A 54,880-nucleotide genomic window follows, 5' to 3' on the forward strand; every position below is an offset into this window, starting at 1 on the left:
CGTCGTCTGGAACGAGGACGGCAGCCGCCTCATCCACCCCTCCTACCGCCGGCCGGGCTGGCACGAGGAGTCGCCGTACTGGGGCGACGGGATCCGGCGGCACGTCGGCATGTACCACTCACGCTCGCCGGCTACCTGAATGCCTTCCTCACCACCGGCTTGACCCTCGAACGCTTCGAGGAACCGGACACAAGAGGCGTCCCCCACTCCCTCGCCGCCCGCGCCCGCCGCTCCACCTGACCAAAGGCTGTCGGTGCCGGCTGGTTGACTGGTCGGCATGGTGACGCTGGATTCGTGGAGTAAGCAGGACTTCACCCTGCTCGAGGGCTGCAACACGCCCGAGATGACCGCTCACCTGGGCGGTCCGGAGACCCCGGCCAAGCTGCGCGAGAGGCAGCAGCGGTACGTCGAGAACGCCTTCACGGGTCAGATGTTCGTGATCGTCACCGACGACGGCGACCGGGCCGGGTTGGTCGGCTACTGGGAGCACACCGAGCCGGCCGAGACGGTCTGGGAGACCGGCTGGGCGATCCTGCCCGAGTTCCAGGGGCGTGGGCTGGCGACCTCCGCAGTAGCCGAGGTGGCGAAGGTCGCCGCTGCGGCCGGCAGGCACAGCACGCTGCACGCTTACCCCGGCGTGACGAACGCCGCTTCCAACGCGCTGTGCCGCAAGGCCGGCTTCGTCCTGCTCGGCGATCGCGACTTCGAGTATCCCAAGGGTCACTGGATGCGTTGCAACGACTGGTCCCTCGACCTCTAGGCGGCTTTGCGGGTCGGGAGCTGGACGGGGTCGGTGAGGACGACCAGGTGTGGGGTGGCGGTCTGGTTGGTGGTCGAGGCGTAGGCGGCGGGAGTGAAGGCGACGGCGGCGAGGCCGAGGGTGATGATGGTGCCTGTGACAACGGTCTTGACGATCTTGAGCTGCATCGTGGGCTCCTGGAGGTCATGGATTCGGCGGTGATTCCATCCTCAGGGCCGGTACTGCGATCGTTCTGGGAGGAAGCTGGGAGCTTCCTGGGAGTCACAGTCCCGCGACCTCCGGCACCGCGGCGGTGAGGATCCCGAGCGACTCCGGCGTCCAGGGTCCGGTACGGATCACGATCGCGTGATCGATACCCCATGATGCTTGCTCGCGGCAACGTTCTACGAAGGTGCCGACGGTGTCGTCCGGGGTGAGCCGGGTCGACAGTGTCTTCGCGATCTCGTCGTACCCGCGGCCGAGTTCGTCGCAGTGCGCGCGGAGTACGTCGAGCTTGTGGCGCACCGTCGTACCTGCGTCGGGCAGGTCGAAGAGGTTGCAGGCATCGGCCCGCCGCGCCACCATCCGCAGCGTCTTCTGCTCGCCCGTCCCACCGATCAGCACCGGCGGACGCCGTTCCGGCCGCGGGCTGCAGATCGGTCCCTCGAGCTGGAAATGCTTGCCCTGGTACGGCGAACTGTCGCCGGCGAACATGCGGTCCGCGATGTCCAGCAACTCCTCGAGTTGCTCGAACCGATCCTTGGTAGGTCCGAGCGGGATCCCCATCGCCCGCGCCTCATCGCCTTCCCATCCGATCCCGACCCCGAACCACGCCCGCCCACGGGTGAGCGCGTCCAGCGTCGCGATCGCCTTCACCTGAACAGCGGGCGGCCGGAACGGCACCGGCGACACGAGCATCCCGAGCCGCGCCCGGCTGGTCGTCGCGGCCAGGAACCCGAGCATCGTGATCGCCTCGTACAACTCGGCCTGCGGATGACTCGTCGGGTCCGCCTGGAACAGATGATCCGGCACCCAGATCGTGTCCAGCCCACCCTCGTCCGCGATCGACGCGATCCGCCGCAGCCCGTCCACGCCATCCGCCCAGGCGTGATCCGTCACCGTCACACTGACCTTCACTCGCCCGCCTCGGCAATCCCGGCCGCCGTAGCAGCGTCAGCAGCAAGCGCCGTGTACTGGACGCCGGCCAGCCGCCAGTCACCGTCCCGGGCGAGCCACACACTCATCACCCGGAACAATCCTTTGATCGTCTCCCCGTGAAACCGGCACTCCGACCGCTGGATCTCGGTCCGCACCACGGTCTCACCGTGGGCGACGATGTCCGACTGCAGCAACTCCAGCGAGACCTGCTCGAACACTCCACTGGTGTGTACGCCGATCCACTCGTCGGGATCGATCATGAAGCCTTTCGGTCCGACGATCCGGCAGTCCGGGTCGACGAGCAGCTTCAGTGCGGCGGTGTCCTGGGCAATCAGGCTCTGCACCAGCCGTTGCGGGGCGTCGCCGAGCTCCGTGGACATGTCGTGCCTCCGAATTCTTAGGGTGACCCTATATTTACGGTCACTCTAGAGCCACTACCCTGACCGTGTGAAGGACGCGGACGGACTGCGGGCGCGGAAGAAGCGGGAGACGCGGGAGCGGATCGCGGCGGCGGCGCGCCAGTTGTTCGTCGCGCACGGGTTCGACGCGGTCACCGTGGTCGACGTGGCCCGGGCCGCCCAGGTGTCCGAGGCAACAGTCTTCAACTACTTCCCGACCAAGGACGATCTGTTCTTCGGTGGCGGACTGGAACAGTTCCAGGCGGCGACGCTGGCCGCGGTCGGCGACCGCCCGGCCGGAGAGTCGGCGATCGGCGCGTTCCGCCGGTTCACGATCGCGAACATCGCGCACGCCGCCGACCCGGGCGCGGTCGACCTGATCACCACCGCCGCCCGGGTCGTGGCCGGCAGCCCGTCGCTGCAGGCCCGCGAGCGCGAGATCGTCGCCGCCACCACCGACGCCCTCGCCACCCTGCTGCGCTCGGAGGGAACGGGACGGATGGAGTCGTGGGCGATTGCCAACGCCTTGGTCGGTGTCCAGCGATCGATCGTCACCGAGGTCCGGGCCGAGGTACTGGCCGGACGCCACGGCCCGCAACTCGTCGCCCGTGTCCAGCACGGCGCCGACATCCTCCTGGCCCGACTCGAGTCCGCCTTCAACCGTTGACGGATAGCCTGCCGACATGGCCCATGTGGTGTGGACACTAGAGGTATCTGGCAACAGGTCCGAGGGTTAGCAGGCCGGACCCGGCTCCTGCTTGTTCTGTTGCGGCTGGAGCCAGAGCGGCTCGGGCACGTGCCAGCGGTTGCTGGTGATTGAGGGTCTTGGCTGCTGCGGCAATGAGGCCCCAGTGGGCTTCCAGGAGCAGGCCAGGTGGTGGCTCGGGTAGGTGGTCGAGCGCCTTGGCTGCTTCGGCGGCGCGGTTCTGCGACAGCAGCACGAGCGGACGGACCCACGGCCTGTGGGGACCGTAGTCGGCTTCGAGGACCGGCTGGTCGTGCCGGATGGCGTAGCAGGCCACGGCTAGCGGGACGAGCCCGGACTGCAGGCCGGGCATGGACGCGTTGTCGAGGAGGGCGCCGGCCTGGCGGTAGGCATCGGGAGTGTCTTCGCGGAGGGCGGAGTACCACCGAGTGAAGACGGCGACCAGCGGCAACTCGTGCCGGGCGGCCAACTCGTCAGCCGCTTCGGCATGGTGGTCGGCGGCCGCATAGTCCGCCACAGCGCAGGACGACTGCAGCCGGATGAGATGGCCAAGAACCTCATAGGTAAAGAGGCCATGGCGTCGGGACAGCTCAACCAACTCAGCACCGATCGCATCGCGGTCCCGGGAGAGGCCAGCGCGATAGCACGTCTGCAGGAAGACGCCGTTCAGCGCAAACGCCAGCACAACAGGATCATCCAGGCCCCGCGCGATCGACTCAGCCTCGAGCGCCGCCTCCCGCACCCTCGGATCCAGCGAACCACGCGACTCGAGCGCAATCGTCGTCAGCAACCGCGCCCGCACCCCCGGATGCTCCTGCGTAGGCAACACCCGCTCCGCCGCCGCCACAATCGCCGCAGCGTGGGACTCATCGTCCGACCGCGTCCAGATCGCCGGTACGTCGTACGCCCCGATGACTCGCGCGGTGAGATCGGCATCGCCCAGCTCCTCAGCCGCTGCAATCGCCGCGAGACGGTGCCGGCGGGCAGCCTCGAGACCGCCGCCACCGGTGACGGCGAGATTCCGGAGCAGTCCCACCGTCGACTCCAACCGGGCTCGAGTGCCCCCAACGGCCCGGTCGTACGCCGCAGCAGCCTCGGCCCAGACATGTCCGGCCGCCACCGGCTCCAGGTGCGCGGCCTGGTTGAGGATGTCGGTCTCCAACCCACCGAGCGCCGGACCGGGATCCACCCCGAGCTGACCGACCAGCATCGCCCGAGCCCGACGCAGTACGGCGAGAGCGTCGCCCTGCCGACCAGTCCGGTACAGAGCGAGCGCCAGCAACCGCCACGCGTTCTCACGCCACGGATGCTCGGTCACATGCGCATCCAGCTCAGGCACAGCCTCAGCAGCAAGCCCTAGCGCCAGCCGCGCCTCTCCCAACCGCTCCACCGCCCGCAGCCGCAACTCCGTCAACCGCGACCGTTCGCCCTGAGCCCATCCCTCATCAGCAAACTCGGCGTACGCCGGACCGCGCCACAGCTCCAGCGCCTTCGTCAGCTCCGGCACCAACCCCCCGGCCGGCAACGCCGCACCGACAGCCGCTTCGAACCGCCACGCGTCAACAGCATCCGTCCGCAACGCATAGCCCGGACCATCGGTCACCAGCAGCCGAGCCGGCGACCGCGGCGCCCGCTCCGGTTCCAGCGCCCGCCGCAACGCCGCGACGAACGTCCGCACCGCGCTCAACGCACCCTCCGGCGGATCCACCCACAGGTCGTCCACCAGGACAGTCGCCGGTACGACGCGCCCGCGCGCAACGATCAACCGCGCCAGCACGGCCCGATGCCGCGGCCCTTTCAGACCCACCGGCCGCCCGGAATCATCCCAGGCCACCACCGGCCCGAGCACCCCGAAGTCCACCCGGCCACCGTAGCGCTCATCCACTGCTCATCCGCGCGCGCGATCCTGGCCGGCATGAAGATCAACGGCTTCGACTACCACCGCATCTCCGGCACCGGTGACGTGAAACTCAACGTCGCCGTCGGCGGTTCCGGCACGCCGATCGTCCTCCTGCACGGGTTCCCCCAGACCCATCTGATGTGGCGGCACGTCGCCACCGACCTGGCCGCCGACCACACCGTCATCTGTCCCGATCTCCGCGGCTACGGCGAGAGCGACAAGCCGGCCGACGGCTACGCGAAACGAGTGATGGCCGCGGACATCGTGGCCGTGGCGCGGAACCTGGGACACACTCAGTTCGCCCTGGCCGGGCACGATCGCGGCGCTCTGGTCGCGTTCCGCGCCGGCCTCGACCACCCGGACACGATCACCCAGCTGATGTGCCTGGACGTGCTGCCCACCCTCGACATGTGGGACGTGATGCGCGGAACGAGCGCCGCCGTCGGCTTCCACCTCTACCTGATGGCGCAGCCACCCGGACTACCCGAGGAGCTGATCGCAGCCCGCCCGGACGCGTTCTTCGGCCATTTCCTCGACCTGTGGGCGAACGATCCCACCGCGATCCCGCCCGATGTCCGGGCCACCTATCTGGACGCATGCCGGGCCGCGGTGCCGTCGATCGTCGCGGACTACCGCGCCTCGGCAGCGGTCGACGTCGCGCACGACCAGGAAGATCTTGCCCAGGGCAACAAGCTGCGCATGCCGGTCACGGTGATCCAGCAGGACTGGGGAGCCGCACTCGGCTTCGACGCCGCGGCGCTCTGGCGGGCCTGGGCTCCCGGCCTTCACCACCAGACCACGACGGCAGGTCACTTCATGGCTGAGGAATCCCCCGCAGAGATCACCTCCGCGATCAGGGACTTGCTCAAGCGCTGAGACAGGCAGTCGACGTGTCCCGGACATAGCGAAGCGGCCGGTCCCGAGGGATCCGACCGCTTGCTCTTCTCGTGGTTATCCGGCCTGGAAGAAGGCGCCCTTGAGGTAGTCGTGCACGGCATCCTCGGACACCCGGAACGAACGACCCACCCGCACCGCGGGCAGCTCACCGGAGTGCACCAGGCGGTACACCGTCATCTTGGACACGCGCATGGCCGTGGCGACCTCCGCCACGGTCAGGAACTTCACCTCGGCGAGCGGCTGCTCACCACCGGACTTCTTTGATGCCATTGCGCACCGCACTTCCAGCACGGATCGTGCGCCGGCTTCCCCTCCGGCACCTCCGTCCGTGCATGCAACGAGCGTAGTGGCTGTTGGTACGAATGGGAAAGAGGGGGACTCGTGTGACGACCTAGTAGGTGGGGTCGAGGCCCAGCAGCGGGAAGCTGACGTCGCGGGTCGCCTTGATCGATCGGTCCAGCCAGGTGTCCGGGTTGTAACCGGTCGACCAGTCCGTGTACGACGCGTCCTGGCCGTCGGTCATCCGCATCGGCGCGACCCGCTGGAACCGGATCCGGACCTCTTCGCGCCACGTTTCGGGCACCGGGGTCTGCGGGTCGATCGGGTTCCCCGCGACGATCGCCAGCAGGTGAGTCCAGGCCCGCGGTACGACGTCGATGATCGCGTACCCACCACCACCGGTGGCGATCCACTTCCCGTCCGTGAGCTCGTGCGCCAGGTCGTGCAACGCCAGGTACGCCGCGCGCTGCCCGTCGACCGTCTTCGTCAAGTGAGCCAGGGGATCCTCGACATGCGAGTCACACCCGTGCTGGGTCACCAGGACCTGCGGCCGGAACGCCTTCACCACGTCCGGAACGATCGCGTGGAACGCCCGCAGCCAGCCGGCGTCCCCGGTCCCCGGCGGCAACGGGATGTTGACCGCAGTACCTTCTGCGTCAGGTCCACCGGTCTCCCCGGCGCTGCCGGTGCCCGGAAAGAGCGTGGTCGGCGACTCGTGCAGACTCACGGTCAGCACTCGCGGATCGTTGTAGAACACCTCTTGTACGCCGTCCCCGTGGTGCACGTCGACGTCGACGTACGCGACCCTCTCGGCACCGTGATCGAGCAGCCACTGGATGGCGACGGCCGGATCGTTGTAGACGCAGAAGCCGCTGGCGCGGTCGGGCATCGCGTGGTGCAGACCGCCGGAGATGTTCGCGGCGTGCCGGACCTCGCCCTCCCAGACGGCCCGCGCCGCCTCCACGCTCGCGCCGACGATGCGTGCGGAGACGTCGTGCATCCCCGGAAAGCAGTAGGTGTCGTCCGTGCCGAGTCCGTGCTCCAGATCCGGCACGTCCGGGTGCTCCCCGGCGCGCTTGACCGCGGCGATGTAGTCGGCCGTGTGCACGGTCTGCAACAGCGCGTCGTCAGCCGTCGGAGGCGGAACGACCTTGAGTTCTTCGAGTACGCCGAGCGCCTGCGCCAGGTGCATCGTCAATTCCACCCGGATCGGACTCATCGGATGCCCGCGCCCGAAGTCGTACGCCGTCAGACCCTCGTCGAAGACCAGCATCGCCTCACCGCTCATGCCTCCGACCTTAGCCGTCACCTCACGGGCACTGGTTTCCCGAATCTGGCGTTCAGCCGGTAAGCACCACCACGCGCGTGGAACACGGACATCAGCAGCACACCCACGACGGCTGCGACTGCTGCCGCCAGCGGATGATCGCCCACATGCGCCCAGAAGGTGAGCAGCCCGGCGATGACGAACGCGCCCACGCCGCCGACCGCGTTGCGGACCGGCGAGTTGCCGGTCAGGTTCGGGTACTCCCGGGCGGTGATGCCGAGGACGAAGTGCGGGATCCCGTTGGTCCCCATCAGCCCGGCCAGGAAGCTCAGCACGATCGCCAGTGTCATGATCAAACCCTTTCAGTCTACGTGTGTTGACTGAAATCTAGGCGGGATCGACGACTGAGTCAACATGCGTAGACTGAGCGGCGTGACGACCAGGATGGAGCAGCGACGGCGGACGGAAGAGCGGATCCTGGCGGCGGCGCGGCAGTTGTTCGGCGAGAACGGGTACGACCGGACCACGATCCGCGCTGTCGCCGAGGCGGCCGGGAGCGACGCCGGCCTGGTGATGCGGTACTTCGGGTCCAAGGACAAGCTGTTCGCCCAGGCCGCGACCATTCCCCCGGACGGGCCGATCACGGGTTCGCCCGAGGAGATCGCCGGGATGCTGACGGCTGCTCTGACCGCCAAGCTGGCCGAGGAACCGGCGGCCGCGCTGGCGGCGATGCGGGCGATGTTCAGTCATCCGGAAGCGGCCGCGGAGGTCCGGGCGGCGATGACAGGACAGCAACGACAGATCGCCGAGCAGTTGCCGGGTCAGGACGCCGTACTGCGCTCGGGGGTGATCGGAGCGTTGACGCTCGGGCTCGTCATCGGGCGGCACCTGGTCAGGCTGGACGGACTGGACGCGTCACCCGAGGAGCTGATGGCGGTGGCCGGGCCGATCATCGAGGACCTGGCCAACGGTTCCGGCTGAGCCGACAGCGGAAACGGGCGGGCGCGGCACCCCTCCAAGGCCGCGCTCGCCCGTCCCGATCGTGCTGGTGCCAGGCATGGGCTTCATCGCGCAAACACTGCAAGGTGTTACAAGAATTGCAGGAACCTGCAATTCAGGCCGCGATTCGGTCACGGAGGGTTGCACTCGAGGCGGTCTAGGCCTCACTGTTCCATCCCGTGAGGAACGCCATGAACTCGGCGAGACCCAATCGGCGGCAGATCTTTACGGCGGGGGCCGTGGTTGCTGTTTCGACGGTGGCTGTCTCGACTGCGACATCGACTGAAGCCGCCTTCGGCGGCCTGTACGGCTCCGGTGACCTCGGGGCCTGGCAAGCCATGAGCAAGGCGATCTCGACCGAGACCCAGATCAAACGGGTGCTCGCGACCAACGGGGTCTTCATGTTCGGCGACAGCATCGCCGTCCAGGACGGAAAGACGCTGGCGACCCGGCTGATCGGCCGCGACGGAAGCCAGATGGCGGTGCACAACTGGTCCGGGCGGCCGACGTCCGGTGCCGTCGACGCGATGGTCCAGTGGGCGACGGCGTACGGCCTGCCGCGCCGGATCCTGATGGCGGCCGGCAGCAACGACATCTTCGACCCGCCCAAGTTCGCCGCCCAGGTCGACCGGGCGATGAAGCTGGCCGGCTCGAACCGGTACGTGTACTGGGTCAACGTGCACGCCACCCGGTGGTCCAAGACCGCGGCCGTGCAGATGGCCGACCAGCGCAACTCCGCCTGGGTCAACCTGCAGTTGTCCGACGCCCAGAAGAAGTACCCGAACCTGCGGATCATCCGCTGGGCCGAGTACCTGGCCGCCAAGCCGAGCCGGATCACCTCCTACCTGCGCGACGGCGTGCACACCTCGATCACGCTCGGCCAGGACGCCCGCAACGAACTGACCGTCCAGTCCCTGGTGGCGCCGCTGCCGGCCGCCAAGTGACCGGGCCGTCGATCGGTTATGCTGATGATGTGAACACGAACTTGCAGCTGTGGTGGGCCGTCTAGGGCGGTCCCCAGCGTTCACACGCATCCAAGAGGCCGCCTCGCCGAGGCGGCCTTTTTGATGCCCTCGGTGAGGCATCCACGCACCGAAAGGGCATCGACATGACCACGCTTTCCGGCATCACCCCGTCCGGCCGTCTGACGCTGGGCAACCACCTCGGCGCACTGCGCCGGTTCACCGACCCCGAGGGGTTCTACTTCGTCGCGAACCTGCACGCGATGACGACCAGACACGACCCCAGACGGCTCGCCGCGCTGACCCGGGAGTTCGCGACGCTGATGCTCGCGGCCGGCACCGCACCGGGCACGGTGTTCGTCCAGTCCGACGTCAACACCCACGCACAGCTCGCGTACCTGCTCGAATGCACGTCGTACGTCGGCGAGCTGTCCCGGATGATCCAATACAAGGAGAAGGGCAAGGGCCGGCCGATGACGCGGGCCTCACTGTTCACCTATCCGTGCCTGATGGCCGCGGACATCCTGCTGTACGGCGCCGACCGGGTCCCCGTGGGCGGCGACCAGTCCCAGCACGTGGAGCTGGCTCGTGACGTGGCGATCCGGTTCAACCGCGAGTACGGCGAGACGTTCGTCGTACCGCAGCTGGCCAAGGCGGCGTACGCGACCCGGGTCAAGGATCTGGCCGACCCGACGAAGAAGATGAGCAAGTCCGAGGCCGACGACGCGGTCGGGACGATCCGGCTGCTGGATCCGCCGGACGTGATCCGGCGCCAGATCATGCGGGCCGTGACGGACTCCGACAACGAGGTTCGCCACGACGAGGCCGCGAAACCCGGGATCACCAACCTGCTCGACATCCTGGCCGCCTGCACCGACGGCGACCCGGTGCAGCTGGCGACGGCCTACTCGTCGTACGGCGAGCTGAAGCGGGACGTCGCGGACGCGGTGCTGGCCGTGCTCGAGCCGCTGCAGAAGGAGTACGCCCGGCTGACGACCGACCCCGGCGCGATCGACGAGCTGCTCGCACAAGGCCGGGACCGAGCGCTGGAAGCGAGCCTGCCCCGGCTCCGGGCGGCGGAGCGCGCGATGGGTTTGGCAGGATCTGCTCCATGAAGATTCGCGCCGCCACCTTCAACATCCGCAACTCCTCAGCACCGGACGGCGACAACGCCTGGCCGGTCCGGAGGGATGCGACGGTGGCGGCGATCGAACACCTCGACGCGGACGTGGTCGGGCTGCAGGAAGTGCTGCCCGACCAGCTCGAGTACCTGCGCTGGCGCTTCCCGCGGTACGAGATCGTCGGCGTCGGCCGCGACGACGGGATGGACGCGGGCGAACGTTGCACCGTCATGGTCCGGCCGGGTGACTGGCGGGTCGACAAGCACGAGACTCGCTGGCTGTCCGACGACCCGAACACACCGGGATCCGTCGGCTGGGACGCGCAGCTGACCCGGATCGCGACGCTGGTCTGGCTGCGGCACCGCAACGGTACGACGGTCGGTGTGGCGAACGCGCACTACGACCACGCCGGCGAGGTCGCCCAACTCCAGTCCTCGCGGCTGATCGCCCGGTGGACGACCGGTGCGCTGCCGTGGATCGTGATGGGCGACCTGAACGCGACGCCGGACTCGCCGGCCTTGAAGGTGCTGACCGAGGCCGGCCTGCGGAACGCCGTACCGATCGCGACCGGTGGGAGTTGGCACGACTTCACCGGCGCGGAGGACGACGAACGGATCGACCACATCCTGGTCAGCGCCGCGTGGACCGTGGACGAGGCAGCCGTCTCCCACTACCGCCCCGGCGGACGGCTGCCCAGCGACCACTGGCCCCTCATGGCCACGCTGTCCCTCTGACCGTCCCCCGCCCCTCCACTCCTGCCCTCGCCCCGTCCCGCCCCTCCACTCCTGCCCTCGCCCCGTCCCGCCCCGCCCTGCCTGATGGGCTGACCCACCAGACGGCGGGTTCACCCACCGCGTGCGATAGGCCAAACCACCGGCTCGTGGGTCAGCCCACGAGAGGGTCGCGCGGGGTCAGATCTTGGCGAAGACCTCTTCGCGGAGGCGTTCCAGGGCGTCGAAGCGGCGGTTGCCGGTGCCGAGCATCGAGTCCGGGACGAGGACCTCGTCGATCCCGGCCGCCGGGTACTGCGCGACGGTGTCGAGCACCTCCTGGGCCGAACCCATGATCACGTGCCCGCCGCGGCTCTCCAGCCGCTCCTTGCGCTCGGCCGCCTCGGTGTCCCCCGGTAGGACGACCTCCAGCATCGTCTGGGCGGAACGGCGTACCGACTGGGGGTCCCGGCCGAGGCGCTCGCAGTGCTCGGCGAAGACCTTCCCCTTGTGGGCGGCGAGTTCCGGGCCGCCCCAGTGGTTCCACTCGTCGGCGTACCGGGCAACGATGCCCAGGGCAACCTTCTCGCCGGCGGCGCCGATCATGATCGGCAGGTTGGCCGGCTTCGGCTCCAGCGGGGCACCGGTGAGCTGGTAGTAGGTGCCGTCGAAGGTGGTGCGATCCTGGCTGATCAGGCCCTTGATCACCTGGCAGGCCTCCTCGAACCGGGCCAGCCGTGCGCGGACCGGCGGCAGCTCGATCCCGTAGACCTCGTGCTCGTTTACCTGCCATCCGGCCCCGATCCCGAGCACGAACCGGCCGTTACTCATCTGGTCGATGGTCGCCGCCTGGTTCGCGACGACGGCGGGATGGCGGTAGGTGTTGCCGAGCACCATCGAGCCGACGCGCACCCGCTCGGTGCGGGCGGCGATGCCGGCGATCAGGGCCAGACACTCGTTGACCGGTACGGACAGGTCGTCACCGTTCTGCATGAAATGGTCGGCGATCCAGACACCGTGCCAGCCGGTCCGTTCGGCGTACTCCGCTCCGTCGAGCACTTCCTGCCAGGTCCGGTTGGCCGCGGGCCACAAAGAGAAATCCATGTCCTTAGTTTCTCGCGTGAGTGTCTAGGTTCGCTCCTGGGCGTCCAGGACTGCTTCGCCGTTCTCCTCCGCCCACAGCGTGAGCATCCGGATCGGGCCCATCAGGGTGCGGCCGAGCGCGGTCAGTTCGTACTCCACGCGGGGCGGGACGCCGCCGAAGTTCTCGCGGGTGACCAGGCCGTTCGTCTGCAGCCGGCGCAGCGTCTGGGTCAGCACCTTCTTGGAGATGCCACCGATCAGTGTGATCAGCTCCGTGTGGCGTCGCGGGCCGTCGTTCAGACCCCACAGGACCACCACGGCCCACTTGTCCGCGATCACCTCGACTGCGAGCCGGGCCGGGCAGTCGGCGAGAAACACGTTCCCCGGATCCAAACCGTCCACGGGCGTCAGGGTACCCAGAGGTTCCCACGGCGGTGCCTAGCGTCTCTGTCCATGAACGGTCTTCCCGAAAGCGCACACCGGCTCTTCACCGAGCCCAAGGACGCCACAGTCATCACCATCGACCCCGACGGCTCACCACAGGCCGCCCTCGTCTGGGCCGAGCGCGACGGCGACGAGGTACTGCTCGGCATCCAGCAACCCCACCGCAAGACCCGCAACCTGCACCGCGATCCCCGCGTCACGCTCGTCATCCAGGACGACCGCGTCAGCTCCCGCGGCATCACGCAGTACCTCGTCATCCGCGGCATCGCCAAGCTCGAAGGCCCCGACATCCCCGCCGACTACAAAGCCCTGATGGACCGGATGTCCCAGCGCTACCTGAACGTCCCCGAATTCCCTTTCGGCGAAGGCATCTGGCACACCGGCATGATCGCCCGCATCACAGTCGAATCCACCACCGGCGAAGGCCCCTGGGGAAAGCATTAGCAACGTCTGGTGGTTGTGCGGACCGCCGACACGTTGTGGTGACCACGGACAGCGCATTTCTTGTCCGCGGTCGCCAGATCCTGTCCGCAGGGCGGAACACGTGCCTGTGGCAACTGTTCGGGAGCTGCGGAGGGGTGAGGAGTGGGTGTATCTGCGGCGGGAGGCGACCGGTTAGACGAGGTGCCAGCGGAGGAGGAAGGCGCCTATGGAGAGGATGAGGTAGGTGAGGACGAGGAGGGTGCCGATGCCCGGGCGGGGGCGGTGGTGGTGGGTGGGGATGCCGGCGGCCTCGTGGCGGATGGCTTCCATGACGGCGCCTACCTCGGCGGTGCGGTCGCGGGGGATGCCGTTGATCTCGCTCTCGTCCTGGCCGCGGGTGAGTACGACGTTGTCGTCGCCGACCTCGATCGTGTCGACGTCCTGCCAGGCGAGGCTGCGGACCAGCATGCTGGTGCGGGCGCGCAGCGCGGTCGCGGTGAGCTCGACGCGGTAGAGGACGACGCCGCCGGCGACGCGCACCACCGACGCCCCGATGATCGTGAGCAGCCCGACGGCGAGCATGTCGCGGGCGCCCATCCACAGCCAGGAGTTCAGCGCGGGCACGACGACGAACGGCGCGACGAACAGCGCCCACGCCCACCACGGCGCCGGATCCAGCGGTACCCGCCACGGCAGGTCCGGGACCTGAACCGCGCGCACGGGGGCAGGGCTCACCTGTTCGGGGCTCTCCTGCTCCGAACGATTACTCATGGGCGGGACCATAGTCGACTCATCCCTTGAACACGGCAGGAAACTGCGGCGCCAACAATAACGCCACCGGTAGCAGAGGTGTTACTCGGCGGCCAACGCACGCGAACGGTTGCGCGCGGCCTCGATCGCGGACAGGAACGCGGCGCGGACCTTGTGGTCCTCCAGTTCGCGGACGGCGGCGGCCGTCGTACCACCCGGAGACGTCACCCGCTCGCGCAGTACGGTCGGGTGCTCGCCGGTCTCCCGCAGCAGCTTCGCCGAGCCCACCACGGTCTGTACGACGAGCTCCGTAGCGGTCCCACGCGGCAGACCCATGTGCACGCCGGCCTCGATCATCGCCTCGACGACGAAGAAGAGGTACGCCGGTCCGGACCCGGAGATCGCGGTCACCGCATCCTGCTGCTTCTCCGGCACCCGGATCACCCGTCCCGTCGCGGCCAAAAGGCCCTCCGCCAACTCCAGATGGCTCTCGTCGCAGTGCGCACCACGAGAGATCGCCGCCATGCCCTCGTCGACCAGCGCCGGCGTGTTCGGCATGACGCGTACGACGGCCACACCCTCAGGCAGCCGGGACTCGATGAACCCGGTGGTGATCCCGGCGGCCAGCGACACCACAGTCTGCGACGCCCGGATAGCGGGGGCGATCTCGGCGAGCAGATCCGCCATGTCCTGCGGCTTCACCACCAGTACCAGGGTGTCAGCCTTGGCCGCCGCGTCCACGTTGGTCACGACGTCGACGCCGTACCGCTCCCGCAGTTCGGCGGCACGCTCCTCCCGGCGCTCGGTGATCAGGAGCTCCTGCGGTCGCCGCCCGGCCCGAATCAGCCCGGACAGCAACGTCTCCCCCATCACACCGGCCCCGAGAATGGCCACCTGACTAGTCATGGCCAACACACTACTGATCCGGGCCGCCCGGGGACCCGAGCGCCCACCAGCCGGTTACTTCTTGCTGATCAGGGAGCGGGCGAAGAACTGGAGGTTGGCGGGACGCTCGGCCAGGCGGCGGACCAGGTAGCCGTACCAGTCCTCGCCGTACGGGATGTAGATGCGCATCGTGTGGCCGAGGCCGGACAGGCGGAGCTGCTCCTCTGGGCGGATGCCGAACAGCATCTGGTACTCGTAGCTGCCCGGCTGCCGGTTGGCGCGGTCGGCGAGCGAGCCGGCGATCGCGATCAGCCGCGGGTCGTGCGAGGCGATCATCGGGTAGCCGGCGCCGTTCATCAGGATCTTCATCGCCCGGACGTACGCCTTGTCCACGCCGCGCTTGTCCTGGTACGCCACCGACTCGGGCTCCTTGTAGGCGCCCTTGCACAACCGGACCCTGGAGCCGGCGTGGGCGAGGTCGCGGCAGTCGCCCTCGGTCCGGCGCAGGTACGCCTGCAGCACAGCACCGGTCTCCGGGAAATCCTGGCGCAGTTCGCGCAGGATGCCCAGCGTGGAGTCGGTGGTGGTGTGGTCCTCCATGTCGAGGGTGACCGTCGTACCGGCGTTGCGGGCCGCGAGGCAGATCGTCCGCGCGTTCTCGAGCGCGATCTTCTCGCCGTCGCCCGGCAGCGCCTGGCCGACCGCGGACAGCTTGACCGAGACCTCGGCGTTCTTGGTCAGGCCGGCTTCGGCCAGTTTGCGGAGTACGTCGAGGTACGCGTCCGCGGTCGCGGTCGCCGCGGCCAGGTCGGTCACGTCCTCGCCGAGGTGGTCGAGTGTGACGTTCAGGCCGTTGCTGACCAGCTTCTCGGTGGCCAGCACGGCCTCCGGCGCGGTCTCACCGGCGACGAAACGCGCGACGATGCCATTGGACACCGGGAGCGACGAAACCGCCTTCTTGATCTGGGGGCTGCGGGACATGCCCAGCAGGACTCGCCGAAGCACTACGTGTTCCTCCTCATCGACCCACCCGGCCCCATCTGCCAGTGGTGTCAGCAGGCTACGCGGCTGAACCTGAGGCTCGCGAATCGTGTGGCAGGCACCACACCACCGGGGTCACTGGTTCGGTCATCGGTCACTGCTGACGCCGGGTCGGTGACAGTACGTCGCCGTCCCGGGAACCACGGCCGGACGCACCCATGACCGGGAGAGGATGCGTCCATGCCCATCTTCAAGCGTCGCAAGCGGACTGCCGTGGAGGCCGACCCGATCGGCGCGTTCTGGTCCTGGTGGAGCGAATCCGGTGCGGCGCTGGTGGCCGATGCGATCGCACGCCAGGTGCCGGCGGACCTGAGCGACGTACTGACCGATCTGATCGCGCGGATCGATCCGGATCTGGAGTGGGAGCTCGGTCCTGGGTTGCACGCCGAGCACGTACTGATCGTCACGGCGGCCGGGAACCCGAGCCGCCGTGCTGTCGCGCGACGCTGGCTGCGGGCCGCGCCGCCGTCGGACCGGACCTGGGAGTACGCCGACCTGCGGCGGCCAGGGCCTGCGTTCACGATCAGGTTCGACGGGCTGCCGCCGATCCCGATCGACGAGGCCGTGGTTTCGATGGAGCCGGATTCGTCGGCGATCCATGTCGGCGTCCATCATCCGGCGTTTCCCGAACTGCCGGTGGATGTGCAGCGGCGGGTGACGTTCCTGATGCTCGATCTCGTGCTGGGCGAGGAGATGGTGGAGACCTGGGTCGGGGCGATCGACACGTTGGTCGAGGCGCCGGCGGACGCTGTGCCGATCGAGACGCTGCTGCCCGCGGTTGCCGCGTTCGCCGCTGATCACACCCTGGAGGACGGGAGTCCGGCGTGGAAGATGCTCGAGGGGACGCGTGACGGGCATCGGTTGATCGCCACGGCGGAGTACCCGTTGCGGTCCATCCGGAGGCCGCACCTCGACACTCACGTCGCGGTCTCGATCCGCTACCCCGTGGTGCGCGACGACGGGCTGCCGGAGTCGGAGATGCTGGATGAACTGCGCCACTTCGAAGACCATCTGACCGACCGCCTCGGTGGCTCCGGCAATCTGATCGCCCACGAGACCTCAGCCGGGACCCGGACCCTCCACTACTACGCCGACGGCACCACTCCCGCCGGCGCTCAACTCCAGGCCGCCACCACCGGCTGGCCCCACGGCCAGGTCTCCGTCGAGGTCACCGAGGACCCCGCCTGGCACAACGTCTCCCACCTCGCCGGATGACCGGAGGCTGAGGAACGACGACCACTGGGTGTACCCGTCAGGCGGTGCGGCGTTTCAGGGTTGCGGCGCCCAGGGCCAGGGCGGCGAGGATGAAGGCGGTGACCACCAGGGCGTCGGTGCCTGCGCCGGCGCCGAAGCCGTTGCCTTGGGCAACTCCGGTGACGGCGTCGACGGCGTACGACAGGGGCAGTACGTCGCTGACGGCGTGCAGCACGCTCGGCAGTTGGTCGCGTGGGAGGAGGAGTCCGCAGAGCAGGATCTGCGGGATCATGACGGCCGGCATCATCTGGACCGCCTGGAACTCGGTCGCCGCGAACGCGCTCGCGAACAGGCCGAGCGCGGTACCGAGGACGCCGTCGAGAACCGCGACGACCCCGAGCTGCCAGGCGGCACCCTCGATGCTCAGGTCGAGGGCGTAAAGCGCGATCGACACCACCACGAGGGCCTGGACAACCGCGATCAGGGCGAACGCCAACGCGTAGCCGAGCAGGAAGTCCACCTTCGCCATCGGCATCGTGAACAGCCGCGCCAACGTGCCGCTGGAGCGCTCCCGCAGCGTCGCCACCGAGGTCACGATGAACATGATGATCGCGGGGAACACCGCCAGCAGCGGCCCGCCGACGCGGTCGAAGGTGGTGGGTGAGTCGATGAACATCCACCACATCAGGCTGACCAGCAGCGCCGGCAGCACGATCAGCATCGCCACCGTGCGGTGGTCGCGGCGCAACTGGGCGAGCACCCGGGCGGCGACGGCGAAAGTGACCCGGGGCGTCATCGCGCACCTGCCTTCTGCTCGATCAGGGTGAGGAACGCCTGCTCGATGTCGTCGGTGCCGACCGATTCGAGCAGGGCTTGCGGGGTGTCGTCGGCGAGCAATTCACCGTCGCGCATCAACAGAAGGCGATCACAACGCGAAGCCTCGTCCATCACATGACTCGAGACGAGCAGGGTCGCGCCGGCGTCGGCGAGCCGGTGGAAGAGGTCCCAGAGATCCCGTCGGAGAACGGGATCCAGGCCGACGGTCGGTTCGTCGAGGACGAGGAGCTCGGGGTCGCCGAGGAGTGCGGCGGCAAGCGACGCCCGCGACCGTTGCCCACCGGACAACCGATCGACGCGTACGTCGGCATGCGAGCGCAGATCGACCGCGTCGATGACCCGGCCCACGTCGTCGGCCGGGACCCCCAGCACCGCGGCGAAGAAGCGAAGGTTCTCGGTCACGCTCAGATCCCCATAGACGCTGGGCTCCTGGGTGACATACCCGATCCGGCCGCGCAGCGTGGGCGCACCGGCGGGCAGCCCGAGGACGGAGACGTCGCCGGTGACCTTGGCCTGGAGACCGACGATCGCGCGGATCAGCGTCGTCTTGCCGCAGCCGGAGGGACCGAGCAGCCCGGTCACCGTCCCGGTCCGGAGGTCGAACCCGACCCCGTGCAGGACCTCCCGGTCGCCGCGCACCACCACGACGTCCCGGCAACTCACCGCGTTTTTCATCATATGATGAATTTAGCGCGGAACCACACGCGTGGCAACAACCAGGGCTACCTCAGATCACCGCGTATCCGGTGGCAGCGCTCAGCGACGCCAGCTCCGGATCGCCGTACCGGTGCCTCAGGTCGGCGAACGCGATCGCCTTGTCCTCACCCCACCGGCGGACGGCGATCTCGTACGACGCGCCGCTCACGAACACCGGCGGAGTCCGCTTGCTGTGGAACTTGTCGGCGTACATGACCAGCTCCTCCTCGCGCGTCTCCGCCACATAGTCGGCCGCCGGGATCGGCAGGCCTTGCCGCAGTACGTCGTCCCGCGTGATGCCGACCCCGCTGTGACGAGAGCAGAACCGGCTGATCGTCTCCGCAAACCCGAGACCCGCCAGCAACTCGTGCCCGAGTACGCCGTGCCGCACATAGTCCGCTGTGTCGAGCACACCAGCCGTGTAGAGACGGTAGACGCCGATGTCGTGCAGAAGCGCTCCGGCGCGGACCAGATCGGCGTCGACGTCCAGCGACAGGAAGTACTGCGAGGCGAGCTGACAGACGATCCGGCAGTGTTCGTACACGGACTCGAAGGCGTCACGGGTAGGCGCGTGATCGCGATGCAGGGTCTCGATCTCGCGGTCCGTCGGGATCTGCATCAACCGGTCAGGTGAAGTTGCAGGACAGGCCCGAGCCGGTCGATCAAGGTGGCCAGGTCGACGGAGGCGACCGGTTCGAGCTCGATCAGGTAGCGCGCCATCGCGAGCCCGATGAGCTGCGTCGCGACCAGCGTGACGCGAAGCTGCGCGTCGGGTACGTCGAGCATCTTGGAGACCGGCTGAATGATCATCCGGGTGATGCCCTCGCGCATGATCCGGGCTACCTCGTCGCTGCTCACCACACTGCGAACGATCGCCTTCATGCGCTGCTGACCTTCGGCCGATTCCCAGACGCCGAGGAACGCGGTCGCGATCCGGCGGCCGAGTTCGTCGCGCGGACCGTCGATGATCCGCGCGGCGATCCGGCGCGGGTCGACCGGGATGGCCATCGCCTCGATGAACAGCTCGTCCTTGCTGTCGAAGTAGTGGTGCACCAGAGCCGCGTCCACCGCGGCCTCCCGGGCGATCGCGCGGATGGAGGTCGCCGTGAAGCCCTTGTCCGCAAAGGATTCCCGGGCCGCGCGGAGGATTTCGCCGCGGGTGTCCGGGCCGCCGGGACGGCGCCCCGCCCGCCCGGTGGTCGTCGTACGGGCCGCGCCGGACTCCGCCGTACCGCCGGATCCGCCGCGGGCGTTCACGACGTGAGCTCCGAGATCTCGCCCTGGGGAGTGACCGCGAACGACGACCGGCGCGACGTCCGGACGAAGTGCTTGCGGGTGAAGTCGAGCGACTCGACCAGGTCCACCTCGCGCTCGGACCGGCTGGTCGCGCGGCGGGTGTTGATCTCGATGATGATGTGGCCGCGGAAGTCCTGGTTCGCCAGGCCGGCCAGCAGGTCCGCGGCCCGTTGGGTGCCGCGGCCGGGCACCAGGTGCTCGTCCTTGGCGGAGCCGGTCCCGTCGGTCAGGTGGATGTGGGTGAGGCTCCGGCCCATCGTCGCGGCCAGCTCGACGCAGTCCTGCTCGGCGGTCGACGAGTGCGACAGGTCCAGAGTGGTGTGCGCGTAGTCCTGCTCGGTCGGGTCCCAGCTCGGCGCGTACGCCTGCAGGCCCTTACCGGGCGCGCGCCACGGGTACATGTTCTCGACCGCGAAGACGACGCCGGTCTCGGCTTCGAGCCGGGCGATCCCCTCGACGAACCCGCGCGCGTAGTCCCGCTGCCAGCGGAACGGCGGATGGACGACGACCACGTCGGCGCCCAGATCCTTCGCTGCCTCGGCGCTGCGCTCGAGCTTGCCCCACGGATCGGTCCCCCAGACCCGCTGGGTGATCAGCAGGCAGGGTGCGTGGATCGCGAGCACCGGCAACTGGTGGTAGTCGACCAGCCGCTGGATCGCGTCGATCTGGGTGCTCAGTGGGTCGATGCCGACCATCACCTCGACGCCGTCGTACCCGAGCCGGGCGGCCAGCTCGAACCCGCTGGCGGTCGACTCGGGGTAGACGGAGGCCGTGGACAGGCCGATCTTGGCGGTCGTACTGGGGTTCATCTGGTTCACCGCGGTTGCAACTGGTCGAGCCGGGACAGGATGACACCTTCCCGCAGCGCCCACGGGCACACTTCGAGGGAGGGCAGGTTGAACAGATCCATCACGGCGTCGGCGACGAGCGCCCCGGCGACCAGCTGCGACGAGCGGCCGATCGAGACCCCCGGCAGGTCGGCCCGCTCGGCCGCGGCCATCTTGGTCAGCTTCGGCGTCCACTCGGCCAGATCGTCGCGGCTGAGCGCGCGCGACACGTACGGCCCGTCGTCGGACGGCGCCGCACCGCAGATCCGCGCCAGCGACCGGAACGTCTTGCTGGTCGCTACCGACTGCTGCGGCTTGCCTGCCCGCAGTACGGGCCCGGCCACAGCGGCCATCTCCATCCGGATCCGCTTGCGCAGTGCCCTGACCTCGTCCTTGCCCGGCGGGTCCTGGGACAGACCCTCCCGGGTCAGCCGACCGGCCCCGAGCGGCACGGACACCGCCACGGTCGGCTCCTCGTCCGACCCGGCAGCGATCTCCAGCGAACCGCCGCCGATGTCGAACACCGCCAGGCGGCCGGACGACCAGCCGAACCAACGACGTACCGCCAGGAACGTCAGCCGGGCCTCATCCTCTCCGCTGAGCACCTGCAGGTCGACCTCGGTCTCGGCGCGGACCCGGTCCAGCACCTTGTCGCCGTTGGGCGCCTCCCGCAGCGCGGACGTGGCGAACGCGAGCACCGACTCGCAGCCCTTGTCCTCGGCCAGTTCGGAGGCTTCCTTCACGAACGACACCAATCCGTCGGACCCGGACTGGGCGATCTTCCCGTCCTTGTCCAGGTGCTCGGCCAGCCGCAGCTCGGCCTTGTGCGAGTACGCCGGGTACGGTGCGGCACCACGATGCGCGTCCACCACCAGGAGATGGACGGTGTTGGATCCCACGTCGAGTACGCCGAGCCGCATACCAACACGCTACTGGACTGCGGGAGTACCGCGCGTCGGCGTCTGCATTCACTGTCTGTGCGCCGGGGCGCGTACGCTTTCCAGGTGCCTGAGGTTTCTCTCGATTTCCCCCGTGCCTGGGTCGAGTTCATCGACCCCGACGATCCCGACCAGGTGTTCCGTTGCGACCTGACCTGGCTGACCTCCAACTGGACCTGCATCTTCGGCGGTGGCTGCCGCGGCATCTACAAGGGCCGACCGAACGACGGCTGTTGCACCCTCGGAGCACACTTCTCCGACGATGACGACGAGAAGCGGGTCAAGCAGTACGTCAAGGAGCTGACCAAGGACGACTGGCAGTTCCGCAAGGAGGGCCGGAAGAACGGCTGGGTCGAGACCGACGACGACGGCGACCGCAAGACCCGCGTCTGGGAGGGTGCCTGCATCTTCCTGAACCGGCCGGGCTTCGCCGGTGGCGGCGGTTGTGCGCTGCACGGGCTGGCGCTGAAGAAGGGCGTGCACTTCGTCGAGACCAAGCCGGACGTCTGCTGGCAGTTGCCGATCCGCCGGACCTTCCGCGAGGTGGAGCGCCCGGACGGTACGACGTACACCGAGGTCGGCATCGGCGAGTACGACCGGCGTGGCTGGGGACCGGGTGGACACGACCTGGACTGGTACTGCACCGGCAACACCGAGGCGCACATCGCCGTCGAGGCGGTCTTCGAGTCCAGCCGGGTCGAGCTCCAGACTTTGATGGGCCACAAGGCGTACGACGTACTCGCGGATCTGTGCCGGCAGCATCTGGAAGCAGCCCGGCCGTTGCTGCCCCACCCGGCGTCTAAGTGATCTTGCCGTTGTCGACGAGCCACTCGATGCCGGACAGGGCAGCCTCGATCGCCGAGTAGCGCGGGCGGAAGCCGAGCAGTCTGGCGGCCTTCGCCATCGAGCAGTTCGGGCTGTGCGCGACGTGGTCCCACATGGCTCCCGCGTCCCGCTCCGACAGTTGCTCGCGCAGTTGGCCGATCGGCAGGAAGCCGAGCCGGGCCTCCTGGCCGAACCAGTCGGCGACCGCGTGGGCGTAGCCGCGCAGCGTCACCGCATCGCTCGCGACCACGTGGAAGCTCTCGCCGATCGCGGTCGAGCGGCTGGCGATCGCGGCCAGGAAGATGCCGGCCACGTCGTCGGCGTGCACCGGGTTGATCGTCTCCAGGCCGAGGTTCGGCAGCAGCAGGTCGTGGCCGTGGGCGAGCTTCTCGTACACCTCGAGGTTGAAGGTGGCGGCCGGAGTGATCGGAGTCCAGCCGGGACCGCAGATGTGGCCGGGGTGGATGATCGTGGCGGGCAGGCCGGTACGGCGGGACTGGTCGAGCAGGTAGCGCTCGATCGCCGCCTTCTGGATGCCGTAGTCACCGAACGGCCCGCGCGGCGCGTCCTCCGTGGTCGGCACGGTCATGCTCGGCCCGTGCACCCAGATCGTGCCGCAGTGCAGGAGGTGCTGGATCTTCCCGTGTACGGCCTCGACGAGCTGCTTCGCACTGTCTTCGGTGAAGCAGATCAAGTCGATCACGATGTCCGGCTCGAGCCCGGCCACGCGCTCACCGAAGGTGCCTGCGGCATCTTCCGCGGCGCGGTCGACCTGGACCAACTCGACCTGTTTCCAGCGGCCATCGCTCTGGTACGGCGACCGTTCGCCACGACTGAGCACGGTCACTTGATGCCCGAGCCGCACGAGCTCCGGGACCAGGTAAGTACCGATGTGGCCAGTTCCTCCGATGACGACCGTACGCATGGTGCAGAGCTTAGAACGTGGGCCCGACACACCCCGGGGACCACGAGTGTCGGTGGGTGGGGACACAATGACTGGCATGCGTCTGGATCATCTGTCGTACGCGTGCGGCCCTGACGGCTGCAAGGCCACGCTCGAGCGGTTGTCCGCGCAACTGGGGGCGGAGTTCGTGGACGGCGGTGTGCACCCGCGCTTCGGCACGGTGAACCACATCCTGCCGTTGGAGAACGATCGGTACATCGAGGTCGTCGACGTGCTCGACCACCCGGCCTCGGACAAGGCGCCGTTCGGCCAGGCGGTCCGTGCCCGCAAGGAGCTGGGCGGCGGCTGGCTCGGCTGGGTGGTGGCGGTCCGCGACATGGCGCGGATGGAGCAGCGTCTCGGCCGCGAGGCCGCGCCGGGCAACCGGCACCGCCCTGACGGGGTGAACCTGACCTGGCGGCAGATCGGCGTGAAGGGCCTGATCGCCGACCCGCAGCTGCCGTTCTTCGTGCACTGGGACGACCTGACCGAGCACCCGTCGGTCGGCGGCAAGGGCGTCAGACTCACCGCGCTGGAAATCGCCGGCGACCCCCACCGAGTCACCGACTGGATCGGCCACCCCGCCGACCACCTCCTGGACGACCTGGACGTCGCCTGGGTCGGCCCCAACGGCCAACCCGGCCTGGTAGCCGCCGTCTTCCAGACCCCCAACGGCGTCGTCCGCCTCTAGCACCAGATCCGCGGCTTGTGGTTGACCGGGGTTTGTCGCCGGGCTAACGTACAACCAAATGGTTGTAGATGATGGTGTCGTGGACGGGTTGCTGGCGGCGTTGGCGGATTCGACGCGGCGCGACATCGTACGGCGGTGTCTGATGGAAGAGGCGTCCGTGTCGCGGTTGGCCGAGGCGTATCCGATGAGTTTTGCGGCGGTGCAGAAGCACGTCGCGGTACTGGAGCGGGCCGGGCTGGTGACCAAGGAACGCAGGGGGCGCGAGCAGCTGGTGCGCAGTGAAATGGACGCCGTACGGCGGGCCCGGGACGCACTCGACCAACTCGAGGCGATCTGGCGTGGTCGCGTGGACCGGATGACGGACCTGCTGACCGAGAGCACACCGGAGCGAAGGGACAACACATGAGTGTCACGAGCGTTGACAAGGACTTCGACGCACTGACCCTGACCCTGGTCGCGGATTTCGCCGCGAGCGTGGAGCAGGTGTGGGAGCTGTGGGCGGATCCGCGAAAACTCGAGCGGTGGTGGGGCCCGCCGACGTACCCGGCGACGGTGATCGAGCATGACCTGACGCCGGGTGGCGAGGTGTTCTACTACATGACCAGCCCGGAAGGCGAGAAGTTCCACGGCCGCTGGCAGATCGTCGCCGTCGACCCGCCCGCGGCGATGGAGTTCGTCGACTCGTTCGCCGACTCCGAGGGCAACCCGGCCGCCGGGATGCCGGCGACCACCACGCACTTGCACCTCGGCGCGTACGACGGCGGCACCCGGATGGAACTGCGGGCGGCCTTCGGCACCCGCGAGCAGATGGACCAACTCATCCAGATGGGTATGGACACCGGATTGGAACAGGGCGTCAGCCAGATGGACGCCTTGCTTTAGTGGATGTTCTCGAGGTCGGCGAATGAGACCTCGAGCTGCGTCAGCAGCCGTTGCAGGTGCGGGACAGTCCGGCGGCAGCCGGTCAGACCGAAGTGCAACTGGTGGTCGTAGCTGGTGACGCTGATGTTCAGCGCCTGGCCGTTGAGCACGATGCTGGCCGGATACATGCCGAGCAGGCGCGACCGGTTCCAGTACAGCGGGCTCTCGGCCGGGCCGGGCACGTTCGAGATGACGACGTTGTACGGCGGCGTCGTACGGCCGGCCACGCCGGGGAGAACCGCCGCGGGACCGGCGACGCCGAACCCGAGAGCGCCGACCAGCAGTCGCTGCAACGGACTGAGCTCGGACAGCACGCCTTTGGCATACGTGGTCGAGGCCATGATGCGGCGGATCCGCTGTTCGGGGTCCGCCTCGTCGGTGGCGAGGTCGGCAATCAAGGTGCTCAGCGCGTTGCCGCCGCCGGGCGCGTCCGCCCCGCCGCGCAGGGAGACCGGCACCATCGCCGTCAACGCCTTGTCCGGAAGGGCGTTCAGCTCGAGCAGATAGTTGCGCAAGGCACCTGAACACATCGCCAGCATCACGTCGTTCAGCGTCGCCCCGGTGATCGCGCGGACCTTCTCCAACCGTTCGATCGGCCACGACTGCGCCGCGAACCGCCGCGCTCCGGTGATCGGCTGATTGAGGATCGTCCGCGGCGCCTGGAACACGACCGAGGAATGCTCCGCCTGCACAGTCCGGAGCAAACTCTTCAACCCGACAGGCGTGAGGCCGGCAAGATCAGCCAACACCCTGACGGTGTTGCCTGGCAGGCGACCGGCCGCCGTCAACAACCCGATTGACGGGATCGGCCCCGGAGCAGACGCCGGGAGGGCGAAGGTGGCGGGCATGTCTGTTGTGTCGGAGTTGGTGGTGAGGGTGTCCTGCATCCAGCGGAGTGCGGTGACGCCGTCCAGCAGCGAGTGGTGGATCTTGCTGTAGAGAGCGAACCGCCGGCCCTCGACGCCCTCGATGAGGTGCATCTCCCACAGCGGCCTATGCCGGTCCAGCAGCGTCCCGTGCAGGCGGCTGGTCAGCTCGAACAGTTCGCGGAACCGCCCCGGACGCGCCAGTGCGGACAGCCGCACGTGGTACTCGAGGTCGATGTCGTCGTCCTGCTCCCACGACCAGTAGCCGAGGTCGAGCGCCCGGTTCCGCACCCGCCGGGCGAACAACGGATTCACCGCCGGCGCCGCGACCATGTCGTGGTACAGCTGCGCCACGTAGTCCCGGGAACCTTCCGGGAACACGTGGTCCCGTCCGGCGCCCTCAGGCAGCTCGAACACCATCAACCCGCCGACATGCATGGGCTGCTCACGGCTCTCACCGAGCAAGAACATCGCGTCCAGCGGTCCCACCGCGGTCATGGTCCCTCCCGCTCCCGACCTGGGATCCCCGACGCTTCATCGTCGCCATCGGGGCCCGGTCCGTCTACCCCTGCCCACAGCGCTTACGGAGATTTTGTTCTCCCGTCAGCAACTGAAGCAGAAGCACCTGCGACCTCAGTCGAGAGGACGGTAGTTCACGCCGATGCGCTCGATGCGGGCCAGGTGGGGGCGGAGGCGGGTGAGGAATTCGTCGTACGACGTCCGCGGGGAGCCCCAGGCGCGTTCGGCGAAGGCGGACAGGCGCGGCAGGAGCATGTAGCCGACCTGCTGCTCGTCCGGCATGTACTCGGTCCAGATCTGGCACTGGGTGCCGACGATCAGGGCCGCCTCCTCCTCGGTGAGCGAGGCCGGGATCACCTCGAAGTCGTAGACCTTCTCCAGCGGGATGAAGTTGCCGATCGCGAGCGGCTCGGTCGCCGGGTCGCCCTGATGGTAGTCGAAGTACACCGACTCGCACGGCGCCATCACGGTCTGGTGGCCGGCCTTCACCGCGACCTCCCCGCGCTGCGCGCTCCGCCACGCCATGATGACCGCGTCCTTCGGGCAGTCGGTGTCGACCATCTCGTCCCAGCCGACCAGCCGGCGGCCTTCCTCGGCCAGCACCGACGCGACCTGCTCGGTGAACCAGCCCTGCAGTTGCCCCGGCTCGGTCAGCCCGAGCTCGGCCTGCCGCTTCTGCGCCTCCTCCGAGACGCCCCACTGCACCGACGGGCACTCGTCGCCGCCGAGATGGATGTACGGGCTGGGGAAGATCTCCAGCACCTCGCGCAGCACGGTCTTGACGAATTCGACGGTCGCGTCGTTCACGTTCAGTACGTCTTCGCTGATGCCCCAGTACTGACGGACGGTCAGCTGGGTCTCCGGGTTGTTGCCGAGCTCCGGGTACGCCGTGATCGCGGCCTGCATGTGGCCCGGCAGGTCGATCTCCGGGACCACGGTGATGCCGCGCTCGGCGGCGTACGCGACGATCTCGCGCAGGTCGTCCTTGGTGTAGAAGCCGCCGTGCCGCTGCCCGTCGTACTCGAAGTCCTTCTGGCCGCGCGACATCTTGCCGACCATGGTCTCGTCCCGCCACGCGCCGATCTCGGTCAGCCGCGGGTAGGCCTCGATCTCGACCCGCCAGCCCTGGTCGTCGGTCAGGTGGAAGTGCAGCGTGTTCAGCCGGTGCAGGGCGAGCACGTCGATGACTTTGAGCACGAACTCCTTCGGCATGAAGTGCCGGGCGACGTCCAGCATCATGCCCCGCCAGGCGAACCGTGGCGCGTCGGCGATCCGCACCGCCGGCACCGCGACCTTGCCGTCCTCGGCCGGCTCGGCGGCGTCCAGCAGTTGCGCGTACGTCGACTCCGCGTGCCGGAGCGCGTCCTCGGAGCCGGCCGACAGGCGGGCACCGTCCGCGGTCACGTCGATCCGGTACTCGGTCTCGCCGAGGTTCTCGACCACGTCCCGGATGGCTTCGCCGGCGGGATCCCCGCTCACCCACTGGCCTTCGTCGACGGCGAGTTCACGCGGGGCAGGGACGATCGCGATGTCGGGCATCCGGAACTCCAAGGCAGGGGGTGGAATTACGTCAGGACGATTCTATAAGCGAGCATATCGAGCTGCCTTACCGGTCAGCTTGATGAGAAGGTGAGCCCGTGACCGCAGACACCAGACCCGCCGAGCTGCAACGAACGACGCTGCGGGTGCTCGTGGTGAGCAACGTCGTGGGTGGCGTGGCGGTCGCGAGTGGGTTCGCGGTCGCGGGATTGCTGGCCGAGAGCATCTCGGGGTCTACCTCGATGGCCGGACTGGCCGCCACGTCGACCACTCTGGGCGCCGCGATGCTCGCCGTACCGCTGGCCGGGCTGGCCAGGTCGCGCGGCCGGAGGGTGTCGTTGGCGGTCGGCTACCTGATCGCTACGACCGGTGCGCTCCTGAGCATCGTGGCAGCCCAGATCGACTCGCTCGCACTGCTCCTGCTGGCCGGCTGTCTGTTCGGCAGCGGGTCCGCCTCCAACCTGCAGTCCCGGTACGCCGCCACCGACGCGGCGGACCCGGCACACGTCGCCCGCTCGCTGTCCCTGGTCGTCTGGGCCACGACGATCGGCGTGGTCGTCGGGCCGAACCTCACCGGTGTCGGCGGCGCTGTGGGTACGTCGCTCGGAGTCATGGCACTCGCCGGCCCGTACATCTTCTCGGTCATCGCCTTCGCGATCAGTCTGGCCACGGTGTGGTTCGGGCTGCGGCGGCTGCACCAGAGCACCCCCAGAGCCAAGGTCGAACGGCAGCCACTCGCCTCCACGTTCCGGACCGTGATGTCGATCCCCCATGCCCGGCTGGGGTTGCTCTCCATCGCGGTCGCCCATGCGGTGATGGTCGGAGTCATGTCGATGACATCGGTGCACCTGCGCCACCACGGCGCTTCACTCACCATCGTCGGCTTCGTCATCAGCGGTCATGTGGCCGGCATGTACGCCCTCTCGCCCGTGATGGGCTGGATGGCGGACCGCCTCGGCCGCATCCCGACCATCGGCATCGGCCTGGCTTTGCTTGCCTCAGCCATGACAGTGGCGGCGCTGGCTCCGGACGGCGCACACGGCCTGACCGCGGCCGCACTGGCCTTGCTGGGACTCGGTTGGTCGGCCTGTCTGGTCGCAGGCTCCACACTGCTCACCCGCTCGGTGCCGGAGGACATCCGCACGTCGGCTCAGGGCCTGTCCGACCTGACCATGGGTGCGTTCGCCTCGATCGCAGGTACGGCAGCCGGCCCGATCCTCGCCGTACTCGGCTTCCACTGGCTCGCCGTCCTCTGCGGGATGCTCCTGATCCCGATCGCACTCCTGGCCGCCACGACCAGACCAGTGCCGGCAGCAACTAGTGCCTAGCGGTGTGAGCATCGCGGAAGGTGGGATTCCGAGTCCCAACATCTGGCATCACCCGAAGGTCTACGAGGTCGAGAACCGGGCCGTCGATCCTGACGGGGTGATCGAGCCGGCCATGCGGGCGATCCGGGACTGGGCCGGCGCGACGCTGCTCGACATCGGATGCGGCACCGGGTTCCACCTGCCGACGTTCGCGGCGACCGCGGGCCGGGTCATCGGAGTCGAGCCGCATGGTGCACTGGCCGACGCGGCCAAGCGCCGTACCAAGGACCTGCCGAACGTCGAGGTCCGGCAGGGTACGGCGCAGCGGCTGCCGGTGCTGGACTCGACGATCGACGTGATGCACGCGCGCTGGGCGTACTTCTTCGGGCCGGGCTGCGAACCGGGGCTGGCCGAACTGGACCGGGTGATGCGGCACGGCGGGACCGCGTTCGTGATCGACAACGACGGGAGCCGGTCGACGTTCGGGCGCTGGTTCACCGAGTCGTACCCGAAGATCAAGGCGGCGGAGGTGGAGGCCTTCTGGACCGCGCGAGGCTGGCAGCGGACGCAACTCGACATGGGCTGGCGGTTCGAACGCCGGGAGGACCTCGAGGCAGTGATCCGGATCGAGTTCACGCCGGCCGACGCGGAGCGGATCATCGCATCGCATGCGGGGGTCGAGGTCGACTACGCGATCAACCTGTGGAGCCGGACCTTCTGAACCTCTTCTGAAACGACACCCGGACGGCCCTGCGAACAGACCTCCACTCCCCATAGGGTTGACGAACCACTCGACGGGTCTTCTGGGGAGGCGCCAGCCAGGGATGGACGGTCTGCTGCTCGAACAGGTCCCCGGCTTGCCGGAGAAGGTCCGGATCGACGTAGGCGAGCAGCGAGCGCTGGTGATGCCGTCGGCCGCTGCGGCACGCCGGCTGGTCGATGTACTGACCGGTGCGGACGATCCACCGGCCGATGCAGTGGTGAAGATCGGCGATCCGGTCCGGTTGGTGCCTGCCGAAGGGGGACTGCTGCCACACCTGACGGTGCTCGGCAACGTCGTCCACGGCCACATCGTGAGGCACCGCGTGACCCGCAAGACCGCGGAGGAGGAGAGCCTCGTCACCGCAGGAGACTGCGGACTGGACGACGTACTGGATCGCTATCCGCACGAGATCACGCCAGGCCGTCGCCGGCTGGCCGGTGTGGCCCGTGCACTCCGCGCACACCCGAGGCTGATCGTGCTGGAGGACGCAGCCGGCCTGCCGACGTGGGGATCGTTGCTCCGGCTTCACCACCCGCCCGAGGAACCACCCCCTGAGCTGTACGGAGCCGCAGTGCTGCTGATCACCACCGACTCCGGCCGTACGACGGGCTTCCGCGATGCCTAGTAGCCGCAGAGCGTTCCTGGGAGCCGCCGCGACGCTCATGGTCGCGGGCTGTTCGAACGACGTGCTGGGACTCCGGCGCAGTGTGCGGGTGGCGGTGAGCTGGAGCGGTCAGGAGCTGCACGCGTTCCACGACGTACTCGACGGTCTGGGCAAGCTGGACTATCCGGTGGAGGTCGTGCCGCTGGGCGACGACATCTCCACTGCGTTCGGGGCCCGCTCCGGCCGGCGGCCGGACATCGTGATGCTGCCGCAGCCCGGACTGGTCCCGCGCGAACGCAACGAGCGCAACGACCTCCAGGCCATCCCGGACGAGGTGGCGGACCCCGGCCGGGCACGACTCTGGAAAGACCTGCTCGTGTACGACGGCAAGACGTACGGCGTCCCGTTCAAGACGGCACACAAGTCAGCGGTCTGGTACCGGCCCTCGGTGTTCCGGGAGGTCGGCGTCGAGCCGCCACAGCTCTGGTCGGACTGGCTGACGCTGAACAAGACACTGTCGGATGCAGGTGTCCGGCCACTCTCGCTGGCCGCGGGTGATGGCTGGGTGCTCACCGACTTTCTCGAGAACGTCCTGCTGGGCATAGCGCCTGCCGTCTATGCAGGGCTGGCGACAGCGACGGAGCCGCGGCCGTCACGACGACCCGAGTTCGCCGCAGCCCTTCGTTTGCTGGGATCCATGTGGTCCGCTCCGGGTGCGCTGGCCGGCGGTGTGAAGCGCTCACTCGTGCAGCAGTTCCCGGACGCGATCGTCGAGGTGTTCGGCCATCGCCGTGCCGCCATGGTGTTGGCGTCCGACTTCGCTGAGCCGGTAGTGCGTTCGTTCGCGGCCGATCCGGACGACATCGGAGTGTTCACGTTCCCGGCACTCGCGCCGGGCGCCGCCGCGCCGGTCGTGGTCGGAGGCGACGTGATGGTGCTGCCGAAGCCCTCCAGTGACGACGCAGTCGATCTGGTCCGCCGCCTGTCCGCACCGACCGCGGTGGACCCGTGGATCAGACAGGGCGGCTTCCTGGTCGACGGACGGGTGTCGGGCTACTCCCCCGAGCTGACCCGGCTGGCCGAACAACTGACCGCGCCGAACGGACTTCTCCAGTTCGACCTGTCCGACCAACTGGGACCCGTTGGTGGCATCAACGGACTGTGGCGAGTGCTCACCGACTTCCTGATCAGGATCGGCGATCGCGGCAGTGCCGTCGTACCGCGGGCTGTCGATGACGCGGTGAACGAACTGCGTGAGGTGGAGAGCTGATGGGCTTGCAGACGAACGGTCTGTCACTGGAGATCGTCGGCCGCGAGGTGAGCGGCCGTCCCGTGGCCGGCAAGCCGCGGCGACCGGCCGGACCGTATCTGCTGGGGCTCCCCGCACTGTTGCTCAGCTGCCTGCTGCTGATCCCGATCGGGGTGACTGTGGTGGCGGCGTTCCGGACCACCAGCGGCTTCGGGTTCGGCAACTTCGCGGTGATGGGCGACCCCGGCGCATTGCGTGCCGTAGGCAACAGTCTGGCCTGGGTGCTGGTCGCGTTCGCGCTGGTCGTGGTCGGGTTCTTCCTTGCCCTGTTGAGTTATCGGCTGCCCGGCCTGACGTCGTTCCTGCAGCCTGCGCTGGTGATCCCGTTCGCGGTGTCCGTGCTGGTGTCGGGCGCGACGTTCCGGTTGATCTTCGACCCGGCGCCGGAGCGCGGCACGGTGACCGCGGTCTGGACGCGGCTGTTCGGCACGAGCCCGGTGTGGCTCGGCCCCGGCCTGTTCTGGCTCGTACTGGTGTCCGCCTTCGGCTGGACCTGGCTCGGGTACGTCGTCTCGCTGTTCCGCGCCGGCCTGGACGCGATACCGGACGACGTCACCCGCACGATCGCCGCCGAGGGTGTCACCGGCTGGCGACGACTGTTCGCGTTGGAGATCCCACTGCTCCGGCCGATCACCGGTGTGGTGACGCTGACCCTTGTCATCGCGGCGGTTCGGGTCTTCGACCTGGTCCTGATCGTCGTACCTGGTTCCATGCAAGGCTCCGCGGACGTGCTCGGCCTGAACTGGTGGCGCGCGAACGCGAACGGCGCCAACTCGGGTCGCACGGCGGCGCTGGGTGTGGTGCTGTTCGCGATCGTGGCAGCTGTCGCCGTGATCGGCGTACGCGGCCTGCGCCGACGCCGCTGGGCGATGCCGGTCTCTGTGGTGACCCCGGATCCGACGCTGGGCCGTCCGAAACCCAGCAAGCTGGTACGCCGCTTCGGGTGGATCGTCGGCTTCGCAGTCAGCCTGGTGTGGATCTTCCCTGCCGTGGTGCTGGTCGCCACTGCTCTCCACTCCCCACGTGAGGCCGGTCTGCATGGGTGGTGGTCGCTGTCCGGTCTCGGCTTCTCGTCGTTCAGTGCTGCCGCGAACATCGGCCTGTTCCGGGCCTTGCTGTCGACAGTCCTCATTGCCGGCGCAGCCACAGCAGTTCTCCTGGTGATCGCCGTACCGACGGCCTATCTGGTCGCATGGGGCGGTCTGCCGCAGTGGCTGGGCCGTGTGGTGATGGCCGTGTTCGTCGTACTCGCGGTGACCCCGGTCCAGATGTACGCCGCTCCGTTGCAGGATGCGATCGGTGCAGCGGGGTTGGCCGGATCGCGGATCGCGTTGGCACTGGTCCATGCGGCCGCCGGTCTGCCGTTCGCTGTCCTGCTCCTGCGGTCCGCGTTCGCCTCTGCTCCACCGGCCCTGGTTTCTGAGGCATTGCTGGGTCCTGCGCGACAGAGCGCCGTACTGGCAACGGTGCAGCGGACCTATCGGCCGGCGTTGATCGCTGTGGCGGTGCTGGAGTTCGCACTGGTGTGGAACGACTTCATCGTCGGGTTCCTGATCAGTGGTCCTGGTACGACGCCGTTGTCGCTGGTGTTGTGGGGCGAGGCTCGGCAGTTCTCCGCGTCCAGCGGGACCGTCGCTGCTGCCGCTGTGGTCGCGTCTGTTGTGCCCGCCGTACTGATGCTGACGTTCTGGCAGAAAGTGGTGCGTGGACTGACCGCAGGGAGTCGGCCATGACATCTGGAGGTTCCGGCGACCAGCAACCCAAGCTGGAGGACAAACCACGCCAAAGCCGCCGGCGGGGTGACTTCTTCGGGATCAGCGCACTCGCCTCGGCGTTGCTGTCCGGTCTTGCGGGCGAGCGGTTGTCGCAGAGTCTCGACAGCGGCGGCTGGGTCCGTGTGGTCGGCCTCTCGCTGACGTTCCTGTTCCTGCTCATCTGGGCGGCGTACTACGCGCCGACCGTGCTGGCGGCGTACAAGCGACGGCGGCAAGAGGCTGTGGCAGTCGTCGCGGCGCCGGAGCTGCGTGCAGCGGCGGAGGAGGCCGAGCAGTGGATGATCGCGCTCGGCTCCGACACCGGCGGTATGGCGGCGGCCGAGTGGTACTCACTGAACGAGCCGCAACTGCGCGAACTCCTGCAGGCCGAGAAGCCACGCGAAGGCATCGCGGACGACTTCGCCCGGATCTGCGACGCACTGGAGGTCTGGTACCTGCGCCGGTCCGAGCCCCTCCCGTTGCTGGAGCTCAGCGAACTCCTGTCGGCCGTTGCCGAAGCATGCGGCCGCCGCGACCTCGCGGAACTCGCTGCGGCTCGCGAGGCGACGGCGTACCGACTGCTAGGTGATGTGGAGAGCGCGACCACACGGCTGGGCGTCTCGGACAACGTGGCGACCCACAGTCGGACCGCGGCGGCGCTGACGACTCGCCGGCAGGTCGAGCGGGCGCTGCTGCACCTGGCCCGCGCAGAACAGTCGCCGGCGGGCAACGACCGGGTCGAGGCAGTGCTGAACGCGCGGGACCGGTTGGACGACGCGCGCCTCAACCGGCCGGGCCCTGACCTGGCTGCCGAAGTGGCGATCCTCATCAACCGCGCGATCGTGAACCTGTACCAGCTGGAGCCGGAAGAGGCACTCGACCAACTCCGGCCCGCGGTCGCACGTGCCCGGGCAGCCGGCGACATCAGCGGCCAGGCACACGCGTCCGAGCTCATGGGGGTAGCGGCCTGGATGCAACGCAGTCCGCACGAGGCCAAGCGGATGTGGCGGCATGCGGAACACCTCTACTCGGAGATCGACGAGAGCGAAGGCCGCGCCCGCTGCCTGCAGCACCTCGGATCGGCAGAGGTCGTGGCCGGCCGGAAGCAGCAGGCCCGGGCGTTGCTCGAACGGAGCGCCGACCTCCGGACGTCGGAGAGTGAACTGCTGACGAAGTACCTCGGAGCCGCGCAGGAGGACGGTCAGCCACCCGAGGTCGACGACGACGGCGGGGCCGGGGTCACGGCCAGCTGGATCCGCCGGCTGCTCGACCGGGTGCGGGATCACTTCACGCTCAGCCGCTGACGTTTTGTCGGCGGGTTCGCCTAGGTTGTTCCGCATGGCGAAGGCGACGGGGACGACGAAGGCGAAGCCGCAGTTCGCGTGCACCGAGTGCGGGTGGACATCGGCGCGCTGGATCGGACGCTGCGGTGAATGCCAAGCCTGGGGCACGGTCGCCGAGGTCGGCGCGCCGAAGGCCTCCCGGATCAGCGCCGGGCCGGTGTCGTCGCCGGCCATGCCGATCGCGAAGGTCTCCGTCATCGAGGCCGAGTCCCGCCCGACCGGCATCGCCGAGCTCGATCGCGTTCTCGGTGGCGGCGTCGTGCCGGGCGCCGTCATCCTGCTCGCCGGCGAGCCCGGGGTCGGCAAGTCGACGCTGCTGCTCGAGGTCGCCGCGCAGTCGGCCCGCCGCGGGCAGCGCACGCTCTACGTGTCGGGTGAGGAGTCGGCCGCCCAGGTGCGGCTGCGAGCCGGCCGGACCGACGCGCTGGTCGACGAGCTATACCTCGCGGCGGAGACCGACCTGTCCGCGGTGGTCGGCCAGGTGGACGCGGTCGAGCCGACGTTCCTGGTGATCGACTCGGTGCAGACGATGGCGCATCCCGAGGTGGACGGCGCTCCTGGCGGCGTGACCCAGGTGCGTGAGGTCACCGGCGCGCTGGTGCGGCTGGCCAAGGAGCGGCACATCGCCGTCGTGCTCGTCGGCCACGTGACCAAGGACGGCGCGATCGCCGGCCCGCGGATGCTCGAGCACCTGGTCGACGTCGTCTTGGCCTTCGACGGCGACCGGCACTCCGGGTTCCGGATGGTGCGCGCGACGAAGAACCGGTTCGGTCCGTCCGACGAGGTCGGCTGCTTCGACATGGTCGACACCGGGATCGTCGAGGTGAGCGATCCGACCGGCCTGTTCGTCTCCGAGCACGCCGAGCCCGTCGCCGGGACGTGCGTGACCGTGATGATGGAGGGCCGCCGGCCGCTGCTGGCCGAGGTCCAGGCGCTGGTCGGCCCGTCCGCCGCGCCACAGCCGCGGCGGACCACCTCCGGACTCGAGTCGTCCCGGGTCGCGATGGTTCTCGCCGTCCTCGGCAACCGGGTCGGCCTCAAGCTGACCGACCAGGAGGTGTACGTCGCCACCGTCGGAGGCGTGAAGATCACCGAACCGGTGGCCGACCTGGCCGTCGCGATCGCGGTCGCGTCCTCGGTGATGGACCGCCCGATCCACCCCGGCCTGATCGCGATCGGCGAGGTCGGGCTGGCCGGTGAGGTGCGCCGCGTCGGCGGCCTGGAGAAGCGCCTGGCCGAGGCCGCCCGCCTCGGCTTCACCAAGGCGATCGTCCCCGCCGACGTCCCCAACCGCGGCAAGGATCTCAAGCCGATGGACATCCAGGCCAAGTACGGCCTGCGCACCTTCGCCGCCCCCGACCTCCCCTCCGCCCTCCTGGCCGCCGGCCTCACCTGACACCAACCCCGCGCGCTCTCCCTCTCTCCGTCGCCGCGCTTCCCGCCGGCCTGGGGACCACGCCACCCCGCGTGTCCCCAGACGGGTCCACGTGTTCCCGGGCGTGCGGCTCCACGTTTCTCTGGGCGGGACCTCGGCGTACAGCTCGGCAGGAGGTGTGTGCTCCGCGGGCGCGTGCTCCAACGGTGCCGTGTGCTCATCAGCCGGCATTCGTTGGACACCTCCTGTCGAGCTGTACGCCGCCAGCCACTGCGCGCTGGGCAGCGGGCCTGGCGCGGCCTCGCGCGCGATGGCGGACGCGGTGGCGACCAGGACCTGGCGGGCAAGTCCGCGTGGAGGGGTGATGGGGGTTGTGGGGCGGGACGAGTCGGGGGTGAGTCCCTGCCCACAAGATCCGGTAAGGGATGAGACGCGGGCTGCCGGGGCGCGGTGGACGGAACGTAGTCTTGAGGCGCCCCGCCGGGTTCAGTGCTGAACCTGGGATACTGCCCGGCGTTGCCGGATGACCTCAGGAGCACTCGAGATGACCGGATCCAGAGTTGTCGCGCTCGGCCACTATCAACCGGAGCGGGTGCTCACCAACGACGAGCTCGCCACCATGGTCGAGACCAGTGACGAATGGATCCAGAGCCGGGTCGGCATCCGCGAACGCCGCATCGCCGCGCCCGACGAGAGCGTCGACGAAATGGCCTGGCGCGCGGCCGACAAGGCCGTGGCCAATGCGGGCCTCGACAAGGACGAGATCGACTACGTCGTGGTCGCCACCTGTACGGCGATCGACCGGTCACCGAACATCGCCGCCAGGGTCGCGGCCCGCCTCGGCCTCGGCAACCCGGCCGCGATCGACGTGAACACCGCATGCTCCGGCTTCGCCTACGCACTGGCGATGGCCGACCAGGCCATCCGGGCCGGCGACGCGACGAAGGCGCTGGTGATCGGCGTGGAGAAGCTGAGCGACTGGACCGACTGGACCGACCGCACGACGTGCGTGCTGATCGGCGACGGTGCCGGCGCGGCCGTGGTGGTCGCGAGCGACGAGCGCGAGGTCGGTCCGGTGGTCTGGGGCTCGGTGCCGGAGATGTCGGACGCGGTCCGGATCGAGGGCCGCGAAGGCCCGTTCCAGCAGGAAGGCCTGAGCGTCTTCCGCTGGGCCACCACCCAGCTGCCCGAGATCGCCCAGCAGGTCTGCGCGAAGGCCGGGCTCGAGCCCGAGGATCTCGGCGGCGTGGTGCTGCACCAGGCCAACCTGCGCATCATCGAGCCGCTCGCGAAGCGACTCGGCGCGACCAACGCGGTGGTCGCCAAGGACGTCGTCGAGTCCGGCAACACGTCCGCGGCGAGCATCCCGATCGCCCTGTCCAAGCTGGTCGAGAGGCGCGAGATCCCGTCCGGCGCGCCGGTGCTGCTGTTCGGTTTCGGCGGTGGTCTGTCGTACGCCGGCCAGGTCATCCGCTGCCCCTGACGCGGCAGACGCCGTACCCCGGAAGGTCGGGTTTCACGCGGGGAACCGGAACTGCACGGTCCGGATGCACGAGCGGCTGCACGCGCACGGGCGAACACCGTCGCGACCTGACCTGCCGAGCGACCGGTCGCCGGGTACTTCGGCGCGAACGCAGCGGCGTGACCGCATAGACTCAGGTTCCGTGGCTCCGAATTCCGACAAGAACAGCACCGGCGCCCGGATGCGCGCGACCCTCGCGGCGGTGGCACCGGGTACCGAACTGCGCGAAGGCCTGGAACGGATCCTGCGCGGGCGTACCGGCGCCCTGCTCGTCCTGGGTCACGACAAGACCGTCGACTCGATCTCGACCGGCGGCTTCGAGATCGAGGTCGAGTTCACCGCGACCGGGCTGCGTGAGCTGAGCAAGATGGACGGCGCGATCATCCTCGACCGCGACGCCACCCAGCTGATCCGCGCCGCCGTGCACCTGATGCCCGACCCGTCGATCCACACCGACGAGACCGGCACCCGGCACCGCACCGCCGACCGGGTCGCGCGGCAGACCGGGTTCCCGGTGATCTCGGTGTCACAGTCGATGCACATCATCGCGCTGTACGTCGACGACCAGCGCTACGTGCTCGAGGACTCCGGCGCGATCCTGTCCCGCGCCAACCAGGCCTTGGCCACTCTGGAGCGATACAAGCTCCGCCTCGACGAGGTGTCCGGCACCCTGTCCGCACTGGAGATCGAGGACCTCGTCACGGTCCGGGATGTGGCCGCTGTCGCGCAGCGGCTCGAGATGGTCCGCCGGATCGCCACCGAGATCGACGGGTACGTCGTCGAGCTCGGGACCGACGGCCGGTTGCTCACCCTGCAGCTGAACGAGCTGGTCGCCGGTGTCGCCGGCGAACGTGAGCTCGTGGTTCGCGACTACCTGCCACCGGCCGCGGGCCGCCGGCCCAAGACGGCCGACGACGTACTGCTCGAGCTGGATGCGGTCAGCCCCACGGACCTGCTCGACATCGGCCAGGTCGCCCGGGCCCTGCAGCTGGGTGGCGCCGAGCAGCTCGACGCCGCCGTCACCCCGCGCGGCTACCGCCTGCTGGCCAAGGTGCCGCGCCTGCCGGGCGCCGTCATCGACCGGCTGATCGATCACTTCGGCCATCTGCAGAAGTTGCTGGCGGCAAGTATCGACGACCTGCAGACGGTCGAGGGCGTCGGCGAGAACCGCGCCCGCACGGTCCGCGAGGGCCTGTCCCGGCTGGCCGAATCCAGCATCCTCGAACGCTACGTCTGACCATTTGCCACCAAGCGCCCCCGGCTCGTGACCGAGCCCGGGGGCGCTTGCGTTTCCGGGGTACGGCGAGTAATACTCCACACGGAACATTTCGCGCGGAACACTCCGGGTGGAGGACGATGGCCGACCTGACCCCGCTGGCGATCTCGGTGCTGGCGCTGCTCGAGGAGCGGCCGATGCACGCCTACGAGATGTACCAACTGCTCATCAGCCGGCACAACGACCGGATCGTCAAGGTCCGCCCCGGCTCGCTCTACCACACGGTCGAGCGGCTGGCCGGGCAGAACCTCGTCCGCGCGATCGGTACCGAACGCGCCGGCAACCGCCCCGAACGCACGACGTACGAGATCACTCCGGAGGGCAGCGAAGCGCTGACCCGGCGGGTGGAAAGTGGTATCGAGAAGTACGTCTACGAGTACCCGCTCTTCCCGGTGGTGCTGAGCGAGGCACACAACCTGGACGCCGAGGACGCGGTGCTGCGGTTCCGCCGCCGCGTCGAGGACCTGGACCGCTGGCTGGCCGATCTGGACGAAGTGGTCGGCGCCGCCCGGGCGGCGAAGGTGTACGAGCCGTACTGGATCGGCGGCGCCTACGTCCGCAGTCAGATCGCCGCGGAACGCGACTGGCTCGCCACCGTCATCGAACGTATCGAGAGCAAGGACTTGGAATGGCAACCCCGCAAGAAACTGTGAGGCCGGAGGTTCGGCCCTGGCCGGCGCTGTGGGCGCTGGTGCTCGGCTTCTTCATGATCCTGGTCGACTCGACCATCGTGTCGGTCGCGACCCCGGCGATCCTGGACGATCTCGGCACCGACGTCGGCAGCGTCCTCTGGGTGACCAGCGCCTACCTGCTGGCGTACGCCGTACCGCTGCTGGTGACCGGGCGGCTCGGCGACCGGGTCGGGCCGAAGAAGGTCTACCTGACCGGTCTGGCCCTGTTCACGCTGGCCTCGGTCTGGTGCGGTTTCACCACCACGATCGGGATGCTGATCGTGGCCCGGGTCTTCCAGGGTCTCGGCGCGTCGATGATGACGCCGCAGACGATGGCGGTGATCACCCGGATCTTCCCGCCGGACCAGCGCGGCCGGGCGATGAGTCTGTGGGGCGCGACGGCCGGCGTGGCGACCCTGGTCGGCCCGATCCTGGGGGGCGTCCTGGTCGACGGTCTCGGCTGGCAGTGGATCTTCTTCGTGAACGCGCCGGTCGGGGTGGTCGGCTTCGTGCTGGCCATGCGGCTGGTGCCGAACCTGGAGACGCACCCGCACAAGTTCGACCTGATCGGTGTCGCGTTGAGCACGACCGGCCTGTTCTGCCTGGTGTTCGGGATCCAGGAGGGTCAGAAGTACGACTGGGGTCAGATCAAGGGACCGATCTCGGTCTGGTCGCTGATCATCACCGGGCTGGTGCTCCTGGCGGCCTTCGTCATCTGGCAGTCCCGCAATCGCGGTGAGCCGTTGCTGCCACTGGGCTTGTTCAAGGATCGCAACTTCTCACTGGCCAACATCGCGATCACCACGGTCGGGTTCGCGATCACCGCGATGGCGTTCCCGTTGATGCTGTACGCGCAGGCGGTCCGTGGCCTGAGCCCGACGAAGGCCGCGCTGCTGCTGGTCCCGATGGCGGTCATCTCCGGTGCGCTGGCGCCGTTCGTCGGCCGGCTGGTCGACCGGACGCCGCCACGGTTCATCGCGGGCTTCGGGCTGCTCTGCTGCTCGGTGTCGATGTTCTGGCTGAGCCTGGTGATCGAGCCGGATCTGCCGATCTGGGAGCTGCTGCTGCCGATCGCATTGCTGGGTGTCGCGAACGGCTTCATGTGGGCGCCGATCGGCAGCACCGCGACGCGGAACCTGCCGATGAACCAGGCCGGAGCCGGCGCGGGTGTCTACAACACGACGCGCCAGGTCGGTGCCGTCCTCGGCAGCGCGGGCATCGCCGTACTGATCGAGTCGCGACTGGCCCACAACCTGCCGGCCCTGCCAGGTGGTGCGCCTGCCGGCGAGGGTGCTGTTGCCGGAGGCAAGTTGCCGCCGGCACTGGTGCAGGGATTCAGTGACTCGATGGCTCAGTCACTGATCCTGCCGGGCGCCGTACTGCTGATCGGTCTGGTCGCGGCGCTGCTGTTCGTCAAGCCGTCGCACATGGCGCGGCCTGCCGACGTACCGGGATCAAACGATCTGGAAGGCCTGCGCGGATGATGGAGTGCCGTCGAAAACGGCGTTGACCACATAGGTACCGGGCTTGGCCACCGGCTGCCCCGGCAGGCAGCCGGGGCCGGACCGGTGGCCGTTCCACGCCACGGTACTGGTCGCTTGCTTGCCCTCGGCAACCACCAGGGTGGCGCGCTTGATCGCTTGCGCACAATGGGTCGTGGTCCAGATCAGGTCGTTCCCCGACGTCACCGTCACGGTCAGCCGACTGGGATCGACACTCGCCTTGCACCCGTCCGAGACCGGGTCGAGCCGGACCACGAAGTTCAGCACGGACCCGGAGACGATCCGTCGGGTCGCCGGCAGTACGTCGACGCGGAGGTCGGATCCTTCGCAGTTGGTGTCGCGCGGCGTCGGCGGCGGCGTGCTCCTGGCCGGCGTGTCGGTCGGTGTCGCCGTCGGTGTGGTGACCGGCGTCGGCGGCGGGGCGCTGCTGGGGTTCTGCTGCGGGCCGGACGCGGCCGAGTTCTGCGGATCGTCACCGCCACCGGAGAACAGCCGGAAGACCAGGATGAACAGCAGCACCAGGACGACGAGTACCAGTCCCCGGCGGAACCAGTACACGCTGGCGGGCAGATGCCCGACCGGACGGAGCAGGCTGCTCATGCTCGCACCCTAATATCGGCTCTGTGCTCGACCAGTCAGGCTCGCCGCTCACCGCCGCAGCTACCGCTCTGCACGAGCCGGTGCTGCGCTGGTACGACGCCAACGCCCGGGTGCTGCCGTGGCGGCAGCCCGACGCCGGTCCGTGGGCGGTGATGGTCAGTGAGTTCATGCTGCAGCAGACACCGGTCAATCGGGTGCTGCCGGCGTACCACGCCTGGCTGGAGCGGTGGCCGAAGCCGGTGGACCTGGCTGTAGAGCCGCCAGGCGAGGCTGTGCGGGCCTGGGACCGGCTCGGGTACCCACGGCGTGCTCTGCGGCTCCACGCGGCGGCACAGGCGATTGTGGAGCGCCACGGCGGCGAAGTACCGGACGACCACGAAGCACTGCTCGCCCTCCCCGGTGTCGGCACCTACACGGCCGCAGCGATCGCGTCCTTCGCGTTCGGCCAGCGGCACGCGGTTGTCGACACGAATGTGCGCCGGGTGCTCGCGAGAGCTCTCACCGGCGTCGCACAGCCGACCATCTCCCCCACTGCGGCCGACCAGCGGTTGGCAGCGACCGCACTGCCCGCAGACGAACCGACAGCGGCCCGCTGGGCAGTTGCCTCGATGGAGCTCGGCGCTCTGATCTGCACAGCACGTACGCCGAAGTGCGGCGACTGCCCGATCCGCGACCGCTGCGCCTGGGTCCTCGCCGGAAGCCCGCCGTACGACGGTCCGCCGCGCAGAGGGCAGACCTACGAAGGCACCGATCGCCAGGTCCGCGGCCGGCTGCTGGCCGTCCTGCGGGCCGAGTCAGGCGCCGTACCGAAGAAGGCTCTGGACGCCTGCTGGCATGACGAGGTCCAACGTGAGCGCGCGCTGGACGGCCTCGTGGCCGACGGCCTGGTCGAGCCGCTCCCGCGCGCTCGCTACCGGTTGCCGAACTGAGCGACCGGTCACTCGAACTGAAAGGCCGGCCCGAGGTTCTCGGGCCGGCCTGGTGTTTCAGTTCTTCTTGCTGCCGGTGGTGGCTTGCTCGTCGTCGTCGGCCAGCAGGTCGAGCGGCATCGCCGGGCTGCCGGACAGCGTCGCCAGCATCTGGCGGACGTTGGTCAGCTGCGCGTTGATGCTGTCCCGGCGCTGCGTCGCGGCGGCGAGCTCGCGCTCGGACTCGGCCCGGATCCGCTCCGCCTTGTCCTTGGCGGCGGCAACGATCTCCTGAGCCTGCCGGTTCGCGTCGGCCAGCTGCTGCTGAGCCAGCCGCTCCGCCTCGGAGCGGGAGCGGTCGGCTTCGCGCTGCACCTGGGCGGCGCGGTCGGTGACGGCGGCCAGCTGCTGCTCGGCCAGCGCGGTCCGGGCGGCGAACTCCTGCTCGACCTTGCCCCGGCGCTCGGCCAGGGTGGTCTCGAAGGCGGCCGCGGCCTGAGCGGACTTGGCCCGCTCCTGCTCGTACAGCGCCTGGGCCTCGCTGCGGCGCGCGGTCGCGTCGCGCTCGGCCTCGTCACGCATGTCGTCGGCCTGGGTGCGCGCCTCCTCCAGGATGCGGGCAGCCTCGGCGTCGACCTCGCTCTTCCAGTCCAGGGAGTACTGCTCGGCCTCCTTGCGGACCTTCTTGGCGTGCGCCTCGGCGTCGGCGACGATCGCCTCGGCGTCGGTGCGGGCCCGGGTGACCAGGTCACGGGCCTCGTCGTCGGCCAGCGACAGGATCTTCGCCACCCGCTCACCGAACTCGGTGAAGGTGGGCGTCCGGTCCTTGTTGTCCTCCTGGGCGGAGATGACCGCCGACTCCGCGGCGTCCGTGCGCTGCTGCAACTCCTGGACGTGGCGCTGCAGCTGCTCGGACTGCTGCTGCAGCGCGGTCAGCGAGGTGGTCAGCTCACGGATGTGCTGGTCCACCTGGGCAGGCTCGTAGCCACGCAGAACGGTCCGGAACGGGGTTGGGCTTTCACTGCTCATGTCTTCTGATGCTCACTTCGGTGGGTGGGTGGATCACACATTGTCACTGACAAGGATCTGACTGTCACGTCCTCATCCTGATTCCCCCGTGGAACCCTCGCTGGATGACATTCCACCACCTGGACGGAATCCCGGTACAGCGAGTGCCTCGATCACACCCGAAAGCTGGGTGAGCTCCTTGGTGATCTCATCACGGCGCTGGTTCAGTGCCGCGACCCTCGCCTCGGCGTCGGCGAGAAGTTTTCGGGCCTGGGCACGCTGGTCGTCGGCATGCTCGCGGGCCTGCGCCTCGAGCTGCTGCGCCTCGGCGCGGGCCTTGCGGATCAGGTCGTGCGACTGGCGCTGCGCATCGGCCAGATCGTTGGCGGCCCGCTCCCGCAGTACCTGTGTGCTGGCCTGGGCCTCGGCCTCGCGGCGGATCGCCCGCTCGACGATCTCGCGGGCCTCGGTCTGTGCGTTGCCCTTCAGCTTGTCCGCCCGGTTCTGCGCCTGGGCGGTGAGCTTCTCCGCCTCGTGCTGGGCGCTCGCCAGCGTCGCCTCCGCCTGCTGGCTGGCCGTCGACAGCGTGGTCTCGGCCAGCGTGGTCAGCTCGGCGTTCTCCCTGGCGATGGCGTCCTGGGTCTGCTTCAGCCGGCTGGTCGTGCGACCGACCACGCGGCGCATGTGCGCCCGCTTCTGACGCAGTACGTCGGTCGCCTCGGCCTGGGCCTGCGCCCGGATCGACTCGGCCTCGGACTCGGCCGCACCGATCAGGTCGTCGACTGTCCTCTTGCTCCAGCTGGTCTGCCGCTCGGCCTCCGCGAGCGCCGCCTCGGCCGCCTTGTTGGCGTCCTCGACGATCCGCTGCGCCTCGGCCGTCGCCGTACGGCGATCAGCCTCGATCGAGTCGACGACCAGCTTGGCCTGCGCGCGGGCGTCGGCCATCAGCCGCTCGTTGCCGGCCTCGGCCGCGGCCTTGTGCTCGGCGATCTCGGCGACCGCCTCGGCCCGCAACTTGTCGATCTCGAGCGAGATCGAGGCCAGCTTGGCCCGCTCGGTCTCCTCGAGCTCGGCGGTCCGCCGCTCCAGCTCGGCCCGGTTCTCACCGCGCAACCGCTCGATCTCCGCGTGCGCCTCCGCGATCTCGACCCGCGCCTTCTCCCGGGCGCCCTCGACCGCGAACTCCACCGACGCTCGCAGCTCACTCGCCTCGGTCTCGGCGCGGGCGATCAGGTCGGCTTCGTTGCGCACCGCTGCCTGCGAGACCAGCGCGGCCTGCTCGCCGGCGTCGGCGACCAGCTGCTGGGCCTCGCGACCGGCCCGCTCGATCGTCTGCTGTGCCGACTCCCGCGCCATCCGGGCGTCCTCGAGCAGTTCGTCGGCCTCTTCCTTCAGCCGCGCCGCCTCGGCCTCGGCGGCCGCGATCCGCCGGTCCGCCGTCGCTTGCGACTCGGCCCGCAACCGGTCGGCCGCCGCCTGGCTCTCGGTCCGCAGCTGCTCGGCCGCGGCCTCGGACTCGGCCCGGCGCCTGGCCACTTCGTCTGCCACGGCGGCCCGGATTTGTTCGGCCGCGCTCTCCGACTGCGCCTTCAGCCGCTGCGCGATCGAGTTCGCCTCGGCCCGGACCCGCTGCGCTTCACCGGTCGACTCGGCGTGCAGCTGCTGCGCTGCGGCCGCGGCATCCCGGCGTACTCGCTCCGCCTCTGCGGTCGACTCGGCGCGGAGTCGCTCGGCGGTGGCCTCGGCCTCGGCGCGGACCCGGTCGGCCTCGGCCTCGGACTCGTTCCGCAGCTGGTCGGCGGCCCGGTCGGCGTCGTTCAGCAGGCGCTGCGCGGCGGCGTTCGCGTCGGTCCGCAGCTTCTGCGCCGCTGCCTCGGCGTCGGCCCGCAGCCGCTCGCTCTGGGCCCGGATCCGGCCGGCTTCCTCGCGGACGACGTCGTTCTCGTGCTCGGCCTGCTCGCGCAGGGTGTCCGCGATCCGCTGGGCTCGTTCGAGCACGCCACCCGCTTGCCGCACGCCAAAGGAACCGGTGTCGGCGACCGGTTCCTGGGTCAGTGGCAGACGCGGCGCGTCCATGCGACGAGATGATTCCATCCCCGGCCCCCTTTCCGACAGTCCGGGTCCATCAGCGTGGTCACAGGGTTACAACGCGGTACATGGGTGGCAGGTAACTTCTTTTCATGCCGCTGCGCGATCTTCCCACCGAATCGAAGGCCGCGGCGGCCCTTCTTCGTACCGATGAGATCACGCACCGCAGGACCATACGACGAACGGGGTGGCAGGGCGTCACGCTGGCGTGTCTCAGTGTGGCCACAGTGCTCTCGGTGCTCGTCCCGGCCCCGGTGGGCACAGGCTGTTACCTCTGGCGGGCGACCACCCAGCCGGTGAACGGCCGCGGTGCGGCCCTGGTGCTGCCGGTCGCGATGGTCCTGCTTGTGCTCGCGGATCGCTTGTCTGCGGACCGATTCCAGCTTCGCCGGCAGATCAGATGGACCGGTACGACGGCGATCGCGCTGGTCACCGTGGCGACCTGGACAGGCCTGGTCGGGCAGGGCCGCTCGGGTTGCACCACCTCACCGGCAGTGATCGGCACTATCGCCTGCGGGACCATCGCGACCGCGGTCGCGGCGCACTGGGTGATGCGCTCGCCTGCCCCGCCCGCACCCGTCGATGACGAGCCCGGCGAGGACGCCGAAGAACCTCTCAACCAGTCCGAATTGCGGGCAGTCTTTGTCCGACTGATGACCACTGTCGACAACTGGCCCTCGCTCCGGCTCCAGCTGATGCCGGTGGTCACCGGCGTCCTCGCCGTACTGCTGGTGGCCTCCACGGTCCTGTCCTGGCGTGAACTGCTCGACCCGGTGGCGCTCGGTCCGACGGCCGCCGAGGCTGGTCTAGCCCGGTCTCAACTCTGGGAGATCCCGTCGGCCCGGACATGGGCCGTCGCCATCTGTCTGCTCGCGGTCGCGACGTTGCTGTCGTCCGGTTTGGTACGTCGTACCTTGGCCGTTGGCACTGGGACAGCGGTGGTTGCCGGGGTCCTGTCGCACATGGTGTGGCTGCCACCGAAGCTGCCAAATGGTGTGGGATACCGGCCCGGTCTGGGTGCTTGGACCGCGCTTGGACTCGGCTTGCTACTCGTTGCCGCAGGCATGGTGGGTGTGCGCGGCCTGCGAGTCGTTGCCGGTGCGGCAGTGGTCGGGCTGCTCGGCGGGCTGCTGCTTCCGTCGGCGACAGGAGCCGGGTATGCGCCCGAAACAGCCGCCGGGAAGCCGCACCGGTTGCTGGATCTGCACGGTGGCCAACTGGTCGACCGCCTTGGCATGCGGGTGTCCATCGGTACGCCGGATGCCTTGGATTCGTTGGCCGGGACGCTCGACGGGTCGCCAGGGCAATGGCTGCTGGGGCGGACCGGATCCGAGAGCTCGACGGTGTTCGCGTACCGGGACGGAGTCGCGCTGCCACAGGTGACGCTGAACCACGGCGCCACTCCGCCGGCACTGTGGGGCGTCGCCGACAACCGCATGGTCATGCTGGCCGGCGGAGCGCTCGGCAAGCCGTGGGCGATCCTGGCCGTGCCGCTCGACCTGGCACAGGCCGACGTGAGCCTCAGCCACAAGAACCAGAACGGCACGTACTACGTGACGCCGGGCGTGCAGATCCTTGCGACCGGCATCGGTCCCGCACTCAGCCACCGCAACTCGGACCGGTCGATCGTGGTGTCGGGTTCGACGACCACCTGGCAGATCCCCGCGAACCAGCTGCGACCGGGCATGGCGCTGAAGGACTTCGTGATCGACCCGGGTATCGGTGCACCAGGCAACGAGGTCTCCAGCGGCCCGGACGGTACGACGGCCTGGCGTACGAGCGAGACCGGGTTGGCGATCATCCGGCCGGGCGGAGAACCGCAGCAGCTGACCGGGATCGCGCCGGCGGGCTGTGTGGTGAGCAGCGATGCGGCCAGCTCGTCCATGACCGTGGACGCATTCGCGGTCGATGTGCGGGGCAACCTTTGGCTGGGTGGTGGTGCCCCGACGTCGGTGATCACTCCGGACGGCGTACTGCGGAAGCTGCCGGGTGGAGCGGATGGTGTCGAAAGCATCGAGGCCAAGCCGGACGGATCGGTGGTGCTCGGGGCGTCACCGGGTGGGGGCGGCCAGGTGCTGGTGATTCCTGATGCGGCGACGGCGGCCGCGGCGTACTCGGCTGCACCGCCGCCTGATCGCCGGTGTGATCGGCGTACGCCGGTTGCCGGGACGACGACGTACACGGCGAGCGACGTGCCGGCGGTGCCTGTGGTGGATGGCCAGCCGGGCGCGGTCGGCGTGAGCTCTCAGCTGGCCCTGGACGCCGCTGGGAGGCTGGTTCGGGTTCGAGTGCCGTTGGCGGCGCGCGCGTGGGCTCCGGACGGTCAGGGCGGCGTGTGGTGGACCCTGCTCGATCAGCCGGGCGCGGAGACCGCCGTACATCTGGTGGACGGCCGGACGACGCGTGTGCACGATCCGCAGCCGGTGCAGGGTGATCAGAAGGCCGAGTTCGCCGGGGCCGCCGGGGATCGGCTGGTGACTGCGATCACTGCGAGCGTCTACAACCTCTACGGGCCGGGGAGCTCGGTACGTCGCGTCCAGGTGAAGGGCACGCTGCGGCCGGACGGGTTGGTGCAGTTGCTGTCCGGTGCGGTGGCGATGGTTCTGGGCGAGCGACTCGTGCTCGTCGGGCCGGACGGGCAGTCGGTCACGCTGCTCGGTGGTTCGACGACCGGGTGGCCTGTCTCGGCGACCGGCGTACCTGCGTTGCAGCGGACCGCCGACGGGACGTGGTTCGCCGGGCCCGACGGCAAGCTTTGGGGGTACGACGGCAGCCACCTCGTCCGCGTGGACGCGCCGGGACGCATCACGGTCGTCGCGGGGCCGACCCAAGGTGTCCCGCAGGCCGCCGATCACCTCACGGTCATCGGATCGGCGCTCTACTTCGAGCTGGGCAACGATCTGATCCGCTTGGACGCCTCATGACCGGGCTACCGGACGAGGATCTCCCCGGCCGTCTCGACGCGGCAGAAGGCGAGCTGGCCACTGCTGAGCATCGGTGGTTCGCCCGTGCCACGCTCTTCGCCGCACTGGCTACCGGAGTGGCCCTGCTGCTTCCGTGGACCTACAGCCGGCGCCTTGGCTTGTCCGTCTGGCAGCTCGGCATCGAGACCGAACCGGCTCTGGCCTTCACCTGGCTGGCCGGTCTGGCCACCACAGTCGTCGGACTGCTCCTGAAGCCCGGCGCCAAGTCCCGGGCAACCGCAGCCGTCACCACGATCATCACTCTGCTCTTCCTGGCCGCCACTTGGCAGGCCACCAACCCCGCCACGCCCACCGACACCTGGACAGCCCCCGGCCCTGCCGTGGCCCTCGCCACCTCGCTGACCTGGCTCCTCACCACGCTCCCCCAGTTCTTCACCCCGAGCTCCCGTCCCGCGACCCCATCCGCCCTTGCCCGAACGATCACCCGCCTCCGTCGTACCCGCTGATCTCACCTACCGCGGATGTCCCTCGGCGCCCGCCACGTTGCCGCGGATCAGCGGGAGCACAGACATCGCCATGACGGCGGCAGCGACAAGCAGCATCGACCGGCTGCCCAGCCGGGCTCCACCGAGCCCGCCGACCAGACCGCCCACCGGGAACAGCGCATAGACCAGGAACCGTCGTACGGCGTTCACGCGCCCGAGCAGGTCCGGCGGGGTGACCAACTGGCGCATAGTCAGCTGGCCGATCGTGTACACGGCGCCGGACACCCCGCCGACGAACTGTCCGATCCCGACCAGCACAGCGGGGACCACGCCGAACGGCGCCATCAGCAGCGCGATCGCGGCCGCCGTCGTGAGGATCGCGACCATGACCGAGCGGCCGAATCCGAAGCGGGTGGCCGCCCAATTCGCCAGCAGCCCTCCGACCACCCCGCCCACGCCGGCGAGCATCGCAAGCAGGCCGACAAGTCCCGCGGAGAAGTGCAGCTCACGCACCAGGGCCAGCACCAGCGACGAGTCCCGGATCGCCACCGCGAACGCCCCGATGCCGGACGACAGGCATAGCGCGACCAGGACCCGATCCTTCAGCACGTACGCCAGGCCGCTCCGGATGTCGCCGATGATCCCCCTCCGCCCACTGATCCTCGCTGCCACCAGCTCGGGCGACCGCAGGAACAGCAGCAGAACCCCGGAGCAGACGTACGACACGGCATCGACGGCGAGCGCGACAGTGGCGCCAACGAGCTGGACCAGGCCACCGCCCAGCCCGTTCCCCGCGATGCCGGCCACCGAACCGTTGACCGAGATGGCACTGTTCCCCGCGCCCAGCATCGCGGACGGAAGCACCCGCGGCACCATCGACGCCGAGGCCAGGTCATTCACTACCGTCTGCGCCTGCACGAGGAAGACAACGCCGTACAGCACCGGCATCGACAACAGGTCGAACAGGCCGAGGACCGGTACGGCGCCCAGACAGAGCGCGCGGCCGAAGTCGGTGAGAACCAGCACGGGCCGTTGCGGCCACCGATCGATCAGTGCGCCGGCCACCAAGCTGAACAGCACATGCGGTACGGCGTTCAGCGCCGTCAGGATGCCGACCTCCAGCGGTGATGCGTGGAGCACCACAGCCGCCAGCAACGGGACGGCTAGCACGGTCACTCCCGTGCCCAGCGCGGAGACCAGGTGCGCGCCCCAGAGCCGCCGGAAGTCCGGATACCCACGCAGCGCCGCCAACCATCGGGGCCCAGTCAGCTCACTCATGTCCCGTACGACGACGCGGCGCCGCGAATCGTCACCAGATCTGCTGCAAGAAAAATGCCGAGCGCGGCGAGCAAAGTGCTCGCCGCGCTCGGCTTGCTGGAAGGTAGGTCCCTCAGATCAGGTGTCCTGCAGACCTGAACTCCCACCGGCGGCCAGGTCGGTCAGCTCCAGGTCGGGGCTGCTCGCCTTCGGCGTACCGGTGAAGGTGAAGTACTCCGCCAGGCCGTCGGAGTTGACCGTGCCCTCGGGGGCCGCGTCGACCAGAACGATCTGGCCAGGGCGCACCTCCCCGAACAGGATCTTCTCCGCCAGCACGTCTTCGACGTCGCGCTGGAGTGCGCGGCGCAGCGGACGGGCGCCCAGGACCGGGTCGAAGCCACGCTTGGCGACCAGTTCCTTCGCCGCCGAGGTGAGCTCGATGCCCATGTCCTTGTCCTTGAGCCGCTCCTCCACCTGCCCGACCATCAGGTCGACGATCTTGATGATCTCGTCCGGGCCGTGCTGGTGGAACACCACGATCTCGTCGACGCGGTTCAGGAACTCGGGCCGGAAGTGCTGCTTGAGCTCCTCGGTGACCTTCGCCTTCATCTTCTCGTACGAACCCGAGGTGTCGCTGGCCTGCGAGAAGCCGAGGCTGACGGCCTTCGCGATGTCCTTCGTCCCGAGGTTCGTGGTCATGATGATGATGGTGTTCTTGAAGTCGACCACGCGGCCCTGGGCGTCGGTCAGACGACCCTCGTCCAGGATCTGCAGCAGCGAGTTGAAGATGTCCGGGTGGGCCTTCTCCACCTCGTCGAACAGCACCACGCTGAACGGCTTGCGGCGCACCTTCTCGGTCAGCTGACCGCCCTCTTCGTACCCGACGTAGCCAGGCGGGGACCCGAACAACCGGGACGCCGTGTGCTTCTCGGAGTACTCCGACATGTCCAGGCTGATCAGTGCCGACTGGTCACCGAACAGGAACTCGGTCAGTGCCTTCGACAGCTCGGTCTTACCGACGCCGGACGGGCCGGCGAAGATGAACGAGCCGCTCGGGCGACGCGGGTCCTTCAGGCCTGCACGAGTACGCCGGATGGAGCGCGACACCGCCTTCACGGCGTCCTCCTGGCCGATGTACTTCTTGTGCAGCTCCTTCTCCATGTCGAGCAGCCGGGTCGACTCCTCCTCGGTCAGCTTGAAGACCGGGATGCCGGTGGCCGTGCTGAGCACCTCGGCGATCAGCTCCTCGTCCACCTCGGCGACGACGTCCATGTCGCCGGCCTTCCACTGCTTCTCCCGCTCCGACTTGGCGTTGATCAGCTTCTTCTCGTCGTCGCGAAGGCTCGCGGCGCGCTCGAAGTCCTGCGCGTCGATCGCCGACTCCTTCTCCCGGCGCACGTTCGCGATCTTCTCGTCGAACTCGCGCAGGTCCGGCGGAGCCGTCATCCGGCGGATCCGCAGCCGGGCCCCGGCCTCGTCGATCAGGTCGATCGCCTTGTCCGGCAGGAACCGGTCGGAGATGTACCGGTCGGCCATCTGCGCGGCGTTCACCAGCGCGGCGTCGGTGATGGTCACCCGGTGGTGTGCCTCGTAGCGGTCCCGCAGGCCCTTGAGGATCTCGATCGTGTGTGCGATCGAGGGCTCGGCCACCTGGATCGGCTGGAACCGGCGCTCCAGCGCGGCGTCCTTCTCGACGTACTTGCGGTACTCGTCGAGGGTGGTGGCACCGATGGTCTGCAGTTCGCCGCGGGCCAGCATCGGCTTCAGGATGCTCGCCGCGTCGATCGCGCCCTCGGCCGCGCCGGCCCCGACGAGGGTGTGGATCTCGTCGATGAACAGCACGATGTCGCCGCGGGTGCGGATCTCCTTGAGCACCTTCTTCAGGCGTTCCTCGAAATCACCCCGATAGCGGGACCCCGCTACCAGTGCGCCCAGGTCGAGTGAGTAGATCTGCTTGTCCTTCAGCGTCTCCGGGACGTCACCACGGACGATCTGCTGGGCCAGACCCTCCACGATGGCGGTCTTGCCGACGCCCGGCTCACCGATCAGGACAGGGTTGTTCTTGGTCCGCCGGGACAGCACCTGCATGACCCGCTCGATCTCCATCTCGCGCCCGATCACCGGGTCGAGTTTCGATTCGCGGGCCGACTGGGTGTAGTTCCGGCCGAACTGGTCGAGCACCAGCGAGCTGCTGGGCGCACCCTCGGCGGCTGGGCCACCGGCGGACGCCGTCTCCTTGCCCTGGTACCCGCTCAGCAGCTGGATGACCTGCTGCCGGACCTTGTTGAGGTCCGCGCCGAGCTTGACCAGGACCTGCGCGGCGACACCCTCACCCTCGCGGATGAGGCCGAGCAGGATGTGCTCGGTGCCGATGTAGTTGTGGCCCAGTTGCAGGGCCTCGCGCAGGGAGAGCTCCAGCACCTTCTTGGCGCGGGGGGTGAACGGGATGTGCCCGCTCGGTGCCTGCTGCCCCTGGCCGATGATCTCTTCGACCTGGGAGCGGACAGCCTCGAGCGAGATACCCAGGCTCTCGAGAGCCTTGGCGGCGACACCCTCACCCTCGTGGATCAGGCCGAGCAGGATGTGCTCGGTCCCGATGTAGTTGTGGCTGAGCATCCTGGCCTCTTCCTGAGCCAGGACGACTACCCGACGGGCGCGGTCCGTAAATCGTTCAAACATCGCCAAAGCGCTCCTTGCCTCAGAGGAGTCGGACGTACCGTGTGGTCCGACCCCCGTACATGCATGCTAGTCCCCGGTGCCGACAGGCTCGCTCTGGGCGAACAAAAGAACACTGCTCGATCGACCACCGGGAGGCATCACAAGGGAAGAACCCCGTGGCTCTCCAGCGTGTTCCCGTCCGGCCCCGATCCGACAGCGTGTTCGCCACCAGCGAATTCACCGAACTACCTGCCGGAGCAACCATCCGCTCCCGATCCCCGGTCACCGGGGCGTCCACACTGTGAAACAACCGGAATGCGGACGGTCCCGGCACCCTGGTGGGCGCCGGGACCGGCAGGTCCGTGGGAATTACTTGGCTTCGTTGTAGGCCGCGCGTACCTCGGCGGAGATCCGGCCCCGCTCGCTCACCTCGTAGCCGTTCTCCTTGGCCCAGGCCCTGATGTCGGCGGAGTCCGACGCCGACCGGCCGCGGCCCCGTGCCCGGCCCGCGGCACCGCGGCGCCCGGACACCCGGCGCGCCGAGCCGACGTACCCGGCCATGGCGTCGCGCAGCTTGGCGGCATTCTTCTTCGACAGGTCGATCTCGTACGTCGTGCCGTCCAGCCCGAAGGTCACGGTCTCGTCGGCCTTACCTCCGTCGAGATCGTCCTCGAGAACTACCTGCACCCTTTGCGCCATCGATGACAGTCCTTTCCGCGCCCGCCACCGGGCACAATCCCCCTGCCGAATTGTTCGCACCTGATTTGTACCGCACAAACCGCCTTCGTGTCATTCACCACCCGGAATGTTCCGGAAAGATGTGACCAAAACCTTCGGTTCGGTGAGGTACGGGCGACACTGTGCTCCGACGGTGACCTTCAGTATTCAGCCGGGCCGGTGGATCGTAACTCGGGCTGGACCGGAATCAATTGGACCCCGGGAATTGCATGACCCGGAGGTTGTGCTATGCAACGAACCTCCGGGCCGGTTTCCTGAATCACTCGGGTGCGGGCGGAATCACTCCGGGCGCAGCAACGGGAACAGAATCGTCTCCCGGATACCGGCGCCGGTGAACAGCATCACCAGCCGGTCCAGGCCCATCCCCATCCCGCCGGCCGGCGGCATGCCGAACTCCATCGCGCGCAGGAAGTCCTCGTCCAGCTCCATCGCCTCCGGGTCGCCGGCTGCGGCCAGCAACGACTGTGCCACCAGGCGTTCCCGCTGGATCACCGGATCGTTCAGTTCCGAGTAGGCGGTGCCCAGCTCGACGCCGTTCACGATCAGGTCCCAGGCCTCGACCAGTCCGGGAATTTCGCGGTGCGGCTTCGCCAGCGGCCGCGCCGACTCCGGATAGTCACGGACAAAGGTGGGCTGGATCAGCGTGTGCTCGACCAGCTTCTCGAACAACTCCACCGCGATCTCACCGGCATTCCAGCCCGGCTGCAGCTCGACGTCGTGCTGCTCGGCCAGCTTGGTCAGCGCGGCCACGTCGGTGGTCACGTCGACGGTCTCACCGACGGCTTCGGAGACGAGACCGAAAAGCGTCGTATGCCGGAACGGCTGCTCCAGATCGATGTCCGAACCGTCGCGCGCGGTGATCGTGGTCCGGCCGATCGCACGACCGGCGTTCCGCATCAGCTCGGCGAAGAGTTCGGCCATCGTGTCGTAATCG

At 68.9% G+C, this 54,880-nt stretch carries 56 protein-coding genes (2 of these 56 only partly in view); 28 read left to right on the forward strand and 28 right to left on the reverse strand.

Translation table 11 applies throughout. The features are described 5' to 3' along the window. Positions 1 to 139 carry the final stretch of a class I SAM-dependent methyltransferase gene (locus tag ACIBG5_RS17625; RefSeq protein WP_396392548.1) on the forward strand. The gene continues 431 nt to the left of window position 1, outside the view, so only the last 139 of its 570 coding nucleotides appear in the window; its start codon lies off the left edge, out of view; it ends in the stop codon at positions 137 to 139. A 138-nt stretch (positions 140 to 277) separates the two neighbouring features. Further along, positions 278 to 760, forward strand: a complete 483-nt coding sequence (locus ACIBG5_RS17630) for a GNAT family N-acetyltransferase (protein WP_396392549.1) — start codon at positions 278 to 280, stop codon at positions 758 to 760. Here the strand turns inward: ACIBG5_RS17630 and ACIBG5_RS17635 are convergent. From ACIBG5_RS17635 to ACIBG5_RS17645, 3 genes are all read right to left on the reverse strand, one after another. Continuing rightward, positions 757 to 927 (reverse strand): hypothetical protein, encoded by a 171-nt coding sequence (locus ACIBG5_RS17635; protein ID WP_396392550.1) that lies wholly within the window; start codon positions 925 to 927, stop codon positions 757 to 759. The genes ACIBG5_RS17630 and ACIBG5_RS17635 overlap by 4 nt on opposite strands. Positions 928 to 1,021: 94 nt before the next feature. Next, positions 1,022 to 1,876: an LLM class flavin-dependent oxidoreductase gene (locus tag ACIBG5_RS17640; protein ID WP_396392551.1), complete on the reverse strand. Its 855-nt coding sequence runs from the start codon at positions 1,874 to 1,876 to the stop codon at positions 1,022 to 1,024. After that, on the reverse strand, positions 1,873 to 2,277 hold the full coding sequence (locus ACIBG5_RS17645) for a nuclear transport factor 2 family protein (RefSeq protein ID WP_396392552.1): 405 nt from the start codon (positions 2,275 to 2,277) through the stop codon (positions 1,873 to 1,875). Before ACIBG5_RS17645 ends, ACIBG5_RS17640 begins: the two co-directional genes overlap by 4 nt. 67 nt (positions 2,278 to 2,344) lie before the next feature. Here ACIBG5_RS17645 and ACIBG5_RS17650 point away from each other — a divergent pair, with 67 nt between their 5' ends. After that, positions 2,345 to 2,962 carry a TetR/AcrR family transcriptional regulator gene (locus ACIBG5_RS17650; RefSeq protein WP_396392553.1) on the forward strand — a complete coding sequence of 206 codons (618 nt, stop codon included), beginning with the start codon at positions 2,345 to 2,347 and terminating at the stop codon, positions 2,960 to 2,962. A 37-nt stretch (positions 2,963 to 2,999) separates the two neighbouring features. On the opposite strand, the gene ACIBG5_RS17655 is transcribed toward ACIBG5_RS17650, so the two are convergent. Continuing rightward, positions 3,000 to 4,886, reverse strand: a complete 1,887-nt coding sequence (locus ACIBG5_RS17655) for a BTAD domain-containing putative transcriptional regulator (protein ID WP_396392555.1) — start codon at positions 4,884 to 4,886, stop codon at positions 3,000 to 3,002. 30 nt (positions 4,887 to 4,916) lie between these two features. Here ACIBG5_RS17655 and ACIBG5_RS17660 point away from each other — a divergent pair, with 30 nt between their 5' ends. Next, a complete protein-coding gene (locus ACIBG5_RS17660; protein ID WP_396392556.1) occupies positions 4,917 to 5,777 on the forward strand; it encodes an alpha/beta fold hydrolase in 861 nt (286 codons plus the stop codon). Positions 5,778 to 5,852: 75 nt separating this feature from the next. Here the strand turns inward: ACIBG5_RS17660 and ACIBG5_RS17665 are convergent, their stop codons facing one another. From ACIBG5_RS17665 to ACIBG5_RS17675, 3 genes are all read right to left on the reverse strand, one after another. Further along, a complete protein-coding gene (locus tag ACIBG5_RS17665) occupies positions 5,853 to 6,068 on the reverse strand; it encodes a helix-turn-helix domain-containing protein (RefSeq protein ID WP_012923942.1) in 216 nt (71 codons plus the stop codon). 121 nt (positions 6,069 to 6,189) lie between these two features. Continuing rightward, positions 6,190 to 7,365 (reverse strand): acetoin utilization protein AcuC, encoded by a 1,176-nt coding sequence (locus ACIBG5_RS17670; protein ID WP_396392557.1) that lies wholly within the window; start codon positions 7,363 to 7,365, stop codon positions 6,190 to 6,192. A 17-nt stretch (positions 7,366 to 7,382) separates the two neighbouring features. Continuing rightward, positions 7,383 to 7,694: a hypothetical protein gene (locus ACIBG5_RS17675; protein ID WP_396392558.1), complete on the reverse strand. Its 312-nt coding sequence runs from the start codon at positions 7,692 to 7,694 to the stop codon at positions 7,383 to 7,385. 82 nt (positions 7,695 to 7,776) lie between these two features. Here ACIBG5_RS17675 and ACIBG5_RS17680 point away from each other — a divergent pair, with 82 nt between their 5' ends. The 4 genes from ACIBG5_RS17680 to ACIBG5_RS17695 all read left to right on the forward strand — a co-directional run bounded on the left by ACIBG5_RS17680 (position 7,777) and on the right by ACIBG5_RS17695 (position 11,160). Next, the gene (locus ACIBG5_RS17680; RefSeq protein ID WP_396392559.1) at positions 7,777 to 8,325 is read left to right on the forward strand and encodes a TetR family transcriptional regulator; all 549 of its coding nucleotides are present in this window, start codon (positions 7,777 to 7,779) and stop codon (positions 8,323 to 8,325) included. 275 nt (positions 8,326 to 8,600) lie between these two features. Then, positions 8,601 to 9,287: a hypothetical protein gene (locus ACIBG5_RS17685; RefSeq protein WP_396392560.1), complete on the forward strand. Its 687-nt coding sequence runs from the start codon at positions 8,601 to 8,603 to the stop codon at positions 9,285 to 9,287. A gap of 164 nt (positions 9,288 to 9,451) precedes the next feature. Further along, entirely contained in the window at positions 9,452 to 10,420 is a 969-nt protein-coding gene (trpS, locus tag ACIBG5_RS17690) for a tryptophan--tRNA ligase (RefSeq protein WP_396392561.1), read from the forward strand. Then, a complete protein-coding gene (locus ACIBG5_RS17695) occupies positions 10,417 to 11,160 on the forward strand; it encodes an endonuclease/exonuclease/phosphatase family protein (RefSeq protein WP_396392562.1) in 744 nt (247 codons plus the stop codon). Before trpS ends, ACIBG5_RS17695 begins: the two co-directional genes overlap by 4 nt. A 177-nt stretch (positions 11,161 to 11,337) precedes the next feature. On the opposite strand, the gene ACIBG5_RS17700 is transcribed toward ACIBG5_RS17695, so the two are convergent. Both ACIBG5_RS17700 and ACIBG5_RS17705 read right to left on the reverse strand, forming a co-directional pair. Further along, entirely contained in the window at positions 11,338 to 12,240 is a 903-nt protein-coding gene (locus tag ACIBG5_RS17700; RefSeq protein ID WP_396392563.1) for a TIGR03560 family F420-dependent LLM class oxidoreductase, read from the reverse strand. A gap of 24 nt (positions 12,241 to 12,264) precedes the next feature. Beyond that, positions 12,265 to 12,621 carry a winged helix-turn-helix transcriptional regulator gene (locus ACIBG5_RS17705; RefSeq protein ID WP_396392565.1) on the reverse strand — a complete coding sequence of 119 codons (357 nt, stop codon included), beginning with the start codon at positions 12,619 to 12,621 and terminating at the stop codon, positions 12,265 to 12,267. Between the two features lie 51 nt (positions 12,622 to 12,672). On the opposite strand from ACIBG5_RS17705, the gene ACIBG5_RS17710 reads away from it, so the two are divergent. Continuing rightward, positions 12,673 to 13,107, forward strand: a complete 435-nt coding sequence (locus ACIBG5_RS17710) for a TIGR03618 family F420-dependent PPOX class oxidoreductase (protein WP_396392566.1) — start codon at positions 12,673 to 12,675, stop codon at positions 13,105 to 13,107. A 171-nt stretch (positions 13,108 to 13,278) separates the two neighbouring features. Here the strand turns inward: ACIBG5_RS17710 and ACIBG5_RS17715 are convergent, their stop codons facing one another. The 3 genes from ACIBG5_RS17715 to ACIBG5_RS17725 form a co-directional block, all read right to left on the reverse strand. After that, complete coding sequence (locus ACIBG5_RS17715; protein WP_396392568.1) at positions 13,279 to 13,857, reverse strand: hypothetical protein; 579 nt, start codon at positions 13,855 to 13,857, stop codon at positions 13,279 to 13,281. 81 nt (positions 13,858 to 13,938) lie between these two features. Then, positions 13,939 to 14,742 (reverse strand): pyrroline-5-carboxylate reductase, encoded by an 804-nt coding sequence (gene proC / locus ACIBG5_RS17720; protein ID WP_396392569.1) that lies wholly within the window; start codon positions 14,740 to 14,742, stop codon positions 13,939 to 13,941. Positions 14,743 to 14,796: 54 nt separating this feature from the next. Further along, positions 14,797 to 15,726, reverse strand: a complete 930-nt coding sequence (locus ACIBG5_RS17725; RefSeq protein WP_396392570.1) for a proline dehydrogenase family protein — start codon at positions 15,724 to 15,726, stop codon at positions 14,797 to 14,799. Positions 15,727 to 15,942: 216 nt separating this feature from the next. Here ACIBG5_RS17725 and ACIBG5_RS17730 point away from each other — a divergent pair, with 216 nt between their 5' ends. Next, positions 15,943 to 16,977, forward strand: a complete 1,035-nt coding sequence (locus ACIBG5_RS17730; RefSeq protein WP_396392571.1) for a DUF695 domain-containing protein — start codon at positions 15,943 to 15,945, stop codon at positions 16,975 to 16,977. Positions 16,978 to 17,014: 37 nt separating this feature from the next. Here the strand turns inward: ACIBG5_RS17730 and ACIBG5_RS17735 are convergent, their stop codons facing one another. The 6 genes from ACIBG5_RS17735 to ACIBG5_RS17760 are packed head-to-tail and all read right to left on the reverse strand — an operon-like array spanning position 17,015 to position 21,532. Beyond that, positions 17,015 to 17,752: an ABC transporter permease gene (locus ACIBG5_RS17735; RefSeq protein WP_396392573.1), complete on the reverse strand. Its 738-nt coding sequence runs from the start codon at positions 17,750 to 17,752 to the stop codon at positions 17,015 to 17,017. Then, positions 17,749 to 18,471 (reverse strand): ABC transporter ATP-binding protein, encoded by a 723-nt coding sequence (locus tag ACIBG5_RS17740; protein ID WP_396392574.1) that lies wholly within the window; start codon positions 18,469 to 18,471, stop codon positions 17,749 to 17,751. Before ACIBG5_RS17740 ends, ACIBG5_RS17735 begins: the two co-directional genes overlap by 4 nt. Positions 18,472 to 18,520: 49 nt before the next feature. After that, a complete protein-coding gene (locus ACIBG5_RS17745) occupies positions 18,521 to 19,108 on the reverse strand; it encodes an HD domain-containing protein (RefSeq protein ID WP_396392576.1) in 588 nt (195 codons plus the stop codon). Further along, positions 19,108 to 19,746, reverse strand: a complete 639-nt coding sequence (locus tag ACIBG5_RS17750) for a TetR family transcriptional regulator (protein ID WP_396392577.1) — start codon at positions 19,744 to 19,746, stop codon at positions 19,108 to 19,110. The genes ACIBG5_RS17745 and ACIBG5_RS17750 overlap by 1 nt, the downstream gene beginning before the upstream one ends. Continuing rightward, complete coding sequence (locus tag ACIBG5_RS17755; protein ID WP_396392578.1) at positions 19,743 to 20,594, reverse strand: sugar phosphate isomerase/epimerase family protein; 852 nt, start codon at positions 20,592 to 20,594, stop codon at positions 19,743 to 19,745. The genes ACIBG5_RS17750 and ACIBG5_RS17755 overlap by 4 nt, the downstream gene beginning before the upstream one ends. Positions 20,595 to 20,599: 5 nt before the next feature. Beyond that, a complete protein-coding gene (locus ACIBG5_RS17760; protein WP_396392579.1) occupies positions 20,600 to 21,532 on the reverse strand; it encodes a Ppx/GppA family phosphatase in 933 nt (310 codons plus the stop codon). An 84-nt stretch (positions 21,533 to 21,616) separates the two neighbouring features. Between ACIBG5_RS17760 and ACIBG5_RS17765 the strand changes: the two genes are divergently transcribed. After that, complete coding sequence (locus tag ACIBG5_RS17765) at positions 21,617 to 22,357, forward strand: hypothetical protein (protein WP_396392580.1); 741 nt, start codon at positions 21,617 to 21,619, stop codon at positions 22,355 to 22,357. On the opposite strand, the gene ACIBG5_RS17770 is transcribed toward ACIBG5_RS17765, so the two are convergent. After that, positions 22,350 to 23,300, reverse strand: a complete 951-nt coding sequence (locus ACIBG5_RS17770; protein WP_396392581.1) for an NAD-dependent epimerase/dehydratase family protein — start codon at positions 23,298 to 23,300, stop codon at positions 22,350 to 22,352. The two genes, ACIBG5_RS17765 and ACIBG5_RS17770, sit on opposite strands and share 8 nt — an antisense overlap. A 76-nt stretch (positions 23,301 to 23,376) precedes the next feature. On the opposite strand from ACIBG5_RS17770, the gene ACIBG5_RS17775 reads away from it, so the two are divergent. Genes ACIBG5_RS17775 through ACIBG5_RS17785 form a run of 3 tightly spaced genes read left to right on the forward strand, consistent with a single transcriptional unit; the run spans position 23,377 to position 24,891 of the window. Continuing rightward, positions 23,377 to 24,009, forward strand: a complete 633-nt coding sequence (locus ACIBG5_RS17775; protein ID WP_396392582.1) for a VOC family protein — start codon at positions 23,377 to 23,379, stop codon at positions 24,007 to 24,009. A gap of 58 nt (positions 24,010 to 24,067) precedes the next feature. Next, entirely contained in the window at positions 24,068 to 24,415 is a 348-nt protein-coding gene (locus tag ACIBG5_RS17780; protein WP_396392584.1) for an ArsR/SmtB family transcription factor, read from the forward strand. Continuing rightward, complete coding sequence (locus ACIBG5_RS17785) at positions 24,412 to 24,891, forward strand: SRPBCC domain-containing protein (protein ID WP_396392585.1); 480 nt, start codon at positions 24,412 to 24,414, stop codon at positions 24,889 to 24,891. The genes ACIBG5_RS17780 and ACIBG5_RS17785 overlap by 4 nt, the downstream gene beginning before the upstream one ends. Here the strand turns inward: ACIBG5_RS17785 and ACIBG5_RS17790 are convergent. Together ACIBG5_RS17790 and ACIBG5_RS17795 are read right to left on the reverse strand one after the other, a co-directional pair. Next, on the reverse strand, positions 24,888 to 26,294 hold the full coding sequence (locus ACIBG5_RS17790; RefSeq protein WP_396392586.1) for a wax ester/triacylglycerol synthase family O-acyltransferase: 1,407 nt from the start codon (positions 26,292 to 26,294) through the stop codon (positions 24,888 to 24,890). The genes ACIBG5_RS17785 and ACIBG5_RS17790 overlap by 4 nt on opposite strands. 135 nt (positions 26,295 to 26,429) lie before the next feature. Beyond that, positions 26,430 to 27,854 carry a beta-N-acetylhexosaminidase gene (locus ACIBG5_RS17795; protein ID WP_396392588.1) on the reverse strand — a complete coding sequence of 475 codons (1,425 nt, stop codon included), beginning with the start codon at positions 27,852 to 27,854 and terminating at the stop codon, positions 26,430 to 26,432. A gap of 98 nt (positions 27,855 to 27,952) precedes the next feature. Here ACIBG5_RS17795 and ACIBG5_RS17800 point away from each other — a divergent pair, with 98 nt between their 5' ends. The 11 genes from ACIBG5_RS17800 to ACIBG5_RS17850 all read left to right on the forward strand — a co-directional run bounded on the left by ACIBG5_RS17800 (position 27,953) and on the right by ACIBG5_RS17850 (position 41,262). Then, positions 27,953 to 29,182 carry an MFS transporter gene (locus tag ACIBG5_RS17800; protein ID WP_396392589.1) on the forward strand — a complete coding sequence of 410 codons (1,230 nt, stop codon included), beginning with the start codon at positions 27,953 to 27,955 and terminating at the stop codon, positions 29,180 to 29,182. Positions 29,183 to 29,186: 4 nt separating this feature from the next. Then, entirely contained in the window at positions 29,187 to 29,882 is a 696-nt protein-coding gene (locus tag ACIBG5_RS17805; RefSeq protein ID WP_396392590.1) for a class I SAM-dependent methyltransferase, read from the forward strand. Between the two features lie 103 nt (positions 29,883 to 29,985). Next, complete coding sequence (locus ACIBG5_RS17810; RefSeq protein WP_360449765.1) at positions 29,986 to 30,549, forward strand: hypothetical protein; 564 nt, start codon at positions 29,986 to 29,988, stop codon at positions 30,547 to 30,549. After that, entirely contained in the window at positions 30,542 to 31,798 is a 1,257-nt protein-coding gene (locus ACIBG5_RS17815) for an ABC transporter substrate-binding protein (RefSeq protein WP_396392592.1), read from the forward strand. Before ACIBG5_RS17810 ends, ACIBG5_RS17815 begins: the two co-directional genes overlap by 8 nt. Continuing rightward, positions 31,798 to 33,570 (forward strand): sugar ABC transporter permease, encoded by a 1,773-nt coding sequence (locus tag ACIBG5_RS17820; RefSeq protein ID WP_396392593.1) that lies wholly within the window; start codon positions 31,798 to 31,800, stop codon positions 33,568 to 33,570. The genes ACIBG5_RS17815 and ACIBG5_RS17820 overlap by 1 nt, the downstream gene beginning before the upstream one ends. Continuing rightward, positions 33,567 to 34,895 (forward strand): hypothetical protein, encoded by a 1,329-nt coding sequence (locus tag ACIBG5_RS17825; RefSeq protein ID WP_396392594.1) that lies wholly within the window; start codon positions 33,567 to 33,569, stop codon positions 34,893 to 34,895. The genes ACIBG5_RS17820 and ACIBG5_RS17825 overlap by 4 nt, the downstream gene beginning before the upstream one ends. 34 nt (positions 34,896 to 34,929) lie before the next feature. Continuing rightward, the gene (gene radA, locus ACIBG5_RS17830) at positions 34,930 to 36,330 is read left to right on the forward strand and encodes a DNA repair protein RadA (protein ID WP_360449775.1); all 1,401 of its coding nucleotides are present in this window, start codon (positions 34,930 to 34,932) and stop codon (positions 36,328 to 36,330) included. Between the two features lie 523 nt (positions 36,331 to 36,853). Further along, complete coding sequence (locus ACIBG5_RS17835; protein ID WP_396392595.1) at positions 36,854 to 37,792, forward strand: beta-ketoacyl-ACP synthase III; 939 nt, start codon at positions 36,854 to 36,856, stop codon at positions 37,790 to 37,792. Between the two features lie 220 nt (positions 37,793 to 38,012). After that, entirely contained in the window at positions 38,013 to 39,068 is a 1,056-nt protein-coding gene (gene disA / locus ACIBG5_RS17840; protein ID WP_393381159.1) for a DNA integrity scanning diadenylate cyclase DisA, read from the forward strand. Positions 39,069 to 39,187: 119 nt separating this feature from the next. Continuing rightward, positions 39,188 to 39,760, forward strand: a complete 573-nt coding sequence (locus tag ACIBG5_RS17845; RefSeq protein WP_396392596.1) for a PadR family transcriptional regulator — start codon at positions 39,188 to 39,190, stop codon at positions 39,758 to 39,760. Continuing rightward, positions 39,736 to 41,262, forward strand: coding sequence for a DHA2 family efflux MFS transporter permease subunit (locus tag ACIBG5_RS17850; protein ID WP_396392597.1), 1,527 nt, complete (start codon positions 39,736 to 39,738; stop codon positions 41,260 to 41,262). The genes ACIBG5_RS17845 and ACIBG5_RS17850 overlap by 25 nt, the downstream gene beginning before the upstream one ends. On the opposite strand, the gene ACIBG5_RS17855 is transcribed toward ACIBG5_RS17850, so the two are convergent. Then, positions 41,233 to 41,880 (reverse strand): hypothetical protein, encoded by a 648-nt coding sequence (locus tag ACIBG5_RS17855; protein ID WP_396392599.1) that lies wholly within the window; start codon positions 41,878 to 41,880, stop codon positions 41,233 to 41,235. The two genes, ACIBG5_RS17850 and ACIBG5_RS17855, sit on opposite strands and share 30 nt — an antisense overlap. 23 nt (positions 41,881 to 41,903) lie before the next feature. On the opposite strand from ACIBG5_RS17855, the gene ACIBG5_RS17860 reads away from it, so the two are divergent. Continuing rightward, positions 41,904 to 42,809 (forward strand): A/G-specific adenine glycosylase, encoded by a 906-nt coding sequence (locus tag ACIBG5_RS17860; RefSeq protein ID WP_396392600.1) that lies wholly within the window; start codon positions 41,904 to 41,906, stop codon positions 42,807 to 42,809. A 57-nt stretch (positions 42,810 to 42,866) separates the two neighbouring features. Here ACIBG5_RS17860 and ACIBG5_RS17865 read toward each other — a convergent pair whose 3' ends face one another. After that, positions 42,867 to 43,817 carry a DivIVA domain-containing protein gene (locus ACIBG5_RS17865; RefSeq protein WP_131360044.1) on the reverse strand — a complete coding sequence of 317 codons (951 nt, stop codon included), beginning with the start codon at positions 43,815 to 43,817 and terminating at the stop codon, positions 42,867 to 42,869. Positions 43,818 to 43,889: 72 nt separating this feature from the next. After that, positions 43,890 to 45,872: a kinetoplast-associated-like protein gene (locus ACIBG5_RS17870; RefSeq protein ID WP_396392601.1), complete on the reverse strand. Its 1,983-nt coding sequence runs from the start codon at positions 45,870 to 45,872 to the stop codon at positions 43,890 to 43,892. 104 nt (positions 45,873 to 45,976) lie between these two features. On the opposite strand from ACIBG5_RS17870, the gene ACIBG5_RS17875 reads away from it, so the two are divergent. Together ACIBG5_RS17875 and ACIBG5_RS17880 are read left to right on the forward strand one after the other, a co-directional pair. After that, positions 45,977 to 48,808 carry a hypothetical protein gene (locus ACIBG5_RS17875; protein WP_396392603.1) on the forward strand — a complete coding sequence of 944 codons (2,832 nt, stop codon included), beginning with the start codon at positions 45,977 to 45,979 and terminating at the stop codon, positions 48,806 to 48,808. Then, the gene (locus ACIBG5_RS17880) at positions 48,805 to 49,314 is read left to right on the forward strand and encodes a hypothetical protein (protein ID WP_396392604.1); all 510 of its coding nucleotides are present in this window, start codon (positions 48,805 to 48,807) and stop codon (positions 49,312 to 49,314) included. The genes ACIBG5_RS17875 and ACIBG5_RS17880 overlap by 4 nt, the downstream gene beginning before the upstream one ends. Before the next feature lie 6 nt (positions 49,315 to 49,320). Here the strand turns inward: ACIBG5_RS17880 and ACIBG5_RS17885 are convergent, their stop codons facing one another. The 4 genes from ACIBG5_RS17885 to lysS all read right to left on the reverse strand — a co-directional run. Beyond that, positions 49,321 to 50,571 (reverse strand): MFS transporter, encoded by a 1,251-nt coding sequence (locus ACIBG5_RS17885; RefSeq protein WP_396392605.1) that lies wholly within the window; start codon positions 50,569 to 50,571, stop codon positions 49,321 to 49,323. 117 nt (positions 50,572 to 50,688) lie between these two features. After that, positions 50,689 to 53,229, reverse strand: coding sequence for an ATP-dependent Clp protease ATP-binding subunit (locus ACIBG5_RS17890; protein ID WP_396392606.1), 2,541 nt, complete (start codon positions 53,227 to 53,229; stop codon positions 50,689 to 50,691). 348 nt (positions 53,230 to 53,577) lie between these two features. After that, entirely contained in the window at positions 53,578 to 53,907 is a 330-nt protein-coding gene (locus ACIBG5_RS17895; RefSeq protein WP_131360032.1) for an Lsr2 family protein, read from the reverse strand. Between the two features lie 318 nt (positions 53,908 to 54,225). After that, positions 54,226 to 54,880, reverse strand: partial view of a lysine--tRNA ligase gene (gene lysS, locus ACIBG5_RS17900; protein ID WP_396392607.1) — the 3' portion only. Its footprint extends 866 nt past the window's final position; the window shows 655 of its 1,521 coding nt (coding positions 867-1,521); its start codon lies beyond the right edge, outside the window; the stop codon is at positions 54,226 to 54,228.

The organism is Kribbella sp. NPDC050241 (genome assembly GCF_044459685.1).
In the GTDB taxonomy this organism is placed as follows: domain Bacteria; phylum Actinomycetota; class Actinomycetes; order Propionibacteriales; family Kribbellaceae; genus Kribbella.

What these genes read in the sequence shown, in the direction of transcription:
- ACIBG5_RS17630 (WP_396392549.1), top strand. Translation starts at nt 278, where the DNA reads ATGGTGACGCTGGATTCGTGGAGTAAGCAGGACTTCACCCTGCTCGAG.
- ACIBG5_RS17635 (WP_396392550.1), bottom strand. Translation starts at nt 927, where the DNA reads ATGCAGCTCAAGATCGTCAAGACCGTTGTCACAGGCACCATCATCACC.
- ACIBG5_RS17645 (WP_396392552.1), bottom strand. Translation starts at nt 2,277, where the DNA reads ATGTCCACGGAGCTCGGCGACGCCCCGCAACGGCTGGTGCAGAGCCTG.
- ACIBG5_RS17660 (WP_396392556.1), top strand. Translation starts at nt 4,917, where the DNA reads ATGAAGATCAACGGCTTCGACTACCACCGCATCTCCGGCACCGGTGAC.
- ACIBG5_RS17665 (WP_012923942.1), bottom strand. Translation starts at nt 6,068, where the DNA reads ATGGCATCAAAGAAGTCCGGTGGTGAGCAGCCGCTCGCCGAGGTGAAG.
- ACIBG5_RS17670 (WP_396392557.1), bottom strand. Translation starts at nt 7,365, where the DNA reads ATGAGCGGTGAGGCGATGCTGGTCTTCGACGAGGGTCTGACGGCGTAC.
- ACIBG5_RS17675 (WP_396392558.1), bottom strand. Translation starts at nt 7,694, where the DNA reads ATGACACTGGCGATCGTGCTGAGCTTCCTGGCCGGGCTGATGGGGACC.
- trpS (WP_396392561.1), top strand. Translation starts at nt 9,452, where the DNA reads ATGACCACGCTTTCCGGCATCACCCCGTCCGGCCGTCTGACGCTGGGC.
- ACIBG5_RS17695 (WP_396392562.1), top strand. Translation starts at nt 10,417, where the DNA reads ATGAAGATTCGCGCCGCCACCTTCAACATCCGCAACTCCTCAGCACCG.
- ACIBG5_RS17700 (WP_396392563.1), bottom strand. Translation starts at nt 12,240, where the DNA reads ATGGATTTCTCTTTGTGGCCCGCGGCCAACCGGACCTGGCAGGAAGTG.
- ACIBG5_RS17710 (WP_396392566.1), top strand. Translation starts at nt 12,673, where the DNA reads ATGAACGGTCTTCCCGAAAGCGCACACCGGCTCTTCACCGAGCCCAAG.
- ACIBG5_RS17715 (WP_396392568.1), bottom strand. Translation starts at nt 13,857, where the DNA reads ATGAGTAATCGTTCGGAGCAGGAGAGCCCCGAACAGGTGAGCCCTGCC.
- proC (WP_396392569.1), bottom strand. Translation starts at nt 14,742, where the DNA reads ATGACTAGTCAGGTGGCCATTCTCGGGGCCGGTGTGATGGGGGAGACG.
- ACIBG5_RS17730 (WP_396392571.1), top strand. Translation starts at nt 15,943, where the DNA reads ATGCCCATCTTCAAGCGTCGCAAGCGGACTGCCGTGGAGGCCGACCCG.
- ACIBG5_RS17735 (WP_396392573.1), bottom strand. Translation starts at nt 17,752, where the DNA reads ATGACGCCCCGGGTCACTTTCGCCGTCGCCGCCCGGGTGCTCGCCCAG.
- ACIBG5_RS17740 (WP_396392574.1), bottom strand. Translation starts at nt 18,471, where the DNA reads ATGATGAAAAACGCGGTGAGTTGCCGGGACGTCGTGGTGGTGCGCGGC.
- ACIBG5_RS17745 (WP_396392576.1), bottom strand. Translation starts at nt 19,108, where the DNA reads ATGCAGATCCCGACGGACCGCGAGATCGAGACCCTGCATCGCGATCAC.
- ACIBG5_RS17755 (WP_396392578.1), bottom strand. Translation starts at nt 20,594, where the DNA reads ATGAACCCCAGTACGACCGCCAAGATCGGCCTGTCCACGGCCTCCGTC.
- ACIBG5_RS17760 (WP_396392579.1), bottom strand. Translation starts at nt 21,532, where the DNA reads ATGCGGCTCGGCGTACTCGACGTGGGATCCAACACCGTCCATCTCCTG.
- ACIBG5_RS17770 (WP_396392581.1), bottom strand. Translation starts at nt 23,300, where the DNA reads ATGCGTACGGTCGTCATCGGAGGAACTGGCCACATCGGTACTTACCTG.
- ACIBG5_RS17775 (WP_396392582.1), top strand. Translation starts at nt 23,377, where the DNA reads ATGCGTCTGGATCATCTGTCGTACGCGTGCGGCCCTGACGGCTGCAAG.
- ACIBG5_RS17780 (WP_396392584.1), top strand. Translation starts at nt 24,068, where the DNA reads ATGGTTGTAGATGATGGTGTCGTGGACGGGTTGCTGGCGGCGTTGGCG.
- ACIBG5_RS17785 (WP_396392585.1), top strand. Translation starts at nt 24,412, where the DNA reads ATGAGTGTCACGAGCGTTGACAAGGACTTCGACGCACTGACCCTGACC.
- ACIBG5_RS17790 (WP_396392586.1), bottom strand. Translation starts at nt 26,294, where the DNA reads ATGACCGCGGTGGGACCGCTGGACGCGATGTTCTTGCTCGGTGAGAGC.
- ACIBG5_RS17795 (WP_396392588.1), bottom strand. Translation starts at nt 27,854, where the DNA reads ATGCCCGACATCGCGATCGTCCCTGCCCCGCGTGAACTCGCCGTCGAC.
- ACIBG5_RS17810 (WP_360449765.1), top strand. Translation starts at nt 29,986, where the DNA reads ATGGACGGTCTGCTGCTCGAACAGGTCCCCGGCTTGCCGGAGAAGGTC.
- ACIBG5_RS17815 (WP_396392592.1), top strand. Translation starts at nt 30,542, where the DNA reads ATGCCTAGTAGCCGCAGAGCGTTCCTGGGAGCCGCCGCGACGCTCATG.
- ACIBG5_RS17820 (WP_396392593.1), top strand. Translation starts at nt 31,798, where the DNA reads ATGGGCTTGCAGACGAACGGTCTGTCACTGGAGATCGTCGGCCGCGAG.
- ACIBG5_RS17825 (WP_396392594.1), top strand. Translation starts at nt 33,567, where the DNA reads ATGACATCTGGAGGTTCCGGCGACCAGCAACCCAAGCTGGAGGACAAA.
- radA (WP_360449775.1), top strand. Translation starts at nt 34,930, where the DNA reads ATGGCGAAGGCGACGGGGACGACGAAGGCGAAGCCGCAGTTCGCGTGC.
- ACIBG5_RS17835 (WP_396392595.1), top strand. Translation starts at nt 36,854, where the DNA reads ATGACCGGATCCAGAGTTGTCGCGCTCGGCCACTATCAACCGGAGCGG.
- disA (WP_393381159.1), top strand. Translation starts at nt 38,013, where the DNA reads ATGCGCGCGACCCTCGCGGCGGTGGCACCGGGTACCGAACTGCGCGAA.
- ACIBG5_RS17845 (WP_396392596.1), top strand. Translation starts at nt 39,188, where the DNA reads ATGGCCGACCTGACCCCGCTGGCGATCTCGGTGCTGGCGCTGCTCGAG.
- ACIBG5_RS17850 (WP_396392597.1), top strand. Translation starts at nt 39,736, where the DNA reads ATGGCAACCCCGCAAGAAACTGTGAGGCCGGAGGTTCGGCCCTGGCCG.
- ACIBG5_RS17855 (WP_396392599.1), bottom strand. Translation starts at nt 41,880, where the DNA reads ATGAGCAGCCTGCTCCGTCCGGTCGGGCATCTGCCCGCCAGCGTGTAC.
- ACIBG5_RS17865 (WP_131360044.1), bottom strand. Translation starts at nt 43,817, where the DNA reads ATGAGCAGTGAAAGCCCAACCCCGTTCCGGACCGTTCTGCGTGGCTAC.
- ACIBG5_RS17870 (WP_396392601.1), bottom strand. Translation starts at nt 45,872, where the DNA reads ATGGACGCGCCGCGTCTGCCACTGACCCAGGAACCGGTCGCCGACACC.
- ACIBG5_RS17875 (WP_396392603.1), top strand. Translation starts at nt 45,977, where the DNA reads ATGCCGCTGCGCGATCTTCCCACCGAATCGAAGGCCGCGGCGGCCCTT.
- ACIBG5_RS17880 (WP_396392604.1), top strand. Translation starts at nt 48,805, where the DNA reads ATGACCGGGCTACCGGACGAGGATCTCCCCGGCCGTCTCGACGCGGCA.
- ACIBG5_RS17885 (WP_396392605.1), bottom strand. Translation starts at nt 50,571, where the DNA reads ATGAGTGAGCTGACTGGGCCCCGATGGTTGGCGGCGCTGCGTGGGTAT.
- ACIBG5_RS17890 (WP_396392606.1), bottom strand. Translation starts at nt 53,229, where the DNA reads ATGTTTGAACGATTTACGGACCGCGCCCGTCGGGTAGTCGTCCTGGCT.
- ACIBG5_RS17895 (WP_131360032.1), bottom strand. Translation starts at nt 53,907, where the DNA reads ATGGCGCAAAGGGTGCAGGTAGTTCTCGAGGACGATCTCGACGGAGGT.